Source organism: Arthrobacter sp. SLBN-83 (genome assembly GCF_006715285.1).
Lineage (GTDB): Bacteria > Actinomycetota > Actinomycetes > Actinomycetales > Micrococcaceae > Arthrobacter.
The window spans coordinates 3,236,946-3,290,593 of record NZ_VFMX01000001.1 but is presented as its reverse complement, the minus strand read 5'-3'; the positions used below and the strand labels follow the sequence as shown (position 1 = coordinate 3,290,593).

Here is a 53,648-nt window from a genome sequence, read left to right as displayed (position 1 = left end):
GATGGGCGATGGTGCGCCGGCGGAGCCCGTCGTAAAGCGCCCAGAAGGCGTCGTCGCGCGCGGCGAGCTCGTGTATCCAGCTGTTGATCTGTCCGTCCGGGAGCGCTGCGATCTCCGCCGCCTGCTCCGGATCGAGGCCGTGGGCCTCCGGGGCCTCCCGCAGCTCGGCGCGCAGTGACTCTGCGTCGAGCGCGATTCCGGTTGCGGGCCCTCGGTTGTTGTCGGTCATGGGTGGTCTCCTCGGTGTCGCTGCTGGTCGCGGATCGCCTGTCGCTCCCGCTCGCGGCGGGTGCCCTTGCGGGGCTTGGGGGTGTGCCGCTGCGTCGCACTGGACTTGCGGAGTTCCCGCATCCAGTGCGCCTGTTCGGGATTCGCCGACGGCCGGAAGCCCTCGGTGGAGTAGTGCTGCCTGCGCTTTCGGCTCATGGGTTCTTCTCCTCCGCCACGCGGGCGATGTGGCGGGCGCAGCCAGCCGCCCACGTGCGGGCATCGGCGGTCTGCGCGGCGGCCACCGCCTTCGCGGCGCGGTCGGCATCGATGGGCAGCCGATGCCGGATGAGCAGCGCCAGGGTGACGTCGAGCATCACGGTGCGCTCGTGGTCGCTCAGCTCCGTCTGCTCGGAGTGCTCGTGCACCCCACGGCGTTCGTGCAGGGCACGGTCCGCCCGCGAATCGAGCAGGGTCTGCTCGATCTCAGGGACGAGCTCCTCTGCGGTGGTCGTGGTGGTCTGGGGCGTCATGCGGTTCTTTCCGCCGGGCCGCTTGGCCCGGGATCGAGGAGCCCCGTCGCGACGCCGTCCCACAGGGACCCGGCCGCGGCGAGGCTGCGGTCGTGTGGTCTGGGTCAGTCCTTCGAGCCGTCGCGGAACTGGAGGTACTCCCGCAGGGTCGGCGCGTCCGCGCCGGGAAGCGAGATCCGGTCGAGGGCTCCGTACAGGTCCTCGTCTCCGATCAGCTCGCCCTCGTGGGCGACGACGGCTTGCGCCAGGCGGACCAGCAGGACCTTCATCTCCTCGGCGCGCTCCTCGTCGGCGGTCCGCAGGCGCTTGATGTCGATGAGGCGCTTCTCGCAGAGGCTCTTGAGGTAGAGCGCGCCCTTGCGCCACTCGAGGAACTCGATCAGCTGTGTGCTGTGATCCAGCGGGGACAGCCGCCAGATCTCGGCGTCGTCCTGGCGGAATGAGAGCTGCTGGTCGATGCTTGAGGCGGTGGTCTTCAGCCAGTGCTCGGTTTGGTTGAGGCCGGCCGGCGTGGTGGTGACCTCGGCCCAGACTGCGTCATCGCGCAGGCAGCTGCGCATCACGGCGTCGAGCGGGTCCTGCAGGCGTGGAGGTGCGGGGCGGGCGGTGGTCGTCATGGTCATGGCGGATGTCCTCGTCGGTCGTGTCGTTGATGGTCTGCGGAGCGTCGGCCCCGACAGCGCGCCCGTGGCGCTGGTTGTGGAATTAGGTCTCAGTTCCTGGTGCCGAAGCGCAGGTCGGGCCAGATGGGCTCGACCGAGACGCCCAGCAGCTGGATACGGGGGTCGCGGTCCTTGGCGCGTTTCCAGGCGCGGCGAACGGCTGCGGCCTTGTTCCGGGCCTTCTTCTGGTCGTCGAACGGCCCAATCAGGCGCGAGTAGGTCTGGGGGCTGGCGGACTTCAGGCTCTTGGCCTGCATCATCACCACGACGCCGTAGCCGTTGGCCTCCTCGGCCACCAGGTCCTCCCAGGAATCGTAGGTGCGTTCGGTCTGCGTGCTGTACGCCTTCATGGCGAGACCTCCTGGTCGTCGTGACGGATGTCGATGGGCCGCTCCCAGAGCGGCATCCCGTCCTCGCCGGTCTCGGCCGAGAACTCGAGGCGGACCTCCGGCTGGTCTATGTGTGCGCCGAAGTCCGACCAGCCCGCAGGCGGGAGCCGGTAGATGGGCTGCTCAGCCATGGGACTCGCTCCTTCTCGTTGTGGTGTCGTGGCAATGAGGGGGGACCGGGCCGGGACCCGACCCCCGGCATCACTGCCCCGGCACCCGGGTCGGCCCTGCCGACCCCGACGCTGTGCCCTCCGGTGACCAGCACCCGCAGGGTGCCGGTCACCGGTCGGTCATGAACCAGCTGCGATGCGTCCCGTCCCGGTCATCCTGGTCTCAGCCATAGGGCTGTTCTCCTGCGTTTCCGGGTTGGGTCTGCCGACGTTCGGCGGCCCAGGGGAGGCGGGAGTCCTGGTCAGCGGAGCACCAGAGCCCGCCAAGCGAGGCGCTGCGGTGGGTGTGGGGCAGGTGGTCCTCCCGGTCTCCGCACAGCCCGACGGGCAGACCGGCCGGGTCTCCAGTCAGCTCGGCGAAGCGCAGGCGGTACTCGAGCTCGGCAGCATCCGGGCTCCAGGCCTGGATCTCGATCCCGAAGGGCTGACCTGGAACCTCCCAGTCCCCCGCCGGCTCGCCCAGCAGCGCCGCGCGCTCGTCGAGCAGGATCCGCGAGTCGGCGTGCTTCACCTCGGCGGGCATGGCGGGGTCGATGCTGAACTTCTGGGCGATGGCGACCATGACGCCGTCCTCGACGGCCCGGTACTCCGGCATGTGAAGCTTCAGCGGGCGGACCATGTCGCCCACGTATGCCTCTGTCGCGTCGTGCAGCAACGCCCAGAGCGCATGCTCCGGGGCGACGAGTCGCGAGAGGAGTACGCAGTGCTCGGCGACGGACATGAACCGGCGGACGTGGCCGTTGTAGCGGCACTGCATGGACAGCGCGTGTGCGATGTCGGCGATGTCCACGTCCTCGGGCCGCGGGTCCAGCGGGTAGAACCGGCGACCCGTGTAGGTCTGCATCCAGTTGCCGCGCGGAACTACGGTCGTGGCGGGCCGGGCTCCGGCTGTGGCCATCCCTGCTCCGTGATGGCGAGTGACGCTCCTTGTCCCCCGGGCGGGGTCGAAGCTGGCCGGCAGCTCGCGGTCGAAGAGCTCCTCGAGCAGCGCGACGTCGGGGTCGACGGGTTCGTGCTCTGCGCTCTGGAGCCAGAGCACGCCGTAGCGTTCCCCGGTCTCGCGCAGCACGACGTCGTGCAGGCCGTCGTCGGTGTTGTCGATCGTGTAGTCCGTGTTCGGCCCGAGGGCCGGTGCGCGCAGCGGCTTCGTTCCGGGCCGCGCCTGCATGGCTTCCCTGGCCTCGGCGGTGAAGCGCACGCGCGCTCCGTCGGGCCAGGCCTGGTGCTTCGGGTCATTCATGGATCAGTCCTCCTCGGGCCGGGTGGCACTGGGGTCGGGGTGGTGCGCCGCGGAGCGCCGGCGTGTGGCTGGCGCTCCGCGGCGTCGGAATGGGTTGGTCAGACCCGTTCGGAGACCCACAGGTCGTTGAGGTCGTCCTGGATCTCCTCCTCGAGGGCGACGAGGATCGCCTCCTCGCCGGACACAGCCGAGATGAGGTCGTCCTGGACCTGCTGCTTCTCTGCCAGGACTCCGGGCATCCGCTCGTCCTGAGTGCCCTTGGTGATAATCCGGTGGATCACCACGGGCTTGGTCTGCCCCGTGCGGTAGAGACGGCCGTTGGTCTGCAGGTAGTGCTCGAGCGAGAACGGCAGCGTGTACCAGATCATCGTCGAGCCGCCGTCCTGCAGGTTCAGGCCGTGGCCGGCCGCCGCGGGGTGCAGCAGCATCACCTGGATCTGCTTGGCGTTCCACCGGCGGACCATCTCCCGCGAGCCGTCAAAGACCTGCGCGTCGATGCCCGCCTTCTTGAAGCGCGCCATCAGCTGCTCCAGGTCAGAGCGGAAGTGGTACGCGACCAGCACGGGGTCTCCCCCGCTGTTGCGCACCAGGTACTCGGCCATTTCGAGCTTCTTGTCGTGGATAACCTCGTACTGGCCCTTGGTCGCCGGGTCCTCCGGGTCGGCCGTGTAGAGCGTCCCCGAGGCGAACTGCATCAGTTTGCTGGTGAGGACCGCCTGGTTCTCGGCGACGATCGACTCAACGCTCTGGGTGAGCTTTCCGTCCTCGTCCTGGTAGGTCTTCACGACGTCGAGCACGAGGTCGCGCCTGAACTCCTTGTAGGCCTGCATGAGGTCCGGCGGGAGGGTGACGTTGGCGTCCTGGATCGTCAGGCCCGGCAGGTTGAGGTTGGTGTTCTGCGCGCTCATCACCAGGTGCCTGATGGCCTCATGGATCTCGGCCTCGGCGTTCGGGGTCGGGATCCACTTCGCCGGGGTGGTGGTGCCAGGCACCATCTTCGGGATGAACCACCGGTTGCGGAACTCCGTGATGGTCCGGCCCAGGGCCTCGCCCTGGTCGAGCAGGTAGATCTGGCTCCACAAGTCGTGCAGCCCGTTCGGGCTCGGCGTGCCGGTCAGCTCGATGAGCCGCGTGATGGCCGGGCGGACCGCCTTCAAGGCCTTGAACCGGGCGCTGCTGTGGGACTTGAAGCCCTGCGACTCGTCGATGATCACCGTCTGAAACGGCCAGATGAGGGTGTCCTGTCCGTTGATGGACTGGATCGGCATCTGGTCGACCAGGCCGTAGCGGCACTGCGCGCAGCCGTCGCCGCCGCAGCTGCGACAGTCGTGGCTCTCGCGCTCCAGCGCGCCGCGGGTGACGAGCTCGCTGATCGCCTCCTTGACCGCGGTCTTGGTGGGGGCTTTGGTTCCGGACTGCCCGGCAGCCAGCTGCAGGAAGTGTCCGATCAGCTGCTCCTGGGCCATTGGTCCGATCGTCTCGATGAGCCCGCGCAGCCGCACGGCCTCCGGTGAGATCCCGGCGGCGATGGCATCGCCGGTAGGGTCGCCGGTCAGCTGGAGCAGACGCGCACCCTGGGAGGGCTGGGTCAGCAACTCCTGGTTGACGAAGTACATCGTCGGCGGGTCGGAGAAGACTTCCCGAAAGCGTTCCAGTCGCTTCTCCTTGGGCAGCTTCCGGTCGTTCTCGTTGACGATGAGCGACTTGGTTCGGATCGGGAATCCCCATTTGTCGATCTCGTCGAGCCAGGTCGAGCGAGCGATCGCGATCGGTGCGACGACGAGGATGTGGCCCATCGGCCGGACTGTCTGCAGGACGCTGAGGGTCGAAAGCGTCTTCCCGGCTCCGACACCAAGCCAGGCTCCGGCGAAGGGGCGGCTGACGAGGAAGTCGTGGATCTGCTGCTGGTAGGGCTTGAGCACGATGGGCGCGGGTGACGGCTGCGGTGGTGCGATGGTCGTGGTCATGGTGTGCGGCCTCCTCTCGTGGGTTGTCGGCAGTCGGGATCAGGCATGGAATGCCTCGCGTATAAGGCCCAGGCGGACCTCGGCGTCATCGGCCCGGCGTGTCTGGGCGGCGAGCTCTGCCTCCAGCCCGACGATCCTGCGCTGCAGGGCGGTGACACGCGGGTCCTCACCCAGCGCGGTGCGTACGCGCTCAAGCACCGCTTCGGCAGAGGCATCCCCGACGGCCGCATCGGGTATGGGCGTCGCAAACGGCAAATCTTCCTTGGCCTCGGCGGTCATGTCGTCCTCTGCTTCCTGCCCGGGCTCGGGCGCGATCATCAGGTGTCCCCGGCGGCGGGTGGGCCGGGCCGTCGCGGGCTCCGGCTGGTCTTGTTCCGGTGCATCGGGCTGTGCGGGCGCGTCGACGGGCACGGCCTGGAAGGCCGGCTCCCCGGCCCCGTCGAACGAGACCTCGATGAGCTGGTCCGCAGGCAGGCCCTCGGGCTGGGCGTCGAACCAGCGGGAGAAGGCGGCTGGGTGCTCCACGAAGGCCACCGCGACGGTCATCTGCCGTTTCCCGCGTGGCCTGCGGTCTGCGGCGGATACTGCATGATCGGCCCGGTGCCCGCCGAGCAGCCGTTTCATGTCGGCACGGGCGTTCTGCGCCGTGCGGTTGGGTGAGGTCATGTTGCGCGGCACCGAGACGGATCCGCCGGCATTGTTGCGCAGGATGGCGTGGCCCCGGGACGAGACACGCCCAACGCAGCCGGCCCGCATCGCTTCGAGCACGAGCTCCGTGGCCTCGCGATCGAAGGTGCCCAGGTCGGCCCGGGTGAGCTGGCGGAAGGCCGAGGTGGCCTGGCCGTTGCCCTTGGTGACGCGGCCGCTCATCGGGCGGCCTCCGGGGTTCCGGCGTCACCGCGGGCGATCACCGTCCGGGTGCTTTCCGCGGCCAGGAGGTTGAACACCACGGCAGCCGCGTGGTCCTCATCGTCTTCGCCGCACATCCACTGCATGAAGTGGCGGAAGGCGCTGGCGCGGAACTCCTCCATCTCTGCGGCAGTGCTGGCCTGCTCCCAGTCGCGCGAGTCGTACTTGCGCGCTCCACGCTCCACGAGCGCGGCCGTCCTTGTGAGCAGCTGGTCCTGGTAGGGCACCTGAAGCGGTACGAGCAGGTCGAAGCGGGGCTGGCCTGTCTTCACCTCGCGCTGCATGCCGGAGGCGGTGACCCTGCGTGATCCCGAGTCTTTCGTTTCGTAGTCGCGGGCGGCTGTCTCCGGGCCCGCGGCCGTGGCTGTTGCGGTCATGATGCTGCTTTCTGCTGGCTCTCGATCCGGCGGTAACCGAGCACGTGGGTGATGAAGGCGTCGACGGCCTGCTCGTCATCCACGACGTGGATCTCGGCACCGAAACGGCGCATCTTGGCGTGCATGACGCGCTGGCGCTTCTCGAGGTCTCCGCCGGGTCGCTTGACCTCGACGAAGACCGTGCCGGTGGGCGTGAGGACGATTCGGTCGGGGACGCCCCCGCGGGCCGGGGACACGAACTTCAGGCAGAACAGACCGTGCCGGCGGCACTGCGTGAGCAGGTACTGCTCGACGGCCTTCTCCCGCTGGTTCTTCTTCCTCGGCATGGGGCCTCAGTCCTCGTCGGTCCCGGCAGCGTCGGAGGCGTCGCCGTCAAGGAAGTGCCCGAAGCCGACGATGTCCTCGTCGTCGATGTAGGCAGCGATGGCGTCCGGGTCGTAGACGAAGCTCGGGTCGTCAGGGTCGACTACGACCCAGCGCTTGGCCGCATTGCCGTAGTTGGAGAAGCCGTCGATGTCGGCGACGGTCACCAGGCCCTGGTGGGCGAGCTCCTTGAGCCGGGTGCGGATGACGGAGTCCGAGGAGCGCGGCACCTCGCCGAGGCTGGTGACGACGCGGTCGTGGTAAGCGGCGATGAGCTCGTCGTGGGTGAGCGGGCCCTTCTCGCGGACGATGTCGAGCACGATGGGACGGACGCGGGATGCGCCGAGCGCGGCCTTCACGGCGGCGGCGTAGGAGGTCTCCGGGTCAGTGGAGCGGACAGGGAGTGTTGACTGGGACATGATGGCCTCTCGTGGTCGTGTCGTGTCGAGCCTGAATTGCCTTTCGTACTCAATTATGACTCGAAGTGAATGATCTGTACGGAACCATTCGCAATGGTGCACAGAGTTGAACAAGGGGCCGCGGCGTCCGCGGCCCCCTTGTGCGGGCTGTGGTCGATCGGCTCAGGCGGCCTCGTTCATCCAGTTCTTGGTGAACGTCTCCTCGAGCATCCGGACGTAGGTGTCCAGGTCCAGCGAGGCGATGAGCCGCTCGATCCGGTCGGCCGGCAGCTGGTGCAGGTCGTCGTTGACGACGACCATCGACCAGGTTGGGTCGATGGCGTTAATGCGCCGCACCACGACGTCCTGGTCGTCCGGGAGCACGGCGAGCCCGTCCGACATGCTGGCCTCGGCGCGGGAGCGGGCCCAGCCGTGATGGCGCAGCACCTCCAGCGCGACCGGGTCGCGCTTGGTCCGGCCGATGTCCTCCTCGCGGCGCTTGGCCTGGCTGGCCGCGGTGACCTTCCAGGCACCGGCGTTGAGCAGGCTCCGGGCGTTCTCAGTGCCCTCGCGGACGATGAACACCCGGTTGACCATCTGCAGCACCTGCGGGTCGCGGACGTTGGTCACGTGACCCTGCTCGCTGTACTTCACACCCACGGCGGGGTCGATGGGTGCAGCCGAGAAGGGGTAGGTGATCGAGCCGCGGGAGGCCGCGATGACGTTCTGGAACAGCAGGAGCGACCGGATCGGGTCGTCCTCCAGGACCGCCTCCTCGATCACCTTCCGGCTTAGCATCAGGTCGAAGGGCTCCGCGATCGCCGACTCTCCCCTGCTCGCCACCGTCTGCAGGTAGCGGGCCAGGGCGAAGTCGATCACGGCCGGGTGGGCCAGCGACTTCGTCGGAGTCGGGCCCGCGTGGCAGGCCAGCGTGCCGCCACCGGCGGCGATGATCGGACTGTCTGCCACGGACCGCCCCGGCTCCGGGGCCTCCAGCTCCAGGCGGTTGTTCGAGTCCTTGCTGATGAGGAACATCAGCTCAGGCTCGATGTCGACGCCGATGGCCTCCTGCTGCTCGGCGAGCACCCGGTTGTTGGTCGCTTCGTCGAATCCGTTCTCGCCGCCGACGACCGAGTAGAGGCCGTCGGTGTTGGTGGAGATGATCCGCGCCCCGGCCAGGGTCTGGGCCTGTCCGATCCGCCAGCTGAACAGCTGGCCAAGGATGCGCATCGAGATGATGCGGTTGTTCATCCGGATCGGCGTGCGGTGACTTGCGTCGCCTGCGCCCGAGGCCGAGTTGAGGATCAGCTTCGTGCCGTTGCGCAGCACGCCGAGCCCGGCGATCTGAGCCTTCAGCCGCGCAGCTTCAGGGCTGTCGCCCGGAAGCTGGGCCAGCTGCTTCTTCAGCCCCTTGATCTCCTGGCCGTAGCGCTCCTTGTCGAAGAAGATCTTCGCGTAGCGGTCCTCACCCAGCTCGGGGTTCCAGAACGCCCGCATGTTGCGCAGCAGGTTCGGGTAGTAGCTGGTGAAGTCCTCGTGGATCACCAGGCCAGCCGAGGTGCGTGCGAACTTCGGGTGCAGCTTGTCGGAGCCGTCTTCCTTGGCGATGAACAGCTCTGGCTTCTTCTTGGCCGGCTCATCGCGGTAGGCGGCATTGGTGGCCGTGCTGTTGGCGAGTACCACCTTGCCTTCCAGGACACCGCCGTCGGGCAGGACGACGTTCAGCGCCTCCGCCTCGGGCCGCTGGGTGGTCAACAGGTCCGCCGGGTCAGGCACCTGGGCCTGGGCGCGGGCGAGCTGCCCGGCCTGGTCAGGGTCGTCCTTCTTCGGCTTGCGGTACTTGACCTTCTCCGGGTCCGAACCCAGCAGGACCAGCCGCTTGTCGACGAAGGTGCCGTCGGGCAGGCGGAGCATGGCGTGCTGACGCTTGGCCTCTGCTACGAAGTCCTTTGCGTCCGGGAAGGCCTGCGCTGCCCGGATGAGCATCATGGTCTGATCGTTGTGCTCGACCTTCTCGGCGTTGAACACCGACAGGTCGGCTTCGGCCCCATGGATGCCGCCGGTGGAGAACGTGGCGAAGCAGGACGACGGCGAGGCGTCCGCCCGGAAATACGGCACGTTGTTCGGGGTCTTGGGCACATCGCGCAGAGACCGGGCCGGAAGGCTGAACTTGTCGCGGTACTCCTCGGAGTCGTTGAAGTTCTGCCCCTCGATCGAGCGGTAGTACGCCACGACTTGCAGGAATTGCCGGTGGGCCTCGCGCTGGGCTGCAGTCACTTCGGAGTGGGTGGCCGGGTCGGGCGCGACGTTCTCCTCGAAGAAGCGCACGCACTCGTCGAGCACGTTGACCGGCTCGATCCCGCGTTCTTTAGCGACCTCGGGGTGCGGATATACGAAGGACACCGCCTCGATGTCATCCAGTGAGGCGTAGGGTGCGAGGATGCGGCCCACGAACTTTGCCGATGAGGAGTCGACTGCCAGCCGGTCCTTGCGCACCGCACCGTTCTTGGTGAACACCGTTTCGGTGAACTGGGTGAGCAGAGCGGCCTTGAGATCGAAGTTGCTCGCGTACGCCGGGTGCCGGAACAGCTGGGCCAGACCAAGGCAGTCCGAGACGTTGTAGGCCAGCAGCTCATAGAGATCCTCTACCGCCTCGATGCTCGTGTCATGGCTGAGCTTCTCGGATTCCTTGATCTGGCGGCCGAGCATCCCGAGCAGGCGCTTGAGGCTGACCTTGGACTGCAGTTCGTTCAGCCGGGCCACGTCCAGGTGCCGGCCCGAGTGAAGCATGGCGCGGCGGATCTTCGCAGCCGCCCCGTCCCAGCCGAGGTAGCCAGGCATGTACTCGATGTGCTGGGACGAGAAGAGCTGGTCGTTGTGGTCGCGCAGAGTACGGGCCGTGGTCGGCTGAAACGGCCGACCGCTGCCCGGGGCCGGAAACGCCTCGTTGAGGTAGAGCGCGACCATGGTCGTGTCATAGTTCATTGAGTTGTAGCCAGCAAGGAACGGATGCAGTGCCGGGTCGTATTCGGGGTCTGTGTCGCAGACCGGACGCAGCGCCGCGGGGTACCCGCCTGGGTCGGAGTGGTTGCACACCTGGTCGGCGTTCGAGAGGCCCATCAGTTCGGCGAGCCGGAGGCTGCCCCGTTCGCTGCCGAGGTTCCAAAGCTGGACGCTGACCGCGGGCAGCCCCGGGTTGGAGCGGATCACGGTGTCGTAGAGGGCCTGGGGGTCGACGGAGGCGACCAGCGCCGGGTCGTCGGCCAGGAAGAAGATCTCCAGGTCGTGGACGGCGCGGCCCGGCCGCGGGGTGTAGGCGCACAGCGTGAAGACGTTCGACAGCGATTCGATGTCGTAGAACGTGAAGAGCGCGGTCTCAGCTGTGACGGGGGTGCGCTGGGTGGTCATGGGTCTGGCCTTTCGGTCGTCACCGGCCGTCACGGCCGGGGTATGCAGTTATCTGGTCGGGGTGCCGGGCGCTGCCGCGGATGGCCTTAGGCGGCGCTTCTTCCTTGTGACGGGCGCGGGGACCGGCCGGGCACCGCGGGCCCATCGACCTCCCACCAGGGAGTAGCCGAAGTGCTCACGCTGGCCGGTGCAGTCGGCGCATTCCTTTCCGGGCGAGACTCCCTCTCCTGCACATCCGTCTTTCCAGTTCGGTTCGTTCGGGTGCGGCTGCGTCATGTCCTGTTTTCCGTTCTTGTCTTCAGTCGATCGGGTTGTGTGGAGAGCGGCGGCGCGGGGCGTCCATCCGGCTGGAGGCCTCAGCCACGAGCCGCCGCTTCTCCTCCGGGTCGGCACTGATCTGCGAGCGGACGATCAGGTTGGTGATCCGCTGTTCGCGGGCGACATCGGCCAGCGCGGTGCTTGCCCTGCCTTGTTGCTTGGCGAGGTCGGTCACCGCCCGGGCGAGCTCGGTGATGGCCCTGGCGATTGTGGGCATGGTCGGATCAGTCCTCTCCTGTGGTGTCCTCGTCGTCGGCGTCCACCTGGGCGGCGGGACCTGTGTGCCGGAGCAGGCCGCGGTAGTTGGCCTGAAGGACCGGCTGCGACTTCTTTTTCGGGTCCGAGCCGCTGTAGTGCGGGTTCATCCACTTCTTCAGCTCGTACTCGGCGATGGTCGTCTCGGGGGTGGCCATCATCTGGCCGGGGCGGATCTTCTTGTTCTTGTCCGGGCAGTGCCACAGCGGGTCAGGCCGCACGATCGCAACCAGGTCCGTGATGAACTGCTTGTTGCTCACCGGCGACCCCGAGGGCGAGACGTCTGCGAACCAGGCCTTGTAGAGGTCATAGGTGAAGGTGAAAGGCACCAGGTCCCACACCAGCCGCTCGCGGAACTCTTCCCAGAAGGCGCGCACGGGGTCGTTGGCCTCCTTGTACTCGGCCAGGACCACCTTGGTCGCCACCGGCTCGGAGAGCTGGTAGTAGTTGCCCGGGTCGGCTGCGCCGGCGCGGTTGAGCACGTACCAGAGGGCGTACTCCAGGACCTCGCGGCGCTGGAGGTAGTCGTCCTTGATGTACTTGCGCTCCATGCCGGTGAAGCTCTTGTTGAACGGTACGAACAGCTGCCGGCGGTAGAAGCTTTCGGACTTGTCCTTCACGCGCGGGAACTCGTTGAGGCACTGGACCATGAAGCCGAAGAACTGGTAGGCGATCGGCATCCGGTACTTCCGGTTGATCTGGATGACGTCGTTGGTGACGATCGCCTTCAGGTTGGCCGCTTTGTCGATGAAGGTGCCCACGTCGTTCTCGTCGACGATGATCGCGTTGGCGCGCACGAGCGGCTCGAGCGCGAAGTCCTTGCCGAAGTCGCTCAGCGGGATCGAGGTGTGCGAGCGTGGCCCGCACAGGTTGCGCATGAGCGAGCACAGCGTGCCCTTGCCGTTGTTGCCCTGTTCTGAATAGAACCAGGCAGTCTTGCCCCAACTGACGTGCGGCCGAATGATCGCGCCGATGACCTCCCAGAGCAGCTCGGGGATACCCTCCTCGTCGGAGAGCTCGCGGATCCAGGACTCGATGTCCCAGACCGAGCCGTCGACAGGGTGGACGATCACCGGGTTGTCCGGGTCTTCGACGTAGTCGATGTGGCACTTGGCCAGGAACACCAGTGCCGGGTCGAAGGGCACGAGCGACTTGGGTTCGAAGTGGAAGGCCTTGCCGCCCTCATGGATGTCCCGGGCCTCGCGGCCGTAGTGGAACACGCCGTTGTTCACGGCGATGAGGTCTCTGTGGCTGCACTGGTGCCGGCGCGGGCTGTCCTCGCGGAGTACTGCCAGGACCTCGGCGAACTCCTTGAGTGTCAGCTGCGTGTTGTAACGGCGTGCCGTGGTGCGGATGTCGTCCTCGCTGGTGGTGTACGTGCCGCGGCCCGGACCGGTGGCCTGGTACATCGCCAGCAGGTCGTACTCGCGGTCAGTGTCCTTGGCGCTGGGGGCGATGCGGATCACGTGGTGCAGGCTCAACAGGATTTGCGCCACTTGCCAGTAGGTCAGGTGCCGGGCCAGGGGCAGCTTCTCGGCAGCCACCTTGGTCTTGCTGTTCTCGGCCTTGGAGACGCCGTTCACGATCGCGAGCAGCTGCTTCTCGAGCAGGCGCGGTGCGGGCGGGTCCGACGGGTCGATCAGCTGGAGGTAGACCTCGGTCGCGCGCGTGACTATTTCGTTTTGCGGGGCGATGTCGCCGCCGTCGGCGAAGTACGTCATGACCTCGGTGAAGGCGTCGGCGACAGGGTTGGTCGAGGGGGTGTCGAAGTCCTCGTCGAAGACGGGCGTTGGGTCGTCAGGAGTCGTCATGCTGCTGTCTTTCTCGATCGCGTCGAGTACCTGCCGGCAGTGAGTGGGAAGCCGATTGGTCTCGTAATCGAATAGGAACGTGCTCACGACTCTATGCCATCCGAATGGTCTTTCGCAACGAGTCGACTGATAGTCGACTCATGGTCCGACAGAGGTCCCGGGTGGTACCCGGGTGGGGCTCGGAGGGGTCGCGCGCGAGACCCGGAGGCCACGGCGACACGACGAGAGCGTGCGGTCTGGAATGAGAAACAGCGGCTCCGGGGGCGTATGCCCCACGGAGCCGCTGGCTTCTCGTGCTCGAGCACTCCCCCGCGGGCGGCGTGAGCCGCCCGACCCCCTGGTCGGGGTTCGGGGAGTTCTTCCGACCGGCCGGCCGGGAACCTCCAGAGCTGGGATCCGGCTGCAGCAGCGAGCCGGTATACCCCCAATGGGTATCGGAAGGTGTACCACTTGACGTGGTACACCTGTTTCCCCTGGTCAGTCGGGGATTTCAGGACTTCTCCAAACGGGGTGTACCACATGGAGATTTGCACGTGGTACAGGCGTTTGCCCTGGTCAGACGGGCTTTATATACCCCCTGTACCACTTGTACCACTAAATAAAGACTAGATATACGCGCATGGGGATAAGAGCTCTTACTGGCTGGATGACCGATCGGAGGCGTCCTTCGCGCACATATGTAAACGCTCGGAATCTGGTGGTACTCGTGGTACACCCGCCGAAAACGCTGATCTGCCAAGGCAATACGGCGTACCACGTCCGCTCGGGCACGTGGTACAGACTCCCTCGGCCGCGGTCGCCTGACCCGCCGTTTGAGCAGGCCAGCACTGGGATCGGGAGGTGTACCACGACACGTGGTACACCTCGGCGCTGCGTCCTCCCGTGCAGCGGAGCATCAGGCCCTGACGGCCCTGACGGGAGCGATCGCGATGGGTCCCGCGTCCTGGTCGACCGGGCTTCCGAGTTATTCCGAGTGATTCGAGACAGACCTTCGAATGGTCGCCGGAATGGGACGCCGACTGCATTGCACATGATGAATCGACACTGATATAGTGGGCATCGGTGTTAGGGCCAGGAACCGTCACCAGGTGTTGTTGTCACAGGAACGTGAAAACAGAAAGGCCGGAGAAGCATCCCCGTGGGAAGGGAGCTCTCCGGCCTTTCTGCGCGTTCACGCTGGTGCGAGGCCCTGGGTGCGCCGGCCGCCTAGAAGGCGGCCGCGCTGCGGCCTCGCCGGTATCCCGCATTGGGGGACTCGGGTATGTGGGCACGGACCCGGTGGCCGTCCTCGACGGCGTACAGGATCTCGTAGGTGATGGAGACGTTGCGGTTGCAGGGCATCACACCCTGCCTCCGGCGCATCTCGAGCTTGCGGAAGCCAGCGACGGACTCGGCGCGTTCGAAGAAGCGGGCAAGCATCTCGCGGGCGCGTTCGTGCGCCTGCTCCGCCGTGCGGCCGCTGGTGCTCATGGTGAAGAAGTGCATGGACCCTCGATCGAAGGTCGGCCTCTCACCGGTGTCGAAGTCGCTGGCGAACCGCGCGCGGCGCACTTCGCTGCCGCTGGGGCGCACGAGCCGGCCTTGCGCGTCATACGCGCACTTGTTGACGACTGCCATGGTGGATCCACCTCCTCTCAGGTCTGGCTGACGAAAATCCTTCAGCCAATCCCCCGGTGACCGGATCACCCCGGTCACCCAAGAGCAGGCCCTCCGGAGCGACCGTCGGCCCACGGCCGAAAGGTCGCCCGGAGGGCACCAGCGTCAGTCCTGCACATTGAGCCCGGCCGCTATGCGGCCTGTGGCTCGCTTTCCCTGCCTTCTTCCCCGCCGGCTTCCCTGTCGTCTTGTGCAGGCCCGGGCGCGGGTGCCGCCATGCGGTACACCGCCAGGGCGCACGCGAGGAACGCCGCGGTCATCAGCAGCGCTGAGACGGGGTTCGCCAATGCGCCCAGCAGCTGGGCGGGGACAAGGACGGCCGCGAGGTTGAAGGCCAGGTGGAGCAGCACGCACGGCCACAGGACGCGGGCGCGTTCGTAGACCAGCGCCAGCAGCACCGCCAGGGGCAGCGTGGCAGCAAACTGGACGACGTTGGCGTGCAGCAGGCTGAAGCCCGCGGCGGTGACGAGCACCGCCGCGACGATGCCGACCCTGCGCCGCAGCAGCGGGTAGAGCAGGCCGCGGAAAAGCATCTCCTCGGCCACCGGCGCTGCCACCAGTGCTAGCAGGAGGGCCACGACGGGACCGGCGTCTGTCCTGGCTCGGGTCGATTCATCGAATCCCGCCGAGCCGCCCAGGGTATAGAGCCACAGGGCCAGGGACTGGCCGGCGAAGAACGCCAGAGCCAGGCACCCAAGCACCGTTCGGGTAAAGCGCGGTGTTCCGGACATCGGTCGGACCGTTGGCGCGTTGGCGAACCACCGGGGCCGGAAGAGCCTGGCAGCGCCGACGAGCAGCGCCACCAGGCCTCCGAGCACCGCCGTACCCAGGACGGGCTCGCCGACCACGGAAACTACGGCAAGGCCAAGTCCCAGGTAGGCGGCGAGCACGCCGAGGGGCACGAGGACACACCACGCGATGGAGACGAGCCGGGACTTGATGGGTGGAGCGGGCATCCCCGCCTCCTTTCCGTGGTCAGACAGACGCGGGGATCTGCTCTTCGATGACGGCCTGGACGCGGGTCTCGCCGCGGAAGGTGTTCAGCTGCAGCTTCGCGATGAAACGCAGCGTTCCGACCTCGGTGCGGCTGGCCGACCGCGTCAGAGCCGAAATCTCCGGCTCCTTCTCCTCGGCGACGTTCCACCACAGGCAGGACAGCCCGGACCTGGTGACCAGCCGCAGATGCTTCTTGCACAGGCGGCACACGCGGTAGCCGCGGGCGTTGGTCATCAGGTTGGCGTCGGTGCGCTCATGGCCGCAGTCAGTATCGGAACCGATCCGGTCCACCCGCAGCCCAAGGGGCTCGACAGCGATTTCGACCACCGGCTCGACGAAGCCGTGGCCGAAGGGCCGCAGCGCTTCCACACGCCGGACGAAGCCGACCAGAGGCTCCAGGTCGTCCAGGCCAGCATCGCAGTCCCGGTCCGGGCCCAGGACCAGGTCGGCCCGGCGCTCATCCTGGACGACAGCCAGCAGGGCAACCTGCGTGGCCTCCCGCAATGCTTCGACCAGACCGTCGAGCAGTTCCGCCCGGTCGACCTTGACGCCGCAGGCCTGCTGGTGGCCGATGGCACGCATGCCGTCCTGGTGCTCGAGCGTGTCGATGATGCCGAACCACGACGGTGCCCGGCCGGAGCCTCCGACGTAGTCATCCGGCCCGACGGGACGGTTGAGCACGACGACCGGGTGGCCGTGGCGCTCCATCAGCCGGTTGGCGAGCAGACCGTACATGCCCGGGTAGGCCTCGGAGAAGTAGACCCAGGGGGCCAGCGGCTGATCACCCTCCTCGAGCTCCTGGGTGTGGACCTCGACAAGCTCCTTGCGGCTCTCGTTGGTCGCGATGACCTGGTGTGCCGCCTCGAGCATCAAGTCCTGGTCAGGCGCGGTGAACACACCGAAGCACGGTGCGAGCGGGTCGCCCGTGCGGCGCGGGGAGTTCATCGCCGGCGCGAGGTAGAACCCGTAGAAGCCCTCGTCGATACTGTCGATGTCGCGGACCTTGCCTGCCTGGCCGAAGGCCTTCAGCAGGACCGCGAAGCCCTCGAAGGCCCGGACGAAGGCCGGGTGGTGCGGGTCGACGCGCAGCAGCTGCATCAGCGTCGACTGCCCGACGTCGATCGCCTCGGGGTCCGGGTCGAAGCCCCAGGGGGTCGGGACGGTGCGCGGCGCGGGCGCGTACAGCAGCCGTGCGATGGACAGCGAGTCGCGCACCAGCTGCCGGTTCTCGTACAGCACTGGCATGACGTCGGAGACGGTGCCCAGGCCGGCGAACAGGCGCAGCAGGCGGATCTCCCAGAGCTTCTCCGGCCGGTGGACGCGGGCATAGGCCTCCAACACCTGGTAGAGCACGTGTGCGCCGCAGATGCCGGTGTTGGCGTAGGTCTCGTCCATCCGACAGGGGTCGACGGTGACGTCGGCGCTCGAACCGGGTTCGAGCTCCTCGTGGTGGTCGGTGACCAGGGTCTTCCATCCCAGAGCCCGGGCGGCGGCGATCCCGCGGTGGGAGTTCACTCCCCCGTCGCAGGTCAGCAGGACCTTGGTGTCCGGCCACGTCGCGGCGATCTCTGCGATGTCCTCGGCCGTGAGGTCGTGGCCGCGGCGGTAGTCGGGCACGTGCAGCTCGACGTCGAAGCCGAGCTCTGACAGTCCGGCGTAGCCGAGCACACCGGAGGAGATCCCGTCCATGTCGAAGTCAGGGGCGATGGTGACCTTGTGGCCGGCGGCGCGGGCGTCTTCCAGGGCCTCGACCATCTCGGCCAGGCCCAGGAGCTCGTCGTGTTCAGCTGATTCGATCTCGCGGAAGTACTCGTCGGTCCAGCCGCGGCGCTGGCACATCAGGGCGAACAGGTCGACGCCGTCGTCCGTCAGTGGATGGTCGTCGACGGTCTGGAGAATGGTCATGGTGGGGGGCCTCTCGATCGTGTCGAATGGTCGGTTTACAGGGGTGGGGAAAGGCACCCGCTGGCAGTGTGATTTTAGCAGTGCTGCGGGTTTATTATGCTGGTATAGCAGCGTTTTCGGCCTATGATGAAGGCATTCGAAAGATCTGTCGTTCTGGCGTGCCCAAAGACTTCTCTAAGGTGGTTCGGATCGTCTACCATTCAAGACATGGCTATTCGAAATATTGTGGAGTCGGACATCAGTGGCAAGCCGGATGCTGCCACAGTCACCTTCGGACTGGGCGACACCTGGTTCGAGATAGACCTGACCGACGAAGAGCGCAAAGAGCTTGAGAAGAATCTCAAGGAATACATCAGTAAGGGTCGAAAGGCCACTAAGAAGGGCGAGAAGAAGCGACTCGTGCCCGAGACGACGCCCGAGGAACGTGAGGAGATCCGTAAGTGGGCGCGCGAGAACGGTCATGAAGTGCCCGAGTTTGGTCGCATTCCGAAAGCTGTCATGAAGGCCCACGATGAGGCACACGGCATCGAGCGGACTCTCTAGCCCCACCCTTTCCGCAGTCTTTCGGGCCATACCGGAGAGATTTCCGGCCACCTATTCGAATCAAGGATCAACAGCCCTGCAGCACCAGCTGCAGGGCTGTTGTCATCTCCGGGGTGTGCACTTGTCAGAACGGAGGCAGGCGCGGGTGGATGATGTCTTCGACCTCGATGCTTGCAGCCAGGGCGCGGGAGCGGGCGTGCACGGTGCCATGTGAGAAGTGCCCTGGCGTTCCGGGCATCAGCTGCTGCTGGCCGGTGCGTTGGTCGCACTTGCTGCAAAGGTCCAGGAAGGCGGCGACACGGACCTCCGCTCCCCCGGCGCGCATGGCGACGAGGGCATCGACCATCCGTTGGTTCCGGGTGAAGCCCGCCGCCTTGGGCTCAGCGCTCCAGTCGGCCGGGAACTCAATTACTTCGAAGCCGGCAGCCCGCCACAGCCGCTCGGCCATGGCGTCAGCACCCTTGGGACAGTGCCCTGAGAGGAGCACGGGTCGGGCGACCGCAGACGGTCCCCAGGCTCTCCAGGCCTCGTTCAAAGCCGCCTTCATGGCCTCCGCGGCGTCCCAGGTCCGGGAACCGGTCACGAGCAGGGCATGGCTGAATCCACTGGTCATCGTGATGCCTCCCGGCTGGTCATCTTGGTCATCGGCATAGATCCCGCCGAGGCCGCCGCGGTGGCAGTCCGGATTGTGATACTCGTCTGTCGCTGCATCATTCGCGTCCTCTTTCGCCGCAATGTTTTCCGGAATGATTCCCGGTGTTCCTTCTCAGTCGGCAGGTCACTACGCGGCAGCTGCCGACGCCTGGGCACTGTTGACCCTGGCACCGCCGCGTTCGTAATGGATTGCCACCCGGACCTTCCGGTCCTCGCTGAGCGGTGCGACGTGAAGGGTGTATCCACCGTCCTTGTCGCGCTCGAGGTAGGCGACGCAGACCGTGCCGCTCTCTTCATCGTCGAAGTCGACCTTGCCAAAGCTCTCCGCCGGAGTCGCCTCAGTGACTCGCTCTCCGTAGGGGATCCACGGCTTGGCCTCGCACCTTGCTCCGGTGTCGTAGGGCGAGAGCTGCGGCTGTGGCCGGCGTGCGGACCTGGATGCCTTCCGGGCGTGTGTCATGACGATGCCTCTTCTGTTTCTCGGGATGCAGGTGTCGGGCATCGAGTGCAGGTCCCGCCAGGGGTCCGCGGAGACTCGATGTACGGTCCAGCTCCCGTGCCAGCTCCGCTGGCCTGACGGCCTACTGGTGAACCGTGTCGGGAACTGCTCCGACTGGGCCGCGCAGCGGGCCGGCCGACGGGCCGTCCTCCTCGGACAAACCTGGTGCGCAGCGCCAGGTGATCCACCGCCTGGCTGCACCCTTTGCCGCGTCGTCCACCTGTGGACAAATGCGGCGGGGCAGGCGGGGTGTCCTCCACTCAAGCGCAGCGCTGGGCATAGCCGGAGGGAGCGCAGCGACTGACGGACCGGCGAGCGAAGCGAGCGGTGGAACCTGTCGGCTATGCCGACCAACAGCGTCTCGAAGCGCAGCGAGAGACCGGAGCGAAGCGGAGGGTCCGCAGGACCGCTGTTGCCAGGTTCCCTTATGCCCTTTTCCTCTCTTGCCGCCATTTCGCCATTCCACGGCTGGAGCGTTAGCGGAAGCCTGGAATATCAGGGGAAACGCCCCGTACACCCTTGACCCGTACACCCCCTCTCCATCCGCGCAGCGGGTGTACGGGTCATGTCGTTTCCGCTGGATTTACGGGCTTTTGGTTGTACAGCCCTTTTGCCGTCCGCTGCAACGCCGTACGGATGCATCTTCCGCACCACCGCGAGGCACGAGCGGGTACCCGTACGGGTCCTCACATGTAGCGTCAGCGACGTCGGGCGCAGCCCGGTCCGCACCCCCTGGTGGATCCTGCTGCCGCAGGCGCATCAGGCCCGGCGCGCAGCGGTCCACCACTCCTCGCGACCTGTCGCGTCAGGCTGTGGAAAACTCTGCTGTCACAGCACTGCACTGATCTGTCGGTGCGCTCGTCGCACCGGTGTGCGGGCGCTCACTCCGGCTCTGTTTCGCGGTCGCGCCAGCACCTGTCGCACCGCGTCCGAGGCGGGCCCACACCGCTTCCTTGCCGGGGTCCGTTCCGGGCCGGCCGACTGCCCCTCCTGGTGGCAGCTGCACCCCCGGATGAGCGACAGCGAGTCCTCGACGGCCACCGCCCGGCCTGCCCCTCGTGGACGCATCAGAAGAGGAGCTTTCCCGGGAAGCATGAAGCCTCCCTGGATCCAACGGCAGCCCCCGCTTCCACAGCGTCACCGAGCCGTCCGGGTCTCCCACCAGGTGCAGCTTCCTGAAGAGGCTCACGGGTTCTTACCTTCTAGACCCCCACCGCCCGTGAGCCTCTTCAGGAAGCGGAGTTTTTGCCCTTTCGCTCCATGCGGGGCCCTACTACCCAGTTCGCCTTTTCCCTCCGCTCTCCTTGCGGCCCCCCCGGGCGGGTCGGTGACGCCACAGGCGCAACCACAGCTGCTCCACCCTGCTCCGATAGCTCCTCCGCTCGCTCCAGGACTGCCTCGAGGTGTCGCAGGCGGGTGTTCCAGGTACCGGTCCGGGCCCGCATCGCTGGACCCCTTCTGGTCCCGGAGTGGACAGATCATTGCACCGGCATGGACAGACAGGGACACAGACCAGACCTACACAAGCCCCGAGAGAGTCCAGAAAGGCCATTCAGACACCATTAAGTGCCGGATGGCGCTCCTCGGGGCCGCTTCGGGCGCACTGCTGGTCTCATGATGGTCTCTCACAGGTCTGCTCTGGTCCGGCTCGCGACGGTGGACTGTTGCTGGTCTCTTCGAGGGCGCTTCTGTGCTTTGTGTGGGACCACCGAGCGCCCTCCAATGTGCCGTGGCCTGATCGAGGTCTTCTGCTGGTCCGCAGCGGACCGCGTGCCGGTCCCGGGTGAGCCCTTGATGAGTCCTGTGTCTTCTGGTTCCCCGGCTGACCCGTGGCCTTCTGCGGGTCCTGCCGGCGGCTCCCACGGGTCCCGCCGCGGCCATGGTCGCTCACGGTGACGCAGGCCTGATCTGCTGGTGGCCTTTTGCTGGTCTTGGCGTGGTCCTTGCAGAGACCATTGAAAGACCAGTAGAATGATGACTGATAAATGAGTCGAAAGGTCCCCGACTGGCAGTAGCGCCTCGGGGACCGCGCATGAGAGGGGGCCGCGATGACCGAGGACAGTGTCCATCAGCACGAGGGCGCAAGGGGGTGCTCGCAATGACCGATAAGGCCGAGCCGCGCCGTCTGCGCTGGAGCGTCCCGCGGGCCGACGAGTCGACGAACCGGTGGCTCGACGAGCAGTACGACATCTCGCGCTCGCTCCAGCTGTTGATCCGCGAGTCCATCCAGCGCGACGGCTACATCGACGTGGTCAACCGTCCCGTCGAGCAGCTTCCCCGGCGCGGCCGCCCGCCGCAGGGCGAGCAGGACCCTGGGCGCAGCGAGGCCCTTGACGGAGAGGAACGCGGCGATGACCGCCGTGACGGGAGTGAAAGCCAGCACGAGAGTCGCGAAGGCCGTGACGAGGCTGCCGTGCCTGTTGCTGTTTCTTCAGAGCCCGTGCAGCGCGTCGAGGCAGCCCAGGCTGTTCAGCCGCCGCCCACGCCTCCTGTCCGCGAGCCCCACCCTGTTCCCGCCGAGGAGCCTTCTGTCCCTTCGGGGCTGGACGCCTTCCTCACCCGCTGATCCGCACCGCACTTCCTGAGACACCGACTTCCTGACCGAGAGGGACACAACCATGAGCAACACCCGCACCGCCGAGAAGACCATCCAGCTCACCGGCGGCATCGACGTCGGCAACGGATACGTCAAGGGCGTCATCCGCGGCGAGGTCCACGGCAAGGAGGTCTTTGACACGATCGACCTTCCTTCTGCCGTGGTGAGCACCTCGCGCTCCACGCCCAAGGTGCCCGAGGCTGACTCGGATGCCTTCAAGATCGTGGTGGAGGACGACTTCTACAACCGCGTCGCCGCCTCGTTCACCACTCCCCTGATCGGGCACTCGGACCTGCGCACCTTCGGCCGCGCGGCACTGAGCACCCCTGGGTCGAAGTTCACGCAGTTCGAGGTCGTCGGATCCCGCTCGAAGGCCGACCAGGAACTGAGCTCGGTGCTCGTCCTGGGCGTCTTCGCCGCCAAGGCCCTGCGCGACTATGTCCGCGAGCACGGCGCGCTGCCGGACCGCGAGCTGCGCGCCACGGTGCGCGCAGGCCTGGCTCTGCCGATTGCCGAGTACGTGCAGCGCCGCAGCGCCTACGCTGCCCAGTTCGTGGGACTCCTGGGCGCGGCCGACCCCACGGTGCACCTGGTGACCGTGAAGAACTTCTCCACGCCGGTCACCGTGCGCCTGCAGTTCGAGGATGTGCAGGTCCTGCCCGAGGGCGCGTCCGCGCAGTTCGCGATCACCGACAAGGGCGCGCCGCTGGCGCAGGCTCTGCTGGACGATCTTCGGGCCTCGGACCCCGAGGAGGCCGCGCGCCTGCAGGGTGTCACCGCCGAGCTGCTGGTCGGTGTGCGCAACACCGTCGGCGTCGACGTCGGCGAGGGCACCGTGAACTTCCCCGTCTTCACCGACGGCGCGTTCAACTCCGAAGCGGCCAGCACGCTGGACCAGGGCTACGGCACCGCGCTGACGAACGCGCTGGACCGGATGAGCACCAGCGGAGACAAGGACCTGAGGTTCAAGAACCGCAAGGCGCTGGCCGACTTCCTGCAGCAGGAGCCCAGCGTATTCCTCCAGGGCAGGTTTGACCGCGCCAAGGGCTACGTCGACGAGGAGGCCGAGTACCTGGCCGAGGAGATCGGCGCACGCTTCGAGGACGTCCTCGCCGAGGTCGGCGGCACCACCGAGGTGGTGTACGTCTACGGCGGCGGTTCGGGCCCGATCAAGGAGATCCTGCGCCCTGTCCTGCAGAAGGCCGCCGGCGGCATCCCGGTGCTCTACCTCGACGCCGCGTACTCGCGCCACTTGAACCGCGAGGGCCTGTACCTGGCGGCGAAGGCCGTCGAGGTCCAGAAGCCCGAGGGCAAGCGCAGCAAGGCCGCGGCGTGACGATCATGCATTCGTGGCCCGGTCCTGAGAGGCTTGCGGTCGGCATCGAGATGATGCGTGCAGGCTGCCGATCGCGTACTGCTTCCTGTGGTACCGCTCACAGTGCTGAGCGGTACCACAGGAAGCCCCGAAAGAGACCACTGATCGACCAACAACAGACCACAGCCCACCCCAGGAGGGATCAATACCATGACCGACCACGACGAGACCCACGACGGACCCAAGAAGGACCAGCGTCAGACCTATGAGAAGCCCTCGGGCATCGTCGCACGGCTCCAGCAGCTGCACGAGGACCGACCTGTAGTCTTCGCCGTGCTCGTGATGGTGGTCTCCGGGCTGGTGTTCCTGCTCGGCGGAGTCCTCACCGGAGCTGTGGACCTCATCGGCATCTCTTTGCTGCCGATGGACAACATGCCGTAGCGCCCGGCAGGCACAGCGCGGGCGAAAAAGAGACCTCCCCGGCGGCAGCTGATGCTGCGCCAGGGAGGTCTTTGCGGTGCTGGTGATCCAGGTCAACAGGATGGTCAATCGATGCCATGCTCGGCCGACAGGGCTGCGAGATCGTGGCTGAGATCTTCCATCGCGGCGATGGCGGCCATGGTGCACTGCTGGGTCGCAGGGCAGCAGAGCGAACGGCGCAGACCTGCTCCGACGATCTCGACGGCCGGCATGTACTTGAAGAGCATGCGGTACATGCGCGAATCCTGGCCGTGGCCGAGCTGGTGCCGGATCGAACCGGCGTTGTCCTTCAGGTCGCTGGCCTTGATGAGCAGCGCCCGGGAACCGGAGTTGGCAAGCCGCGTGAGGTGCTCCTCATAGGAGGTGCTCCCGCCAGGAGTGGTCACCGCCCCAACGAGCACCGAGACGCGCCGGCCGTACAGCCGCGCCAGACAGCCCAGGGGATCCTCACCCGGCTGGCCGAAAGCAGCAAGCAGCTCTTTGCTGCAGTCCTCGACGACATCATGCAGCAGTGCTGCGGCAATCAGTTCAGCGTCGGTGACGCCCCAGCGCAGGAGGCGCAACGCCACGCGCAGCGGATGCTCGATGTACGGCACGCGAGGCATGTCTCCCCTGATGAAGCGGGTCTGCTTCCGGTGCAGGAACGAGGCCGTCGCAGCTGCGCGGGTCACGAGCTCCGTGTTCGTGGGCATGAGGTGTTGGATCTCCCGCTCGAGTTCGAACACGAGCATCGCAGGGTCCATTTGCTTGAGCGGGACACGCGTCGTGGTCAGGGTGGTCATGGCTCTTCCTTTGTTCGGGATGGTTCTCTTGCTGTTGCAAAACACCAGGCGCTGCCCCGCAGCGCGTGGACCCGCCTCAGAGACAGAGCGAGAGCCCCGGCCCCGCGCCGGAGCGCAGGAGCCGGGGCTCTGGTGGGATCAGGCAGGGCGACTGGTCATTGGTGCTGGCTGGGCTGGGTGTCGTTGTGACGGCGTAGCCGGGCAGCCCAGGTCTTCAGGCCCGGAAGTCCAGCAGCCCAGACAGCACCGGACAGGACCACGAGCACCACGCTCGCCGTCCAGTGGCCGGTCCAGGCGCTGGCTGCGATCGCGGGCAGCAGGGCGAGGACGTTCAGCACGATCCCCGTGACGAGGAGCGCCCTGCCGACACTCCGGAGGATCCGCTCGCGGCGGCCGGTGGTCTGCATCGTGTCAGGCATGGTGGTTCACGCTCCTTCGTCGTGGGATGTGTTCTCTCAGAGCTCGATCCGCTTGCCGCGGGCGAGCTCGGCAGCGGGGATGCTCAGCCGGTAACCGCCGACCGGGTAGCTGGGGTGGTCGCTGGCGACGACCGCGCAGTTCCACCAACCAGCGTGGCGCTTGCGAGGACGGGGTTCTTCCTCGCCCTCGGTGCGGGCCTCGCCGCGGTATTCGATGGGCACCACGACGACGCGGTGGCCTGAGCCCCGCTCGGTGGCGTGCCAGGGCAGCTCGATGAGCAGGTCCTGGGGCCACTGCTCGATGGTGACCGGCAGCTTGGACAGTTCGTGGTTGGCCGAGCCCTCGGGCGAGTGCGCGAGGCGCTGGGCCTCCTGCTCGGCGGTCTCGACGAATCCGATCTTCTCGAGGAAGGACATGGTGATCAGTGCTCCTGGTTCATGGGTTGGGAAGTCGACGGGTCAGCCTCAACGCTGGACTCGCCGCGGACGAGATCAGCCAGCGCCTGGGCGTAGGCGTCTTTGGCCCGTTCGATTGCAGCCTGCTTGTAGAGTGAGTGGATCTTCTCGCCGGCGGCGATGCGGTCCTCGACCTCGTCCATTGCTATGACGGCGGCGGCGAGCTGGACCCGGGCCTGAGCCTCGGCACGCCGCAGCTCCGGGTAGAAGGCCTTGCTCGTGGCGAGCCGGTGGACGGCGGTAAGGCGTTGGGCTTCAGCGTCGAGGTCGGGCTCGGAAGTGGTGGCAATGGACACGGTGATCCCCTCCTGTTTGATGAAGTCGTTTGTTCGATGCCGGACCTGGATCAGCTGCGCTGGTTCCTCAGCCCTCTGCCAGACGGCGGGCGGCCGCCTGGAAATCCGCGAAGGTGGTCTCGGCGCGTTCTGCCCGTGTGCCGTCCGCCGTGAACGCCGTGCCGCACCATCCCGTGACGTAGCGCTGGCACAGCTCGCGGTCGGCCTGGCGGGCCTGCTCGTCGTAGACGGGCGCGCTGACGACCAGCACATCAGAGCCGAAGTCGAATGGCAGCGCGTCCTGCATGGGTGCGGCGATGGTGCTCATGGCGGTTCTCCTCGGAATCCTGTGGGGCACGGCGCTGCACTGCAGGCCGTCCTTCGTCGATGACTCCTCCGTGACAGCTCCGCTGTCACCACCACTGGCTGCACCTGAGAATCGAAGATGAAGAAGAACAACAAGAAGGTTCCAACCCCGCGCCGGCAAAACGCGGATGATCCGCAGCATCGGCACAACCCCTCCACGCACCCTGGGATAGGCTTTCGGCGGAGTTCAAAATTCAACAAAGGGAGAGATTCGTGGCGGGAAGCGCGGTCTATGGCAAGGGCTACCACGCAGGCAAGCAGGATGCCCGTACAGAGGACCTGATCGCCGCGGGGGTCTTGGCGGCTGCAGGTCTGGTCATTGCAGGTGGCGTCAAGGTTTACCGGAAAGTCAAAGAGGCCCACGCAACCCGGCTGGAACAGCGGCTGAAGGACATCGACGACGGAGGTAACTCCGAAGATTCCGGCCAGCAGTAAACCACGGACACAAAAAAGAGACCCCACCGCCGGAGCACGCGCTCTGACGGTGGGGTCTTCTTCAGGCGAACGTCCTGTCCGCAGCGAAGTGCTCGTGCACGGCCTCGCGGGCGGCGGGGTATTCGTCGTAGGGATCCGGGTAAGCAGCATCGAACCGGGCAGCGGTGGTGATGCCCTGGAATCGGAGCAATTCCAGGAGATCCGGCAGGTCCTGTGCACGGCCGGAGAACTCCGCGGTGTCCGCGGCGATGATCTTGGCGCGGGTCAGCGTGGGGACACTGGCCAGCTGAAGCCTGATGCACTCGTACGCTGTGTCGTCGTCGATCCAGCGCGCCTGGTATATCGAGGCCACGAGCTCAGCGTCGTCACCGTCCATCACGTTGTCGTTGTTGATCCAGTCGCGCTCCAGGTTCATTTCGTCGGCCACCTCATGGATTGCCGCCATGACCTCTGGCGCGAAATCGCCGGTGACGCTGTCGATGTCGACGGTGAATGCCCGGTCCGCAGCACGGATGCCGTACTTCATGAGCGCGAAGCCGCCGATCGCACGGATCTGCACCGGGGCGTTCAGCCCCAGGCGCTTCAGCTTTCCGTTGAGCACCTCGAGCGCCCGCTCCAGCTGGGCCAGGCTGCACTTGTGGTCGTCGTGGCTCATCGTGCTGCTCCTTCTGGTCAGGAAGGAGCGGGTGTCTCCTTCGAGTCCAGATCCGGATCGGCTGTGCCGATCTGACGAGCCGCCAGGAAAGAGACGAGCCCGGCACCAGGGGCTCTCCCCCGTGCCGGGCTCTGTTCAGGCTCAGTGCATGCGTTCGATGCGCGTGGATCCGGACCCGTCCTGCAGGCCGGTGGCGCAGTCGTACCAGAAGCCGTTGGGCAGGCGGACCAGCGTGTGCGCCTCACGTCCTGGCCAGTTGCCGGCAGCTGCGATCGCGGGTACCGCCCGGCGGTCCATCACGCAGCTCACCCCCAGCTCCTCCACGACCTGCGGGTCGCGGACGTACTTCGCGGTGGAGCCATTGCGGGGATCGCACGGGACCTGCTTCATCCAGGCGGGGTGGTCGAGGACCCTCTTGACGAGGACCTTGTCGCCGACCTGGAGTTCGTCCAGCTCAGAGGGTGCTGTAGGGATGGGCATGTGGTTCTCCTGGTTCGTAGTCTGTAAGTGCAGCAGCTCAGCCGCGGCCGATGGAGGAGCACTGTGAGTGCGCACCGGCATGCAGTGCCACGGCGTTGTCAGCCGCCGTGCGGTACTCGGGGATCCGCTGGGGCTCCGGCTCGCCCTTGGGGAACCAGGGCATGGCGTAGCCGTCGGTGACCTGCTGTCGCGCGGCATCGTTGTGGGCCGGTGTGATGACGTAGGCGAGAGAACGGCCATAACGGTCAGTTCTGTCTGCCCCGGGGTCGTACTCGATGGTCACTGGCATGCCCTGCGGCAGGATGCCGCCAAGATGATCAGTGGCGGCCCTAGCGCCGCACTCGGGCTCGGCATCCTTGTGATAGTTCATTTCGGGCGCGTCGATGCCCAGGAGCCTGACTGTGTGCTCGGGGATCCCGATATGCTTGTCGGTCGCCTCGAGCAGGCCGGCCACCGGCAGCACGGCGACGGTGTCGCCGTCGATGACACGGATGACTTTGGTCTCCACGCTCGCCGGTTTGCCAGAGGACACCTGTCCCGGGTCCTGGGCTGCCGCAGTGCTGGTGGACGGCGTACCCGGGACGCCGGGGGCCTTCGGCAGGTCCTCGCAGCCGGTCAGCGTGACGATACAGAGCACGGCGGCGATGAGGCCGCCGAAGACAGATCCGGAGGGGGTGCGCTTCATGGTGGGGTTTCCTTGCTGGAGTGGTCGTCGGGCGCTCTGGCCGGGGTGGCAGGCGTGCTTCTCCACGGGCACGCCCGAGCCAGCTGTGCTGGCTGTTCCGGAAAGAGAAAGACAGGACCCCCGGCCCTGAGCGATGCGCTCGGTGCCAGGGGTCCAGTGAGAGAGATCAGTTGCCTGCCGCGACGGATCCGGAGTCGATGGGTTCGACGATGAAGACGCCGTCGGGCTCGCCCGTGAGCTCAGCAGCGAGCCGGCTCAGTGACTGGGCGTGGTCGAGCCTGTTACCGGCCCAGACACGCCGGCCAGCGTCGAAGTGCTCTGCGGCTTTCCTGGTCTCCTGTTCGGCACCGAGCGAGGCGATGTGTGCGAGCTTGCGGCGCACGTCCGGGCTGAGCTCGCGGATCAATGCGCTGCGTCCCTTGTGCGTCATGCCGAGCAGCATGCCGTTGCTGATGGGTCCGGTGTACATGGCGGTTTCCTTGCTGGTCAGGGTTGTTCCGGTCCGCGGGCGACGAGCACGAGGCGCGAGCCGCGGACGAGGTGGGCCTCACCGCCGACGGTGAGGATGTGGACAGTGCTGCCCACCGAGGGCCGCACCTGCTGGACGACGGCTGTGCCGCCATCCAGATCAGGGTTCAGGTCGCGCAGCGCGACCCGGTCGCCCCGGCGCAGCATCCGGGCGCTCTTGCCGCCGAGGATGCGGTGGCGCTCGGTCGAGCGCAACAGAGCCTCCTGGACCGCAGGACCGCCGTCTTTGACGATGTCGAGGAAGGCGGGGGTGATGGTGTCGGTCATGGCATTGCCCTCCTGGCTGGTGCAGCTGATGGATCGCGCGGGCCTGTACGACCCTGGGTCTGTGGCGCTCACGGGGATCGAACCCGTGACCTCTCGTGCGTCGCCCTGCAACGGGCCTGTAGCCTGGGTCTGCCTGACCAGGGATTGATGCGGAATCGAACCGCGGGCAGTCAGAACGCCGAGTGCTCTGCCGCTGAGCTAGAGCGCCGTGGGCCGGTTCCGGGAAGGAGCCGGCGAGGGGTTGTGAGGAAAGGGACGAGGAGCCGTTCGCCACTCACTTCCAGGTCGGTGCCCGCAGGGAGTCCGGAGCCGTGCAGCCGTCGCACGGCCTGGCCGCTGGCGCGAGGTGGTGCTCGACGAGATGGGACAGGAACCGGACTCCGACCTCGACGTCCGTCGTGAACGACTCGTCATCGGCCGTGCCGACGATCTGCGCGGAGGCGACCGTCGAGTCGATGTCCAGGTCGATGACCAGCTGCAGGGCGAGGCCCGGCGCGGGGCCGATCAGCTCGACGAGCACCTGGTAGTCCGGCTCGCACGAGTGCGAGACCCAGCCGACGTGGCGCTCGAGCTCGTCGGCGTCGTCGGCGGCGTTCAGCTCCTGGAAGACCGCTGCGACGGCGGACAGGAAGCCGGTGAGGGTGTGGTCGTGGTTGCGGTGATGACGGTGCTGCACGGAGGTCGACATGGCCCCTCCTCGGTCGATGGGTGGTGATCAGCGGATCTCGGAGTAGCCGCACTCCGGGCAGGTGTGGGTGCAGGCGCAACCGCGCCGGCCGGCCCGTTCGCGGGCCGTGGCGGGGGCGTCGGACTCCATCGGCACGCCATCGTTGGGGCAGCTGAGACCAGACATGGCGGACCTCCAGTGAAGTGTGGCAGGACGGGGACGTTGTCCTTCGTCGTCAGATCCGGATCGGCTGTGCCGATCCCCTCCACACAGGCCACGAACGAAACCTGAACGAAAAGACAGCGCCCCGCCACGCCGCTGCTGCCGGGAGGGCAGGGCAGGGCGCGCGGGGCGCTGGTGGGGCCGGAGCCACGGAGGGATCGAACCGCTCTGCACGGAAGCTCTCAGCGCCGGATCCCGACGGCGGCCTTGCACCGCTTGGTGAGGACCAGGAACTGGAAGAAGGCGACGGCAGCCGACTCACCGAGGAAGTAGTGCACTTCTTCGATCGTCATCCCACTGGGGTCGAAGTCGACGATCCGGGGATACGTCTCGGCGAGGATCCGCGCCGCCGCGGGAAGCCCGGCAGCCGGCTGGACCTCGGCGGCGGGCTCGAGCTGCTGGACCAGGCTCATTCGTCCTCCAGGTCCATCCGCCCGGTGACGGTGCGGAAGCGCTCCACGGGGCGGGTGCCGCCGTGATCGGCGACGAAGACCTGGCTGGCGTGAAGGCGCAGCTTCTGGATGACGGCGGTGACGACGTCGTCGACCATGGCCTCGACATCCGGTCCGGGGTGGTCGGTGATCACCGAGCCGACGACGGCGGTGAGCCCTGCGTGCAGGGCCTGGTCGTGATCGGTGGCCTCGACGGTCGCGTCGGCGACGATCTGCATGGCGGAACTCCTTCTCTTGGCTGATGACGTTGGGGGCAGGGCAGGACGGCGGCCAGCGAAAGCAGATCCCCGTCCGAGCAGCGCGAGGCTCCTCGGACGGGGACTGTCGGCGTGCGTGAGCCGCCTATTCGGTTGTTATTCAGTTGTGGGTTGTGCTGGGTGCGGGGCGCGCTTCTCAGGAGAAGGGCAGCTCCTCGCTGTGGACGGCGCTGGCGACGGCCGGCTGCGGTGCGGCAGCGGCTGCGACGGGAGCCGGAGCCGGCTGGGTCTGCAGGGCCTGGTTCTGCGCCTCGGCGGCAGCGACGCGCTCGTTCACGCGGGCCTGGGTCACCGAGCGGGGCTCGAGGAACGTGATGTCCTCGACGACTGCCTTGAGCTCGAAGACCTCGACACCGTTCTTGGTGTAGCGGTCCTGGCGCAGCTTGAGGTTCACGGCCACGAGGTCACCCTTGTGGATGCTCGCGAACGGGCCGATGCCGTTGGTGGTCGCGCGCACGAAGGCCTCGACCGGCACAGCGTCAGCGCCGCGGTTGCCATGGCTGTCGGTGTAGTTGTGGTCGGCCATCAGGGTGAACGCGACCTTCTTGGAGCCGTCCTGGTTGTTGAAGACGACCGGGTCCTTGGTCAGGCGGCCTATGACGGTGGCGGAGTTGCGGGGGTTCGACATGAGTATTTCTCCTCGTTGTGCACGAAACGCGCGGGCAGTGTCCCTGCTCCGCGCGCGATGGTGAGTTGAAGTGTTCGGTTGTCTCTCAGACCCCCATCCGGATCAGCTGTGCTGATCAGACGATGATCTTTCGAATGAAGACTCGGATCAGCTGTGCTGATCGAGCGCTCCTCAGTGCTCCTTCCGGATCAACTGCGTTGATCCCAGATGCCCTTGCATCACGGGTCCCGCATCAGCTGCGCTGATCGAACCCGGTACGCCCGGCCCAAGGCCAGCCCGGTGCTGCCCCCAGATCCCAGAGTTCAGCCTCGATCTGATCGGCCGCGGCCACGTCTCCGCTCGCGCAGGCCCGCCGGTAGTCCTCCTCCAGGTACGCGATCTGCCCGTCCCGGTTCGGGAACCGTCTCCGGAACAGCAACCAGCCCAGCCACGCGAGGCAGATCATGAAGGCAAGAGTGGCGATGAGGACTCCGGTGCTCTCGATGATGTTGTCCATGGCGTTTCTCCTGTCTGCTTCAGATCCGCAGCCGCCGGCGGACCAGGTCCACGAGCGTCGGGTCGGGTGCATGCCCCTGGGCCTGCTGCAGCTGCAGCCAGGCGAGGACGTTCTGCGTGTCCTGGGCCTCGAGCTGGCGGCGCTCGACCTCCAGCTGTTCCTCGCCGAGGGCGAGCATCCGTCCCTGGAGCTGCTCGATCTTCTCGAGGTGGCCGGTGCTCAGCTTCAGGACGCTCAGCGCATGGGTGTCCGCGGCCATCAGAGCGTGACCTCGACCTCGTGGGCGGTGGAGGCGAACGGACCGACGGTCACGGAGCGCATGATGCGCACGAGCCCCGCCTCCTGCAGGCGCTCGGCCAGGCCAGCGTGTTCCGACCAGTCCTTGATGAACACTCGCCCCGGGCCGGCTACGAGGCCATATGCCTCGAGGTTCACCGAGATGCGCTCGGGGGCCTCGTCGGTCAGGAGTACGAGGCTGCGCTGGGCGTCGGCGTGCTGCAGGGTGCCCGTGAGCTCGATGACGCCGAAGTCGACGGCGACGCTGTGCTTGATGACGGGCGGTGCGATGGTCTGGTCCATGGTTCTTCTCGCTTTCGATGCCTGCACAGGCAGGTGAATGGTTGTTGACCCCGGGCCGCCGTGGCTTCGTTGCCGGGCTGCGGCAGGAACGGTGTGTCCGGCGCTTCTCGCGACGGCCCGGGGCTGTTCGTGGTGCGGCAGTGGGCCGCATGAAGTCTTGACCCAGCCCCGCAGGAGGCCAGGGGGGCCGGAAGGGGTCTCTTTAGATTCCCCGGCGGGCCCAGTCGTAGACCTCGGCGGGACCGCGACGGGACCTCGCGGAGCCCTGGTGGCCCTGCCCCTGGATGAGACGAAGGGTCGGGCGGGCGGTGGGTACAGGAATGGGAACGAGCGAGCTGTCTGCCTCCTCGGCCTGCGGCTGCTGTGCTGCCGCCTTGTCTGTATGTCTGCGCCGGAGCGCAGCCTCGGCCTCGGCGTAGAGCCAGATGAGCCCGAGCACAAAGACGGCGAGCAGCACGATGAGGGCCCAGCTCTGTAGTGGTGTCATGGGCATGAGCGGGACGCTCCTTCGCTGGTCGGTGGTTCAGTCGATGAGTCCCCCGGCGCAGCTGCGCTGCGTCGCTGCATCCCTGCCCCGGGTCAGGAGGCCCGGCGGGCAACGGTGTGCCCACAGGCGAGGTACGCGATGTCGTAGAGCGGGGCCGGGCCCCAGGCGGCCTTCCAGGCCGCGGGCAGCGGCAGCGGCTCCGTCGTACGCAGGACGACGTCCTGCGGCATGCCAGGGATGCCGCCCTCGACATCGGGCACCGGATCGTCCCCGGGGGTGCAGCCGCCGCACCACTCCTGTTCGGGCAGGAGCGCAGCGGCGGCCTGCAGTTGGATCTGCTGTGCGATGGCGTCCGACGGCCGTGCGTCGTCGATGACGTCATGGAGGGGGCGGGCGATCGTCATGATGGAGTCCTTCGGTCTGTGTGCGGTCAGTGGGATGAGCGGGATGGCAGCCACCCGCGTCAGAGCCGCCGGCTCATCCCACGGCGAGCTGCGTGGCCCGCGACCAGCTGCCCATCCGGAACCGGATGGTGGCCGCCGGCGGGACATGGGTCCGGCAAATGCCGTCGGTGCCGCCGGTGCGCCAGGCCTCGTAGGCGAGCACGGCGATGGAGCCGGTCTTGATCCAGCACTCGCGCAGGGCGTCGAGGATCATCTCCTCGGTCCACTTCGTGGTCGCGCCCTGGAAGTGCAGCGGCTGCTCGGTGGTGTTCAGGCCCGCTCTCTCCAGGGCTGCATTCCAGGAGCCGAACCGGCGCTCCAGCAGCGGCGCGGATGGTTCGTCGTCGTGTCTGCGGCGGATGTAGTCGTTGCGCGGGAGGCTGTCCTGATCCGCGGCGCAGCGCAGGAGCGCGTCGACCATCTGCTGTTCGGTGTAGGTCTGGACAGGCCCTTGGAAGGCTCGGGCCGGCTCTGCGGGGTCGAACGCCGTGCAGGCGTAGCCGTTTCCGGCCAGCGCGTGGGAAATTGTGTGCTCCGAGATCCAGTGATCGTCCGTGTGTGGATCGGGGTTCTCGCACTGCACGCCGCCGCTCTCGTGGTGCTGGCACGGCAGGTGCTCCTGCACCTGCGGGTCTGCGATCTGGCAGCGCGGCATCAGGTCCGTCGGCACAGTCGTCCGGGTCATTGGCAGTCCCTCTCTCGCTCGGCGTCGTCCGGGCGCAGCAAGCCGTCCCGACCCGGCCCACCCAGGGACCGGGTGACGCGCTCGGGACGCGTCGAGCACCCGTCCGGATCAACTCCGTTGATCCCTCCCAGCCCAGCTGCCCCCTGGCGATACCAGGCATCGCCAGGGCCTGGCGCAGACCTTCTGTCAGCCGTCTTTTGTGTCGCTCTTCGCGCATCAACCGATAGACCATTCGATTGACCTATCGGATAAGATGTACTGGAAGACCAGTCGGATGCGGGCTCTGTGCCATCCGGCGCAGACATCGACCCGACAGGAGAGGCCATGGCGATGAAGACCCCGATGACGAGGAAGGCGGCATTGTCCGCCGCCGCACTGGCGGTGCTGGGCAGCCTGCTCGCCGGATGCTCCGCCGGTTCAGAGACGGCGCAGCCATCGCCGAGCCCGAGCACCAGCGCGGCGAAGGTGACCAGCGAGAACCTCGGCAAGGCGCTGGACCGGCTCGTGTTCCAGGGCACCGGGGCCAAGAGCGCCGACGGCGGCGCGTGCCTGGTCCGCGCCGTAGAGGACAAGAAGCTCTCGGACGCCGCGCAGGCTTACATCGTGGGCAAGGGCAGCGACGACATCGCCGCGGTGGCAAATGGCCTGCGCGAGGTCAGCGCGATGGACGCTTCGATCATGCTCTCCCCCGAGCTGCGCGACAAGTTCGACGCTTGCGTCGACGCGGTGATCCCGCCGACCCCGGCCCCGTTTGCCACGACCAGCAAGGACGGCAAGGACGGCAAGGATCAGGTCTACGTGCCGCCGAAGCAGGGACAGGAGCTCCCCCAGGCCCGGCAGCCGGATCTTACGCCGAAGTTCCCGGTGCCGCAGGGCGCGAGCATCAACTCCTCCTCACAGCTGACCGCGGGGCTCGTTTCGACGTTCTCCTCCTATGCGCTGAACGAGGATCAGAAGAAGACCTACGCAGCCTCGGGCGCTTGCCTGGCGGGCGTCGTCTTCCAGGCAGGGTTCTCGCAGGAGACGCTGCGCTTCCTCGCCGGCGGCGCACCAATAGGGACCGGATCGATCTCGGACTTCCTGCCGAAGGACGAGGACAAGAAGATCTGGAAGTCGAAGGACTTCACCTCGGCACTCGTGGACTGCACGGCCAGCGCAAAGGTCTGAGGCTCATCCATCGCGGGTTTTCGTCCTGCCGTTGATTGGCTTCTACCGATCAAAAAGAAGAACCGGTGCATACTCGCACCGGTTCTTCTTTTCCTGTTCACAAGGCTGCCGAAGTCATAGCAAGCCCCAGATGGCAGCATTCCAGAGCGGAGTCCGCGTCACAGCACTTCGATGGCGACGTCGGCACTAGAGCCGTTTTGGCTGCGCATTGCCGAGGTGCGCGCGCACCACGGCAATGTCCCTCGTCGGGTCGCGCCGGATCCGCTTCGACTTGACGATGAACGCGGACTTCTCGATCACAACGAGCTTCAATCCATGTTCGGGGATAAGAAGGCGCTTGCGTTCGTCGTAGAGGCGACGTTGCTCGCCGCGACCGACACCAGAGACGGTCTGCCGCCGATCGAAGAACGGCGACGGCTTCGAATGCTGCTCCTCCTGGAACTCGACGACGAGCTTGAGATCGGACCAAAAGCCGTCCACGGGTAGCTTGGTGCCGAGGGGTCGCAAAGGGGACGGGTCGCCGCGGAGCCAATCGAACGTCGCTTGGCGACAGCTGCTCATGCCGAGGACGCCATCGCACAGGTCAAGCACGTAGTGCTCATCGGACGCAGTGCGGTCGACCATGCCGTGATTCTTGCAGAGTTCAGCCGAGAGGCCCATGCTTCATAGGTTCAAGAACGACGTTTGGTCCGCTCTGAGAGCTTAGGATCTCGGAACCAGGCTGATTCGGTCAGTGCCGGCGGCGGCCTGATACGGCCCGGTGCCAGTAAGCCGCTTCTGCACTTGTCAGAATCTCGTAGATCTCCTCGACCACGAACTTGCCCAAATAAGGGCGTTCCTCGGCGCTCAAAGTTCCCAGAGACACCAGTGCAGCCGCCAACAGCACATCGTCTTCAATCGAAGGCTCAACCCATTCCCGCACACCATCGTCGGTAAGGTCCTCCCAGACATATGGCGAGGTTGCTATGGCCTCCCTAACCGCGGCGAGTCGCACCCTTACGTCTCCGCTGCGGGACCGCGCGTAGAGACGGATCTGATATTCATCCGAGGCCGGGGGCACAAGGGGTGCCCCGCCGGCTAACGGATGATGAGCAGCAATGACCTGGTAGCGGGCCCGGGCAGGGTGTCGGTCATGGAGGTCCTGGCGTATTTCCCTGATGCGGTGCCCGGGGCGCAATGTTGCAATTCCAGGGATGCGGTTGTCCCGCCTATTCGCGTTGTGTGGTGCCATGACCTGTCCCGACAAGCGGCCAATAGGTGTCCCCCTCCCTCATGATAGGCCCGGTTCGGACGGAGGTTGAAGGGCACCGGATCGAGGCGGCTGGGCATACCGGAACGAGCTTGATCGTCCCTGCGGTTTTCCACATACGCCAGGACTCCCCTACCGGCAGTCGGCAACCGATGCTGCACTGGAGGCATGCTCAGCTACGAAGACATCATTCTGCTCGGCGAGGAACGGGTCTTGGTCATCCAGGAACACAAAGAGGGCCGTTGCTGGTGTGGCCAGACCTGGCAATGACCAACCTTGACGGGCGCTGTCTTGGTTGTATGGCTGGTGCTTCCTGATGCCGGACTGCTTGCTTCAGGCCGGACCAGGACCTTGCTGGGAATTCAGCAGGGTATCCGGGCGGAGGAGCATACTGAAACGGTTACACCTCACGGTCCGGAACGCGAATGATGATCATCCGGGATCCTTCCGGGATTTTGGCCTTCGCAGCAGCCAGGGTGGTGCCATAGTCGGGGCCCGTCGCGCTGACGCGCATCATTTCGCCCTGGGCATCTTCAATGGTCAATTCAACCTCCATAGCTCTGAGCATAGAGCCCTGCCCGGCCGTCCTCTGTCCGTTGGAGAAGAGAAAGTTGTCAAGTAACAGCATGCGCAGTGAGTAGCCTGCCTAAGACCGGAGCGAGACTGGGATTGCCGGTAAAGGATAGACTGCCTGAGTGCCCGGTCATGATCAAGAAGGCCCGTTCGATCGGGCGCAGCCGCTCAATCCATCACGTCTTCAGCAGCCCAAGGACAAGTCAGTCCAGTCTGAGCCCATTGAAGTGCCCAACCCTGAGGCCGCCGGAGCCTGCGAGCAGGATATGAGCCAGGGCCCGACCCGCTGGCAGCGGATCAAGGAGCATCCGGCTTTCAAGACAGGTCTCGCCGTTGGCGCTCTTGCGGCTGCTGGCGCGGTCACGTTGTTGACACTGAAGTCGCCCGAAGTATTCAAGCAGGTCAGCGCGGCGGTCTGGGAGAAAATCCCTGAGTTCACGGAGGCGGCTTTCGAGGGCATCGGCGAGGAGGCCAGCAGAAAGTCTCCGACCGAGCATAATGTCAGCGGGCACCAGCGCGTGCAGCACTACGGTCCCGGCGGCACCGAAACAAAGTTCGTCCAGGTATCGCCTTACTCGCGTGGAGGTAGTACCTAACAGGCGCATGCGATACTGACCGTGTCGAAAATTGCGGTTGTGCTTGTCGTCAGCGGTTTATGTCATATCAGAAACGGCTTCGGCGGGACGTATTGGGACGGTAGGGCCTTTGGGTATCTTTGATTTCCTTGCGAAGAAGGAAAAAAGCTGGGACGAGATCGATGTCTACGAGGGTGAAACGCCCCCGTGCCCCAACTGTGGGACGCCCCTGGTGAAAAAGTTTGTTTACTCCGAGATGTACTGCCTTGAGTGTCGCTACGGTCTAGATGACGATGACGATGACGATGACGACAGCGAGGCGCTGAGTGTTTACGATGCAGCTCAGATCTGGGCCTCACACGGTAAGGATGAGGATTACATGTTCGGGTATTCCTCGGAGGAACTCGAAGCCGCGCTTTAATGTGGCAGGTCGCTGCTCGAGTTTGCTGCCGGCGCGGGTGCTGTTGAGGTCCTGCGCTTCCCTTACCCCGCTATGCCACAGCGACCGGCAGCTCGTCCCAGTGGGTCGTGCAGCGCTTCGAGAGCATGGCGCGCTTCATCTCCCACGCCGGCGGGGTCTTCATGCCACCCAGGCCCACACCCACTGCCTGCGCGCCGAGCTTTCTCGTGATTTCGTCAAGTACCTTCCCTACTCCCCGATCTTCGAATTCGGATTGGAACACAGGTAGGAACTGAACGCCGTCACCCGCGCGCAGTCCCGTGAGTACAACTCCTGCACGGGCGTAGCGGATACCGGCGGTCGGAAACAGATCAGGCAGGATCACACTGGCAGCTTTCGTAAGCGCGATCGGGTCATCGGTCGGCATGGCCAGCGGAACAGCCCGGTGGGCTGAATGCGGGACGGTTCCTTCGTCGGCCCAGCCGGTCGAAGCCCACACCGAGAGCACGCCGGCGACGGACCCCTGGGCCCGAAGACGTGCTGAGACCCGCTGGGCGTAGATCGACAGAACCTGATGCATCTCGTCAGGGTCCGTAAGCTTGCGCGAGAAGCTCCTGGAATAGATCAGCTGGTCCTTGGCAGCCGGCGGCTGGGTCTCCAGCTCGATGCATTTTTGCCCGCGCAGCTCCAGGATGGTTCTTTCCATGACGACGGAGAACCGTTTGCGGAGCCATTTGGCATCAGCGTCGCGCAGTTCTCTGGCCGTGTGGATGCCGAGCGCAGCCAGGCGCTTGCCGTTACGCCCGGCGACGCCCCAGAGGTCAGTCACATGGAGGGAGTCAAGGATCCGGTCAAGCTGCTCCTCCGAAAACCGCCGGAGATCGAGAACACCATTGAACGCGGGGTTTTTCTTGATGCCGAGAGCCGCTACCTTGGCGAGGGTCTTCGTGGGACCGATCGCGACGCGGACAGGAATTCCGGTCAGCTGGAGGACAGTCCGTCGGATCTCCTGTCCCCGTGATTCGAGTTCTTCAGGAGCCCCCCGCAGCTTCAGCCAGCTTTCGTCGATCGAATACACTTCCTGCCACGCACTGAAGCGGCCCAGAATGGTGGCAACCCGTGCACTCAGCGAGCCATAGAGCTCATAGTTCGATGACCTGGCTTCGACGCCCTTGGCCTGGCACCAGCCGCGGATCTTGAACCACGGCTTGCCCATGATGTCAGGATCGAGCTCCTTCACCAGCGGGCACGCGGCAACCACACAGCCGTCATTGTTCGAGAGGACAAGGGTCGGCCGGTCATGCAGCGTGGGGTCGAAGACACGCTCCGCGTTGGCGTAAAAGGAGACGCAGTCTACGAGAGCGATTTGATCGGGTGCTGGGGTCAGAGTCGTCATTGCCACGGCTGGAGACTATAGGCGGGGTCTGACACCACGTTTGATTTTCGCAGGAGACAGAATCCATGTGACCACGCCCCAGACTGACATCTCCGTGTGTTCGTGGAGAACGATGTCCGCATAGTCGAGGTTCTCTGCCACGAGAACGGTACGTCCTTGGATGACGTCCAGCCGCTTGACGGTGTATTCGCCGTCAACGACGGCGATCACAATCTTGCCCGGAACGGGATCGATCCCCCGGTCCACGAGCAGCAGGTCGCCGTCATTGATTCCGGCTCCGGTCATGGAATGGCCGGCTGCACGCCAGACGAATGTGCAGGTTGGGTCCCGGACCAGGTGCTGGACAAGATCGAGGTCCCCCGACCAATATCCCTCTGCAGGGCTGGGGAAGCCGCAGGCGACGGCTTCCGGCGCAAACGGGAGTATCAGCGGCTCGTCGAGCGCCAACGGTTCTGGCTGCGAGGCCTGCATGTCCACTTCCTTTTCGAACATATGTTCGATGGAATCGTACGCCCGGGCGGGAACGGCGCGCAACGTGGAGCAAAATGCCGGGCGGACTGGACAGGCCTGGGCTCTGGGACGGCAGCCAGGAATAAAGGCCCCGGTGCGCTTCATGCGCGTCGGGGCCTTCTCTTTTTCCCACGAACGGGAGGTGCGAACCAACGTCCAGCGGCCCCGGCCTTGGGGTCGAGGAACCGAGGCCGCCTGGGACACGCGATCAGGCGCTGACCGGGTGACGCAGATGACCCTACCTCTCTGCCCGACCTCTCCCAAAGGTCTGTCACAAGTCATTGCCCAATCATTCGTGACAGGCATTCGAATGACGTTAGAATGGACTCGTACATCAGTCGAATATGACAGGAGAGGCCAGACATGACCGTCGTCGACGAGCCGAAGGCTGCGCCTCCCGCTGCGCGGGCTGCGACCAGGTCCGGTGGACCGAGCACCGACCAGAACGGCAGCGACCGCAGGGAGCGGGTCTTTACCCGCCTGTCCTCGGACGAGAAGCAGCGGGCGGAGTACTGGGCGCAGCGGCGCGGCTACCCCTCCGCCAACGAGTACTACGCCGAGGCGATCGCCGAGAAGATCCGGCGCGAGAATCTCGACTTCGACATCCCTGATCTGCTCACCGCGCGCATCAACCAGGTCGTCGACGAGCTCAAGGCGCTTTCGACGAACAACGCCAACCTCGAGCGGGTCGTGACCATGGGCTTCGATTCCCTGCTCGGGCTGACCAGGGGCGACAACTATCTGCTGGACGAGGAGAACGGGGAGCTGACGTGAGCCAGGGGCTGAACGAGATCATGCCGTCCACCGACGAGCTGATGGACGTCGACACGTCCTTCCTCGATGCGTACCGGACCGGCGGGAGCGAGGGCCTGAAGCGGGCCCAGGAACGGGCACAGCCGGCGGAGCCGGAGCAGGACACGCCGGAGAAGGATGAGGCCCCGCAGCAGAGCGCCGAGAACCTTGACCGGGAAACCGGTGCCGGCCAGCGGGGAGGCTCGGGAGCAGGCAGCGCCACTCCCCCGGCCCAGAGCGACGCCGTCGTCGTGGACACAGCAGCGATGCCGCAGGTGCACGACGACGCAGACGCCGAAGCACACCCCGCGGCCCTCCCGGTGTCGCCGCCGGAAGATGCCAACCTCCTCCCGCCCGTCCCGCTCCAGCACACCGACCATCAGGAGGCCGTGCAGTCTGCGGCGGCCAGGGGCGGCTCCGGCGGAGGGGACGAGGGCAGCGAGTCGTTGCCACAGAGCGGCTTCCGGCTCGACGGCGTGAAGAGCCAGCCTGCCGTCCGGGCCCTGCCCGAGGCCATCGTCGGCGCGCTGCGGGAGCAGCTGCGCTCAGCGGCCGTCCGTGAGCTCGGCGTCGGCGACACGGCGGCCCGCGAGTTCACCGAGCGGTTGAGCCAGGCAAGCCTGGTCACGGCCTTTCTGCTGGCCCAGCTCGACCTTGGACTGGCGACCGATGCTGCCACCCGGCGCGCGGCGCAGCTGTTCCGCTCCCGTGATCCGCTGCTGGGCAGCATCGCGGCGCGCATGGAAGCCCTGGAGCAGATGGGCCGTGAGCAGACCCAAGGCCTGGCCGCGCTGCACGGGCAGCTGGGTGAGGTAAAGGAGACCAGCGCGGCGATCGAGCAGGCACTCGCGTACTCGATCGCGGACCGCACGAGCAACTTCCTGCGCGGCTCGCACAATGTCCACGAGGCTCCGATCACGCACAAGGACGCGGTCTTCGTCCGGGACCGGGTGCGGGAGGCGACGAAGAAGCAGGCGAAGCTCGAGCGCGAGCGGGAAGGGCGGCCGATCCGGTGAGCACCGCCACGCACAGGAGTACAGCGACCGACGCCGAGCGGTTCTGGGAGAAGGTCGATAAGGAGGCGGGCAGGCTCGACGGCACAGGCTGCTGGGTCTGGACCGCCTCGGGCCGCTTCGGCCTGTCGAACGGCCGATCCTCGGCCACGCCGCGCCGATACGCCTGGGAGGCCCTGCAGCAGGAGCTCGGGCTCGGGTCCCTGACGCAGGACGAGATCCTGCGGATGGCCTGTGGTCGCAGTGCCTGCGTCAACCCCGGGCACATGCAGAAGGGGGCCAAGCCGCTGCGCCGGCCGGGCAGCCGTACCTGTGCCCGCGGGCACACGATGGACGCCGACAACGGCTACTGGGCCAAGGACGGCACCTGGGTGTGCCGTCCCTGCAAGCGCGACCACTCCCGCCGGTACCGCCAGGACCCGCAGTTCCGGGCCGACCAGGCTGCTGCCAGCGCCAGGTACATCGCCGCGGACCCGCAGCGGGCCGAGCGCAAGAAGCAGCGGCAGCGGCAGCGGTACCGCGATGACCCCGATTACCGCGCCCGGATCCGGGCGGCGGCGCGCGAGAGGCGCGCCAGGAAGAAGGCTGAGGAGGGCCGCGACGACCGGTCCGGCAACGCAGAAATGAAGGAGGCCGGGCGTGGCTGAGGTGCTGTTCCCGAAGAGACAGCGGTGCAAGGGGTGTGGCAAGGGTCTGGCGCTGCGTCCCCAGGACCCGGTGCTGCTCGGGCTGTACTGCGCTCCCCGGTGCGCGGGGATGTCCAACCCCGCCTCCCGGGCCGAGGACGCCCCGCGCGAGTGCACGACCATGCGCGAAGGGAAGAAGGTCTTCAAGCGCCGCTACCGCAGCGAGGGCGAGATTCCGGACCGGCTCCGCGAGGATCCCTCGACGAGCTGGTACAGCTGTGGACACTGTGGCCACTGGCACCTGGGTCATACCCGCATGGGGACCGCCGAGAAGTTCCGCATGTTCGAGGACCTTGACGAGGACCTGCCGGACCTGTTGGTCAAGCTCCGGGGGAAGGCCTCCCACAAGCAGGTCGCCGAGGTCGCCGGCGTCCGTCCGATCCGGATCAGGGAGCTGGAGTCCGGTGTAGACCATCCGGAGAACCTGAAGACGCTCGGCAAGGTCCTGAAGGCCTACCGGGTTCGTCTGGGCGTCGCGCTGCCGCCCGGACGGTGATCAGCGCCGTACAGCATCAGCGATGCATGGACAGACGATCCGTGCTACTTTATAGCCATCACGATCAGCCCGTTGCCGCAAGGCGCGGGCTGATTTTCTTTTCAGGGGGAGGAACGTGGCGGAGTACGCGAAGCCATGGCTGTCGGTCGACGCGCAGATCGACCGGCTGGCGTGGCACGGGGCCGACGTCGGGGACCGGGCAGCCGTGCTGCTGGGTGCCGTCGGCTACTACCGCCTCACCGGCTACCTCTACCCCTTCCGCGAGTCCGAGCGCTACGCCGACGAGGACGGGCGCTCCCGCATCCGGGTGCTCAGCGGCTACCGGCCGGGCACGACGTTGCGCCACGCTGAGGAGATCATCGACTTCGACCGGCAGCTGCGCATGCTCGTCATGGACGGCGTCGAACGCATCGAGGTCGCCGCGCGGATGCGGATCGGCTATGTCCTCGGCCGCCGGTCCCCTTTCGCCTACGAGGACCCGGAGTGCTTCACCGAGGCCTTCACAGCCGAGAGCACCGATGTGCGGGATCCCGCGCCGAGCCCGCATGTGCGTTGGCTCCAGCGCGTCAACGAGCGGCGGGCCAGCTCCGACGAGCAGTTCGTGGAGCACTTCAGGCAGAAGTACGACGACAGGATGCCGGTGTGGGCGCTGACGGAGATCCTTGAGCTGGGACACCTGTGCGTGCTTTACCGCGGCATGCACCAGCAGGATGCCGAGGAGATTGCCCGTGAGTTCGGCGTGCCGACGAAGAAGGTCATGATCAGCTGGCTCGCCAGCCTGAACTACGTGCGGAACGTCGCTGCCCACCATGCCCGACTGTTCAACCGCAAGCTCCAGAACGCGCCGTCGCGGCCGAAGGTCGGAGTGGTGCCGGTGCTGGACCACCTGCGCGATGAGCAGACCGCCAAGGGTGTCTTCGGCACGTACAACGCCCTGGCCGTAATCGCGTACCTGCTGCGCGCCATCGACCCGGACACCGGTTGGTCCGGTCGGCTGGCGGCTCTGCTTCGCCAATTCCCGGTCTCACACGCCCTGACCATCGAGTCGATGGGCGCGCCTGTGGGCTGGGAGTCGCTCGAGCTCTGGCGCGGCTGAGGCGGAGCTAGGACCGGACGGTGAGCCGGCCTTCCTTCATGTCGTCACGCAGCTGCGACAGCATGTACCAGTGCGCGCCCTTGGGCTTGAGTGAGATGTAGTGCTCGTGCTGCTTACCATCCTGCTCCCAATCCAGGACCATCTCCGGACGGCGCAGCAGGCCCTGGTATTCGTCGACGTCGGCACGGATTTCCACGCGCACACGTTCGTCCGCAGGCGGCACCAGCAGCACCGCGACGTCGCCCTCGTAGCTCAGTGAGACCTCCTGGGCGAGGAGCCGCCGTACGTCGGCCGTGCAGATCTCTCCGCGGGCGACGTCGAAGACGTTCTTGCCGTGCGTGGCGCTCTCCCAGGCATCGATGCACTCGATCAGCATCGAGCACCCCTGGGCGATACGGATGATGTCCGCCTCGTCCGGCGGCCAGCTGCCCTCCTGCATCTCGATGAGCATGCTGCTGAAGTCCTGTGGTGTGCGCAGGAAAGCGTGGTCGAGGGCCATGGGATTCGTGCTCCTGGGTCGGGCGTGAGCGGGTGGCGACTCTATAGACGTTACCTCGATCCGGGGTCGCCGTGAATGATCCAGGCCCTCTCTGACCGGCGTGCCGGCGCGGGTCTCGCCGCTCCCATTCGACTCGCTGTGCGACTCGCTTAGACTCGCCATTCAACTCATTCTATCGATAGACTTGTGACTGATTTATGAGTCGACTGGTTTATGAGTCACCGACGAAAGGGAGTCATGATGGTTGTCGGGATCCTCACCGAGAAGCCGAGCGCGGCGCGGCACTTCGCTGCAGCCCTCGGCGGCATGAACGGCACGTACAACGGGGAGCAGTTCGTCATCGCCCACGCCCGGGGGCACCTGTACGAGTTCGTCGATCCGCACCGGATGGTGGCGGATCCGGACGTGGCCGGGAAGTACCGGACCTGGGACCTGGGCAACCTGCCCTGGGACCCTCAGCAGCTGGACTGGAGCCTGGAGGTGATCAAGAACGCGAGCGCTGTCGCCGCGGACGTGAAGCGGACCCTGGGCAAGTGCGACGAGATCGCGATCGCCACCGACGTCGACCCCACGGGCGAGGGCGGCATGATCGCGGTCAATGCCTTCCTCGAGTTGGGGCTGAAGCCGGGCAAGTGGTCGCGCATGTACTTCACTGATGAGGCTCCGGCCTCGCTGCAGAAGGCCTTCGCCGCGCGCAAGGTCATTCCGTCACTCCTGGACTTCGACGAGTACCGCAAGGCGCGCTACCGCTCACAGTTCGACCTGCTCTCGATGCAGTTCACCCGCATCGCCACGAACATGGCCCGCCAGTCCGGGCAGGACATGGTGCTGCGCCAGGGCCGGCTGAAGTCGGCGATGGTCAAGCTCGTCGGCGACCAGCTGAAGGCGTATAACGACTACGTCAAGAAGCCGTTCTTCCAGAACCGGTTCCGTGACGAGAACGACGTGATGTACACGAACCCGGAGGAGCCGCGGTTCGACCAGAAGGACCAGGTGCCGAACCAGTACGACCCCTCCCCCGTCGTGCTCGACGGCAAGGCGACGAAACAGACCCCGCCACCGAAGCTGCTGGACCTGGCCGCACTCTCGTCCATCCTGGTCGGCAAGGGAATCAGGGCCCAGCTGGTGCTCTCGACCTACCAGTCCATGTACGAGGCCCAGGTCGTGAGCTACCCGCGCACCGAGGACAAAACGATCACGCCTGAGCAGTTCAACGAGCTTGCGCCTCTGGTGGACAAGATCGCCGGCGTGGTCGGGGTGGATCGCAAGCATCTGACGCACCGCGAGCCGCGCAAGGCCCACGTGAAGCCGCAGGGGGCGCACGGTGCGAACCGTCCCGGCCCGAAGGTGCCGTCCTCGCTGGACGACGTCGAGCAGCGTTTCGGCAAGGCCGGCCGCCTGATCTACGAGACCCTGGGCAAGAACTACCTGGCGATGATTGCCGAGGACTACGTCTACGAGCAGCAGAAGGGCCACGTCAAGGACTATCCGGACTTCGTGGGCATCGCCAACGTGCCCATGTCGGCGGGCTGGAAGGCGGTGTTCGATCCGGACGCCGGCGACGACACCGCCGAGGGCGACGAGAACGAGTCGGCCAAGGGCCTGGGCACCAACGCTGAGCCCTTCGTCTTCGAGGGTGCGAACAAGCGCCCCGAGCACCCGAGCATGAAGTGGCTGATGAAGCAGCTGGAGAAGCGCGACGTGGGCACGGGTGCCACCCGGACCTCGACGTACTCCGAGGTGACCTCGACGAAGACGAAGTACCCGCTGCTGCTGGAGAAGGGCCGCAAGCTCACCCTCGCCGAGGCCGGGGACATGAGCTGGCGGCTGCTTCCGGGCACCCGGATCGGCGACCTGGCGCTGACCGAGAAGGTCTATGCCGATATGAAGGAGATTGCCGTAGGCACCGGCCCGAGCGCAGAGGAGCGCCTCGCGGTCGTGGCCGACTGGGTGCGCGAGGACATCGCGACCATGCAGAAGAACGCCGCGACGATGCGCTCCGCACTGGGGCTCAAGGAGGAGGCCGTCACCCGGAAGGAGCGGGCGCAGGGCACCTGGGCCAAGACGGGCAAGGATGTGGTGTTCGCGCGTGAGTGGGGCGGCCACCGCTTCACCGACGACGAGGTCGCCCGGCTGCTGGCCGGGGAGACGATCGAGTTTTCGGCGAAGAGCACCACGGGCAAGGCCTATGAGGTCTTCGGCGAGCTTGGCGAGGGCACCTTCAAGGGCCGGACTTTCGTCGGGTTCCAGAAGCTCGGCTTCGGCCGGCGCGACGCCAGCGGCAACGCGCTGCCGCCGGCGTCCTGGTGCCACTACACCTTTACGCCCGAGGAGATCGACCGCCTCATGGTTGGCGAGGGCGTCGAGTCAAGCGACTTCGTCTCAAAGAAGGGCAACCGCTTCCAGTGCAAGGTCTTCTTCCGCGAGGAGAAGAAGGGTGAGGGTAAGAAGATCGTGCCTGACTTCGAGGCCTCCCTGGACTCCCCGCCGAAGAGCTGGTGCGGGGTTGCCTTCACCGACGACCAGCTCGCGGCACTGGCCGCGGGCAAGACGATCAAGGGTACGGGCTTCACCTCGAGCAAGGGAAAGAAGTTCGACGCCGAGCTTCAGTGGAGGAACGAGGGCGGCAAGAAGAAGCTCGTCCCCTCCTTCGGCTGAGGTTGCGCGGACTCGTTCCTGAATGATTATTCGGATGCCAGTCCGATAGACTGCCCGTCCACTTAAATCAGCACGCCACGGTACCGCCCGACGGCATCGGATCGCACGTCCGAGTCGCTGGGCGGTGCCATTCTTGCGTCAGTCGCGCTCGATTCGATAGGTCTATCTAAGGTAGAGTGGTCATGTATCCCTCATCTATGAGGGCATTCGGACAGGCGCAGACAAATCAGTGGTGGCAGCAGGGAGAGATTCATGGCGAAGATGTCGTACAAGGTGCCGACGAGCCTCAACAGGTCGTTCCTCGACCACGAGATCACGCTCAGCAAGGGCGGCTGGGCGGCCAAGCCCTCCCCCATCAAGCAGCTGTTCTTCTTCGGCGGGGGCGCGCTGGCGCTGCTGTGGGCGGTGACGCAGACCTTCGTGGCGAGCTCGGGTCCGGTGTTCATCACGCTCTTCGTCATCTGGGGCCTGGCACTGATCGTCTACTTCGGCGGCATGACCAAGACCAAGGAGCTGCGGGCGATGAACGTGCCCGCCCTGCTGGCATACGCCCCGTCCCGGGCACGCAACGTCTTCACCCGCCGCAGCTCGGACCCGAGCGACTTCCACTCGATCGTCGGTATCGACGGCATCGAGGAGGACGGCCGGATCCACTTCTCCGACGGCGGTGAGGGGCAGGTCTACTTGGTCGTCGGTTCAGCGTCGTACCTGCTCTTCGACGAGGACCGCATCGGCATCCTGGACCGGGTCGACGCCTTCTGGCGCAAGATCGACACGAACTGCGAGTGGGCCTTCGTCACCACGAAGGAGCCGCAGCGGATCTACCACCAGGTGGCCTCGCTCGAGCACCGCAACCACGCCCTCGCGGTCCGCGACCCTGACCTGATCGAGCTGCAGAACGAGCAGTATGACATCCTCACGCAGCACGTCGGTGGCAAGTTCACCTCGATCCACCAGTACCTGCTGCTCAAGGGCAAGAGCGCTGACGCTCTGCGCCGGGCGCACATGGTGCTGCAGTCCGAGGTCGAGGGGTCCGCGCTGATGATCAAGGAGGCTACGGTCCTCGACCGCGAGGAGACCGAGCCCATGCTGCGGGTCTTCTACCAGGGCATCGAGGACGACCTGCACTCTCTCAAGGCCTCACTGAACTGACCGGGCCGAGCTGGACGAACAAAGGAAGGACGAAGGGTGACATGGCGCTGATGACGAAGGCCCGCGCGCAGCTGGGCATTCCGGGGAAGAAGCCCCGGGGCGGGGACGCGACGGCCGTGCCGGGCGTGGATGAACTGGAGGCCGCTCTCGACGGCGATCCCGCCACGGGCGGGACGGCGGAGCCGTCCGAGGTGACCGCGCCGGCGGTCGCCGCTGAGCCGGCCGAGGTGGCCGAGCCGAACAAGAACTGGTGGCAGCGCCGCCAGGAGATGAAGAAGCTGGAGGGGCGGTTCGACTCGTATCCGCACCTGCTGGCGCTCAAGCCTCGGGAGAAGTACGTCTTCCGCTCCGACTACTTCGAGGTCGACGGTTCCGTGGCGTGCGTGCTCGCGTTCTTCCACGACGACGCCGCGCACGACAACTTCGCCGCGTTCTGGGGCATCGACCGGATCCCGGACGGGCTCAACGAGCGCGTCACCGCGGTCGTCCTGGAGCAGGTGCGCCGGATGGACGAGAAGTGGGTGGATTCGTTCACCAAGCAGTCGGAGAAGCTCGACCGCCTTGACGCGAACGAGCAGGAGGAGACCGGCACGACCTCTTCCAAGCGCAAGGCCGCCAAGATCTCCTCCGACCTTGAGGTCACCATCGGCGAGATCCAGGACGGCGCGAGCTACCTGTCGGTGCACAACCGCCTGTTTCTCAAGGCTCCGGACCTGGAGACGCTGGACGACTCGGTCGACCGCGTCACGCGGCTGTACATCGACCGCTTCGGCACGCTGAAGGCTGCGGCGTACGCCGGCGAGCAGCGCCAGGAACTCTCGGGCCTGTTCAAGAACAACGAGAAGAAGCGCGGCAAGGGCTTCCACTTCACCTCGACCGAGCTCGCGGGTTCGTACTCGCTGGTGACTAACGGCCTGAACGACCGGGGCGGCGAGTACGTCGGCTACATGGTCGGCGACGTCAACAACTCGGCCGTACTCATGGACGTGAACCGGTACGAGCACCACGTTGTCGTGGCAGACGCGACCCTGAGCGAGTACCTGGACCGCCAGCGTGTGTCGAACATGTGGTGCTCGAAGATCTCGCAGGCCTGCATGCTCGGCAACGGCTCGGTGGTCCACCTCGTGCTGGACGGGGCGGACCTGGACAAGCTCGGCCCGAACTTCGAGCGGCTGACCTCGCGCGTGGACCTGAACCGCGGTGACGTCAACCCCTTCGAGCTGTTCGGCGACGAGGACGACGAACTGACGGTCTTCGCCGCGCAGATGGAGAAGCTCAAGCTGATGTTTGAGCAGCTCTACGAGACCACGGACGGGGCAATCGGCTCGATCATCCGCTCCGCGCTGGAGGACACGGCGACCGACTTCTACGTCGAGCAGGGCATGTGGCGGCACAACGCCAAGGACCAGCGGCACCGCCTGCGCGTGGTCAACATCCCGCACCAGCAGGTGCCGCGGCTGCAGATGTTCGTCTCGTACCTCGACACCGCGCACAAGGCCCTGCTGAACTCAAGCAAGACCGACCCCGACCAGCTGCGCGCGTACAACGTGCTGCGCGGCATCGCGAACACGATGCTCAGCACGAATGGCGACCTGTTCAACAACCACACGGCATCGGCCGTGGACGGGGTCCGGGATGCCCGGCGCGTGGTCTACGACTTCTCGCGGCTGATGCGCCGCGGCAAGGGCGTGGCCATGGCCCAGCTGGTCAACATCGTCGGCTTCGCCGTCGGCAAGCTCGGGCTCGGGGACACCGTGGTGATCCACGGCACCGAGCAGATTGACGACCGCGTCAAGAAGTACCTGCACGACCAGTTCGACCACATGCACGAGCGCGGCGGCCGCGTGGTCTACAGCTACAACGACGTGGACAAGATGCTCGCGGACTCGGACTTCAACAAGTTCGACGCCGCGGACTACACGCTCTTCGGGCCGATGCGCGACCGCACGGTGGCGGAGTACCAGAAGCAGCTGCACCAGCAGATCCCGCCGGACCTCGCCCAGCTCATCACGACCAAGGGCGAGAACCTTACCTACCTGCGCCGGGACGTGTCGAACGTGGTCTTCCACCTCGACCTCGCGCTGGGGATCAACCCCTTCCGCGAGGCCCAGCGCAGGCAGGTTCGTCTGGAGGCCGCCAAGGCCGACGAGGCGGCCCGGATGGACCAGCTGATGAAGGACGAGCCGGCACCCGGCGCGAAGCTCACCAGTGCCCGCCAGAGCGTCGAGTCCGAGGAGGACCGCTCCGAGGACCATGTGGGGCGGGCCGACCGCAGGAAGGCCATGAAGAAGGCCGGGACGGCCCCGTGGAAGCTGGGTAAGTCATGACGGCCATCACGGACACGACAGACAGGAAGGGAAAGATGAACGGGACCATCACGCTCGCGGCGCGGGCCCGGGCCGCGGCGACTGCCCGGGGCGGGCTGGTGCGCGTCCTGGCTCTGTCGCTGCTCGTGGCACTGGTTGTGCCGCTGCTGATGACGGTGTTCGCGCCATCGGCGCACGCTGCCGACGACGAGGACCGCGACAATTACTCGCTGTACCAGCTGGCGTCGAATGCCTCGACGTACTTCAGTCAGGAGAACTCTCCCGAAGGCAAGGACAAGCCCGAGGATCGGATGAACGAGGACTGGCGGGCGATCACCGCCGACCCGGCGACGGGCGGCGACATGCTCGGCTACGCCGACTCCGAATTCAGCCTCTTCAACGTAGTCGGTTGGCTCTTCGCCGAGGCGACGGGCTCCACGCAGACCATCGGGTACGACACGCTGAATGCGACAGCCAGCGGCAGCGGAAAGAACGTCTACTCCGGCATGGTGGACTACGCCCACTTCGGCGCGGCCAACGCCGACCTCGGCCTGGACACGATGTCCTCGGGCATCGGTGGACAGATCCTGTCGCTCATCGGCGGCGGCGCGATCTGGCTGCTCTACGCGATGGCGCTGGCCGTGGGCACGCTGTTCTATCTCATCATCCAGCTGTTGAAGGTGCTGAACCCGTTCATGTGGTTCTACCAGGCGGTCGCCGGCGTCGCGGACTCCGGCGGCAATACGAACAGCGCGCACCAGCAGGACCTCGCCGACGGGATGACCGGTGGCCAGGCCGGCGGCGGTGCCCTCGCGGGCCTGCAGCACTGGATCGCAAGCTGGTACGGCCTGCTGCAGTCCATCGCCTGGGAGGCGCTGGTCCCGCTCTTCATCGGGTTCCTGATTATTGGCCTGGTGCTGTTCAAGAAGATGGACCGCGGCTCGGCGATCAAGAAGCTCGTCGTGCGCGTCGTCTTCATTGGCGTGGGCCTTCCGCTGATGGGTTCGATGTACACCGGCGTCCTGGACAAGTTCGATGACTCGCTGCTGGGCCAGCACGCCGGCCCGACCCGCGTGGTGCTCTCCACGTACGTGGACTTCGAGGCCTGGATGATGAACGACCGCCTCGGCGTTCCTGATGAGGCCGTTATCGCCTGGGACAACGGCCAGGCCAGCAACAACGCGATGATGTCGGTGCGCACGACGGCACTGGCGATCAACAAGCAGGCGCACGGTTCGACCTTCCGCGACATCAGCGTGGGCCCCGGTGCGACCAATGCCGAGACGGCCTGGAAGAACAGCCTGGTCGGCATGGAGGGCAGCCCGGCGGGTGACTTCAACGCCGTGGGCGAGACCTTCGGCATGCTCAACAGCTACATCTCGGGCCAAATTACATCGGCGTCGGACTTCGAGTCGGGCATCAAGAGCGCGATCACCAACCTGCCGGTCAACAGCGACGTGAAGAAGGAGTGGTTCATCGACAAGAAGTCCTACGGTGACAGCGACAACTTCGGCGGGCACGGCGAGTCGGACTACATCCCGACCAACCACCCGGTGCTGGCGGTCGGCGGCAAGGGCCTGACCTCCTCGAACCCGGGCGGGAACACGACGAGCTTCTCGACCCAGGGCACCAAGCACGGCTGTGGGTTCTCGGTCTGGGCGGACAACGCCCCGGTTTCCTGCAACATGTCGGCGCTGTCGGCGTACAACTACCTGAACACCGGCTTCGGCCCCGACTCGATGACGATGTACAGCTCGAACAACGTCACCAGCGGCCTGACCCGCGAGGACCACATGGCGGTCAGCCAGGTCGGCACGGGCCCGGCGAAGTTCATGTACTGGCAGAACGCCGGCGTCGTCCTGGGCAGCATGGTCCTGCTCGGCTTCTGGTACGCCATCGGCATGCTGGTGGGCGCGGTCAAGCGCACCTTCAGCCTCGTGGCCGCGGTGCCGTTCGCCACGCTGGGCGCGATCGCCGCGATCAGCAAGGTGATCGTCTACTCCGTCGCACTGATCCTCGAGGTGCTGGTGACGCTGTTCATCTACCAGTTCGTCTCGGAGCTGCTGATCTCCATCCCGGACATCATCTCCGGACCGGTGTCGGCCTGGATGTCCCAGGACGGCCTGTGGGGCTCAGGCATGCTCGGCGGGATCATCGTGGTCATCCTGACCCTGATCTCCTCGCTGCTGATCATCGGCATCACCTTGGCGCTCCTGCGGGTGCGCAAGGTCGTGCTGCAGGCGATGGACGAGGTGTTCACCAAGCTGGTGGACAAGTTCCTCGAGACCAACACCGCACCGAAGCCGGACAAGAGCAGCATGCTCCCCGCGCTGGCTGCGGGAGCCGGGGCCGGAGCGGGCATGGCCATGGGTAACAAGCTCGCCTCCGGCGTCGGCGGCAAACTCGGCGGCAGCGGGGCCACGAAGCCCGGCGGCACCCCCGGTGGCGGCAAGGGCTCGTCGACCAACGCCGGCGGCCTGAACGGTGAGCAGAAGTCGCTTGCTGCCGGGAAGGGCGCACTGGCCCTGGCCGCCGGTCCGAACGACGGTCCGGAAGCCGGCCCCGACGGCGGCAGCCCCGCCGGTCCCGGTCCGGTTCCCGGCGGTGGTGGTGACAGCGGCGGCCGCGGCCCGTCCGCTGGTGGTCCCGAGGGTCCGGGCGACAAGGGCGGTCCTCTGCAGCTCACGGGCGGCAAGGCGGGGAGCTCCCGCTCCGACAAGGAGACTGCTCAGACCTTGAGCGGCAAGGGCGGCCTGTCGAACCTCGGCTACAGCACCGGCCAGGGTCCCTCCTCGCGGGGCGGCCAGGCCACCGGCGGCCAGACGAGCTTCGGGCTCGGCGGCGCGCAGGGTGCTCCTGGTACCGGGCAGCAGGGCCATGGCCAGGGTCAGGGCCAGAAGCGCGACGGGCTCACGGGCGGCACCGATAGCGGTGCGCACACCAGCGGTGGCCGCAAGGCGGACGCCGGCCAGTCGGCACCGACGCAGTTCGGCACCGGACAGCAGGCGGCTCCGGCCTCCTCGGGCCAGGGCCCGCGCTTCACCGCTGGTACCGGCGGGCCCGCGCAGGTGAACCCCGTCATCGCAGCGGTCCCGGGGATTCCGGGCACCCGGGCGACGCGGGCCGCCGAAGGCCAGCAGCCGCAGGCCAACGCGGGTTCCGGCT

At 66.4% G+C, this 53,648-nt stretch carries 63 protein-coding genes and 1 tRNA gene (2 of these 64 cut by a window edge); 17 read left to right on the top strand and 47 right to left on the bottom strand.

Annotation, left to right across the window (positions count from 1 at the left end):
* The 18 genes from FBY30_RS15390 to FBY30_RS15310 form a co-directional block, all read right to left on the bottom strand.
* Positions 1-229, bottom strand: the 5' portion of a protein-coding gene (locus tag FBY30_RS15390; protein ID WP_056387532.1) for a hypothetical protein. 41 nt of this gene lie to the left of the window's left edge; the window shows 229 of its 270 coding nt (coding positions 1-229); it begins with the start codon at positions 227-229; the stop codon falls past the left edge of the window.
* On the bottom strand, positions 226-426 hold the full coding sequence (locus FBY30_RS15385) for a hypothetical protein (protein ID WP_056387535.1): 201 nt from the start codon (positions 424-426) through the stop codon (positions 226-228). Before FBY30_RS15385 ends, FBY30_RS15390 begins: the two co-directional genes overlap by 4 nt.
* Complete coding sequence (locus FBY30_RS15380) at positions 423-803, bottom strand: hypothetical protein (protein ID WP_142133560.1); 381 nt, start codon at positions 801-803, stop codon at positions 423-425. The genes FBY30_RS15385 and FBY30_RS15380 overlap by 4 nt, the downstream gene beginning before the upstream one ends.
* Positions 804-844: 41 nt before the next feature.
* On the bottom strand, positions 845-1,363 hold the full coding sequence (locus tag FBY30_RS15375; RefSeq protein WP_056387540.1) for a hypothetical protein: 519 nt from the start codon (positions 1,361-1,363) through the stop codon (positions 845-847).
* Between the two features lie 89 nt (positions 1,364-1,452).
* The gene (locus FBY30_RS15370) at positions 1,453-1,752 is read right to left on the bottom strand and encodes a hypothetical protein (protein ID WP_056387543.1); all 300 of its coding nucleotides are present in this window, start codon (positions 1,750-1,752) and stop codon (positions 1,453-1,455) included.
* Positions 1,749-1,922 (bottom strand): hypothetical protein, encoded by a 174-nt coding sequence (locus FBY30_RS20710; protein ID WP_156400143.1) that lies wholly within the window; start codon positions 1,920-1,922, stop codon positions 1,749-1,751. Before FBY30_RS20710 ends, FBY30_RS15370 begins: the two co-directional genes overlap by 4 nt.
* A 202-nt stretch (positions 1,923-2,124) precedes the next feature.
* Complete coding sequence (locus tag FBY30_RS20840; RefSeq protein ID WP_200830701.1) at positions 2,125-3,030, bottom strand: hypothetical protein; 906 nt, start codon at positions 3,028-3,030, stop codon at positions 2,125-2,127.
* A gap of 269 nt (positions 3,031-3,299) precedes the next feature.
* Positions 3,300-5,168: a DEAD/DEAH box helicase gene (locus FBY30_RS15360; RefSeq protein ID WP_056387546.1), complete on the bottom strand. Its 1,869-nt coding sequence runs from the start codon at positions 5,166-5,168 to the stop codon at positions 3,300-3,302.
* A 39-nt stretch (positions 5,169-5,207) separates the two neighbouring features.
* Positions 5,208-6,038 (bottom strand): hypothetical protein, encoded by an 831-nt coding sequence (locus FBY30_RS15355; protein WP_056387548.1) that lies wholly within the window; start codon positions 6,036-6,038, stop codon positions 5,208-5,210.
* On the bottom strand, positions 6,035-6,454 hold the full coding sequence (locus FBY30_RS15350; RefSeq protein WP_056387550.1) for a dATP/dGTP diphosphohydrolase domain-containing protein: 420 nt from the start codon (positions 6,452-6,454) through the stop codon (positions 6,035-6,037). Before FBY30_RS15350 ends, FBY30_RS15355 begins: the two co-directional genes overlap by 4 nt.
* Positions 6,451-6,780 (bottom strand): VRR-NUC domain-containing protein, encoded by a 330-nt coding sequence (locus tag FBY30_RS15345; RefSeq protein WP_071416422.1) that lies wholly within the window; start codon positions 6,778-6,780, stop codon positions 6,451-6,453. The genes FBY30_RS15350 and FBY30_RS15345 overlap by 4 nt, the downstream gene beginning before the upstream one ends.
* Positions 6,781-6,786: 6 nt before the next feature.
* The gene (locus FBY30_RS15340) at positions 6,787-7,236 is read right to left on the bottom strand and encodes a hypothetical protein (protein ID WP_056387553.1); all 450 of its coding nucleotides are present in this window, start codon (positions 7,234-7,236) and stop codon (positions 6,787-6,789) included.
* Between the two features lie 162 nt (positions 7,237-7,398).
* Positions 7,399-10,623: a hypothetical protein gene (locus FBY30_RS15335; RefSeq protein WP_142133559.1), complete on the bottom strand. Its 3,225-nt coding sequence runs from the start codon at positions 10,621-10,623 to the stop codon at positions 7,399-7,401.
* Positions 10,624-10,921: 298 nt separating this feature from the next.
* On the bottom strand, positions 10,922-11,158 hold the full coding sequence (locus FBY30_RS15330; protein ID WP_056387559.1) for a hypothetical protein: 237 nt from the start codon (positions 11,156-11,158) through the stop codon (positions 10,922-10,924).
* 7 nt (positions 11,159-11,165) lie between these two features.
* Entirely contained in the window at positions 11,166-13,007 is a 1,842-nt protein-coding gene (locus FBY30_RS15325) for a DNA primase family protein (RefSeq protein ID WP_056387561.1), read from the bottom strand.
* A gap of 1,206 nt (positions 13,008-14,213) precedes the next feature.
* Positions 14,214-14,579 carry a hypothetical protein gene (locus FBY30_RS15320; protein WP_142133558.1) on the bottom strand — a complete coding sequence of 122 codons (366 nt, stop codon included), beginning with the start codon at positions 14,577-14,579 and terminating at the stop codon, positions 14,214-14,216.
* Between the two features lie 215 nt (positions 14,580-14,794).
* A complete protein-coding gene (locus tag FBY30_RS15315; protein WP_142133557.1) occupies positions 14,795-15,619 on the bottom strand; it encodes a CPBP family intramembrane glutamic endopeptidase in 825 nt (274 codons plus the stop codon).
* Between the two features lie 19 nt (positions 15,620-15,638).
* Positions 15,639-17,564, bottom strand: a complete 1,926-nt coding sequence (locus tag FBY30_RS15310; protein WP_056387572.1) for a DHH family phosphoesterase — start codon at positions 17,562-17,564, stop codon at positions 15,639-15,641.
* 207 nt (positions 17,565-17,771) lie between these two features.
* Between FBY30_RS15310 and FBY30_RS15305 the strand changes: the two genes are divergently transcribed.
* A complete protein-coding gene (locus FBY30_RS15305) occupies positions 17,772-18,107 on the top strand; it encodes a histone-like nucleoid-structuring protein Lsr2 (protein WP_056387574.1) in 336 nt (111 codons plus the stop codon).
* A gap of 124 nt (positions 18,108-18,231) precedes the next feature.
* On the opposite strand, the gene FBY30_RS15300 is transcribed toward FBY30_RS15305, so the two are convergent.
* Complete coding sequence (locus FBY30_RS15300; RefSeq protein WP_056387577.1) at positions 18,232-18,720, bottom strand: SLOG family protein; 489 nt, start codon at positions 18,718-18,720, stop codon at positions 18,232-18,234.
* A gap of 168 nt (positions 18,721-18,888) precedes the next feature.
* Complete coding sequence (locus FBY30_RS15295) at positions 18,889-19,221, bottom strand: hypothetical protein (protein ID WP_056387581.1); 333 nt, start codon at positions 19,219-19,221, stop codon at positions 18,889-18,891.
* 2,137 nt (positions 19,222-21,358) lie between these two features.
* Here FBY30_RS15295 and FBY30_RS15290 point away from each other — a divergent pair.
* The 3 genes from FBY30_RS15290 to FBY30_RS15280 all read left to right on the top strand — a co-directional run bounded on the left by FBY30_RS15290 (position 21,359) and on the right by FBY30_RS15280 (position 23,612).
* Positions 21,359-21,826, top strand: coding sequence for a hypothetical protein (locus tag FBY30_RS15290; RefSeq protein ID WP_056387585.1), 468 nt, complete (start codon positions 21,359-21,361; stop codon positions 21,824-21,826).
* A 52-nt stretch (positions 21,827-21,878) separates the two neighbouring features.
* Positions 21,879-23,192 carry a hypothetical protein gene (locus FBY30_RS15285; RefSeq protein ID WP_056387588.1) on the top strand — a complete coding sequence of 438 codons (1,314 nt, stop codon included), beginning with the start codon at positions 21,879-21,881 and terminating at the stop codon, positions 23,190-23,192.
* A 189-nt stretch (positions 23,193-23,381) separates the two neighbouring features.
* Positions 23,382-23,612 (top strand): hypothetical protein, encoded by a 231-nt coding sequence (locus FBY30_RS15280; protein ID WP_056387591.1) that lies wholly within the window; start codon positions 23,382-23,384, stop codon positions 23,610-23,612.
* Positions 23,613-23,716: 104 nt separating this feature from the next.
* Here the strand turns inward: FBY30_RS15280 and FBY30_RS15275 are convergent, their stop codons facing one another.
* The 5 genes from FBY30_RS15275 to FBY30_RS15255 all read right to left on the bottom strand — a co-directional run bounded on the left by FBY30_RS15275 (position 23,717) and on the right by FBY30_RS15255 (position 25,911).
* Complete coding sequence (locus FBY30_RS15275) at positions 23,717-24,433, bottom strand: HD domain-containing protein (RefSeq protein ID WP_142133556.1); 717 nt, start codon at positions 24,431-24,433, stop codon at positions 23,717-23,719.
* A gap of 155 nt (positions 24,434-24,588) precedes the next feature.
* Positions 24,589-24,852 (bottom strand): hypothetical protein, encoded by a 264-nt coding sequence (locus FBY30_RS15270; RefSeq protein WP_056387596.1) that lies wholly within the window; start codon positions 24,850-24,852, stop codon positions 24,589-24,591.
* Positions 24,853-24,888: 36 nt separating this feature from the next.
* Positions 24,889-25,269: a hypothetical protein gene (locus FBY30_RS15265; RefSeq protein ID WP_142133555.1), complete on the bottom strand. Its 381-nt coding sequence runs from the start codon at positions 25,267-25,269 to the stop codon at positions 24,889-24,891.
* A 5-nt stretch (positions 25,270-25,274) separates the two neighbouring features.
* Positions 25,275-25,604, bottom strand: coding sequence for a hypothetical protein (locus FBY30_RS15260; protein ID WP_142133554.1), 330 nt, complete (start codon positions 25,602-25,604; stop codon positions 25,275-25,277).
* A 67-nt stretch (positions 25,605-25,671) separates the two neighbouring features.
* Positions 25,672-25,911: a hypothetical protein gene (locus FBY30_RS15255; RefSeq protein ID WP_056387601.1), complete on the bottom strand. Its 240-nt coding sequence runs from the start codon at positions 25,909-25,911 to the stop codon at positions 25,672-25,674.
* Positions 25,912-26,162: 251 nt separating this feature from the next.
* On the opposite strand from FBY30_RS15255, the gene FBY30_RS15250 reads away from it, so the two are divergent.
* Positions 26,163-26,384 (top strand): hypothetical protein, encoded by a 222-nt coding sequence (locus FBY30_RS15250; protein ID WP_056387604.1) that lies wholly within the window; start codon positions 26,163-26,165, stop codon positions 26,382-26,384.
* A gap of 61 nt (positions 26,385-26,445) precedes the next feature.
* Here FBY30_RS15250 and FBY30_RS15245 read toward each other — a convergent pair whose 3' ends face one another.
* The 17 genes from FBY30_RS15245 to FBY30_RS15175 form a co-directional block, all read right to left on the bottom strand.
* A complete protein-coding gene (locus FBY30_RS15245; RefSeq protein ID WP_056387607.1) occupies positions 26,446-27,039 on the bottom strand; it encodes a hypothetical protein in 594 nt (197 codons plus the stop codon).
* Between the two features lie 141 nt (positions 27,040-27,180).
* Entirely contained in the window at positions 27,181-27,519 is a 339-nt protein-coding gene (locus tag FBY30_RS15240; RefSeq protein WP_056387609.1) for a hypothetical protein, read from the bottom strand.
* Positions 27,520-27,556: 37 nt separating this feature from the next.
* Positions 27,557-28,204, bottom strand: a complete 648-nt coding sequence (locus FBY30_RS15235; protein WP_142133553.1) for a thermonuclease family protein — start codon at positions 28,202-28,204, stop codon at positions 27,557-27,559.
* A 166-nt stretch (positions 28,205-28,370) separates the two neighbouring features.
* Positions 28,371-28,673, bottom strand: a complete 303-nt coding sequence (locus FBY30_RS15230; RefSeq protein ID WP_056387614.1) for a hypothetical protein — start codon at positions 28,671-28,673, stop codon at positions 28,371-28,373.
* 17 nt (positions 28,674-28,690) lie between these two features.
* Positions 28,691-28,999 carry a hypothetical protein gene (locus tag FBY30_RS15225; protein WP_056387617.1) on the bottom strand — a complete coding sequence of 103 codons (309 nt, stop codon included), beginning with the start codon at positions 28,997-28,999 and terminating at the stop codon, positions 28,691-28,693.
* Between the two features lie 62 nt (positions 29,000-29,061).
* Positions 29,062-29,207 (bottom strand) — tRNA-OTHER (locus FBY30_RS20705).
* A 66-nt stretch (positions 29,208-29,273) separates the two neighbouring features.
* A complete protein-coding gene (locus FBY30_RS15220; protein WP_056387620.1) occupies positions 29,274-29,687 on the bottom strand; it encodes a hypothetical protein in 414 nt (137 codons plus the stop codon).
* 27 nt (positions 29,688-29,714) lie between these two features.
* On the bottom strand, positions 29,715-29,852 hold the full coding sequence (locus FBY30_RS20700) for a hypothetical protein (RefSeq protein WP_156400144.1): 138 nt from the start codon (positions 29,850-29,852) through the stop codon (positions 29,715-29,717).
* 218 nt (positions 29,853-30,070) lie between these two features.
* Positions 30,071-30,301, bottom strand: a complete 231-nt coding sequence (locus tag FBY30_RS15215; RefSeq protein WP_056387625.1) for a hypothetical protein — start codon at positions 30,299-30,301, stop codon at positions 30,071-30,073.
* A complete protein-coding gene (locus tag FBY30_RS15210; RefSeq protein ID WP_056387628.1) occupies positions 30,298-30,558 on the bottom strand; it encodes a hypothetical protein in 261 nt (86 codons plus the stop codon). Before FBY30_RS15210 ends, FBY30_RS15215 begins: the two co-directional genes overlap by 4 nt.
* A gap of 175 nt (positions 30,559-30,733) precedes the next feature.
* Positions 30,734-31,225: a single-stranded DNA-binding protein gene (locus FBY30_RS15205; protein ID WP_056387630.1), complete on the bottom strand. Its 492-nt coding sequence runs from the start codon at positions 31,223-31,225 to the stop codon at positions 30,734-30,736.
* 232 nt (positions 31,226-31,457) lie between these two features.
* Entirely contained in the window at positions 31,458-31,721 is a 264-nt protein-coding gene (locus FBY30_RS15200) for a hypothetical protein (RefSeq protein WP_142133552.1), read from the bottom strand.
* Positions 31,722-31,740: 19 nt separating this feature from the next.
* A complete protein-coding gene (locus FBY30_RS15195; protein WP_056387635.1) occupies positions 31,741-31,980 on the bottom strand; it encodes a hypothetical protein in 240 nt (79 codons plus the stop codon).
* Positions 31,980-32,327: a hypothetical protein gene (locus FBY30_RS15190; RefSeq protein WP_142133551.1), complete on the bottom strand. Its 348-nt coding sequence runs from the start codon at positions 32,325-32,327 to the stop codon at positions 31,980-31,982. Before FBY30_RS15190 ends, FBY30_RS15195 begins: the two co-directional genes overlap by 1 nt.
* Before the next feature lie 175 nt (positions 32,328-32,502).
* Positions 32,503-32,793, bottom strand: coding sequence for a hypothetical protein (locus FBY30_RS15185; RefSeq protein ID WP_056387639.1), 291 nt, complete (start codon positions 32,791-32,793; stop codon positions 32,503-32,505).
* An 86-nt stretch (positions 32,794-32,879) separates the two neighbouring features.
* Positions 32,880-33,191: a hypothetical protein gene (locus FBY30_RS15180; protein ID WP_056387641.1), complete on the bottom strand. Its 312-nt coding sequence runs from the start codon at positions 33,189-33,191 to the stop codon at positions 32,880-32,882.
* Between the two features lie 73 nt (positions 33,192-33,264).
* A complete protein-coding gene (locus FBY30_RS15175) occupies positions 33,265-33,915 on the bottom strand; it encodes a homing endonuclease associated repeat-containing protein (protein ID WP_142133550.1) in 651 nt (216 codons plus the stop codon).
* A gap of 324 nt (positions 33,916-34,239) precedes the next feature.
* On the opposite strand from FBY30_RS15175, the gene FBY30_RS15170 reads away from it, so the two are divergent.
* Positions 34,240-35,082 carry a hypothetical protein gene (locus tag FBY30_RS15170; RefSeq protein ID WP_200830700.1) on the top strand — a complete coding sequence of 281 codons (843 nt, stop codon included), beginning with the start codon at positions 34,240-34,242 and terminating at the stop codon, positions 35,080-35,082.
* A gap of 186 nt (positions 35,083-35,268) precedes the next feature.
* Here FBY30_RS15170 and FBY30_RS15165 read toward each other — a convergent pair whose 3' ends face one another.
* Positions 35,269-35,706 (bottom strand): hypothetical protein, encoded by a 438-nt coding sequence (locus FBY30_RS15165; protein ID WP_056388145.1) that lies wholly within the window; start codon positions 35,704-35,706, stop codon positions 35,269-35,271.
* A gap of 1,025 nt (positions 35,707-36,731) precedes the next feature.
* Positions 36,732-36,875: a hypothetical protein gene (locus tag FBY30_RS20695; protein WP_156400145.1), complete on the bottom strand. Its 144-nt coding sequence runs from the start codon at positions 36,873-36,875 to the stop codon at positions 36,732-36,734.
* Positions 36,876-37,026: 151 nt separating this feature from the next.
* On the opposite strand from FBY30_RS20695, the gene FBY30_RS15160 reads away from it, so the two are divergent.
* Together FBY30_RS15160 and FBY30_RS15155 are read left to right on the top strand one after the other, a co-directional pair.
* Entirely contained in the window at positions 37,027-37,500 is a 474-nt protein-coding gene (locus FBY30_RS15160) for a hypothetical protein (RefSeq protein WP_142133549.1), read from the top strand.
* A 109-nt stretch (positions 37,501-37,609) separates the two neighbouring features.
* A complete protein-coding gene (locus FBY30_RS15155) occupies positions 37,610-37,900 on the top strand; it encodes a hypothetical protein (protein WP_056387658.1) in 291 nt (96 codons plus the stop codon).
* Positions 37,901-37,970: 70 nt separating this feature from the next.
* On the opposite strand, the gene FBY30_RS15150 is transcribed toward FBY30_RS15155, so the two are convergent.
* The gene (locus tag FBY30_RS15150) at positions 37,971-39,275 is read right to left on the bottom strand and encodes a Y-family DNA polymerase (protein ID WP_082581623.1); all 1,305 of its coding nucleotides are present in this window, start codon (positions 39,273-39,275) and stop codon (positions 37,971-37,973) included.
* 15 nt (positions 39,276-39,290) lie between these two features.
* The gene (locus FBY30_RS15145; protein ID WP_235009458.1) at positions 39,291-39,767 is read right to left on the bottom strand and encodes a LexA family protein; all 477 of its coding nucleotides are present in this window, start codon (positions 39,765-39,767) and stop codon (positions 39,291-39,293) included.
* A gap of 381 nt (positions 39,768-40,148) precedes the next feature.
* Here FBY30_RS15145 and FBY30_RS15140 point away from each other — a divergent pair, with 381 nt between their 5' ends.
* From FBY30_RS15140 to FBY30_RS15120, 5 genes are all read left to right on the top strand, one after another.
* The gene (locus tag FBY30_RS15140) at positions 40,149-40,559 is read left to right on the top strand and encodes a hypothetical protein (protein WP_056387660.1); all 411 of its coding nucleotides are present in this window, start codon (positions 40,149-40,151) and stop codon (positions 40,557-40,559) included.
* The gene (locus FBY30_RS15135; RefSeq protein WP_056387663.1) at positions 40,556-41,593 is read left to right on the top strand and encodes a hypothetical protein; all 1,038 of its coding nucleotides are present in this window, start codon (positions 40,556-40,558) and stop codon (positions 41,591-41,593) included. The genes FBY30_RS15140 and FBY30_RS15135 overlap by 4 nt, the downstream gene beginning before the upstream one ends.
* Positions 41,590-42,237 (top strand): hypothetical protein, encoded by a 648-nt coding sequence (locus FBY30_RS15130; RefSeq protein WP_056387666.1) that lies wholly within the window; start codon positions 41,590-41,592, stop codon positions 42,235-42,237. The genes FBY30_RS15135 and FBY30_RS15130 overlap by 4 nt, the downstream gene beginning before the upstream one ends.
* A gap of 109 nt (positions 42,238-42,346) precedes the next feature.
* Positions 42,347-42,772 (top strand): helix-turn-helix domain-containing protein, encoded by a 426-nt coding sequence (locus tag FBY30_RS15125; protein WP_142133547.1) that lies wholly within the window; start codon positions 42,347-42,349, stop codon positions 42,770-42,772.
* Between the two features lie 115 nt (positions 42,773-42,887).
* Positions 42,888-43,868: an Abi family protein gene (locus FBY30_RS15120; RefSeq protein ID WP_056387671.1), complete on the top strand. Its 981-nt coding sequence runs from the start codon at positions 42,888-42,890 to the stop codon at positions 43,866-43,868.
* 7 nt (positions 43,869-43,875) lie between these two features.
* On the opposite strand, the gene FBY30_RS15115 is transcribed toward FBY30_RS15120, so the two are convergent.
* On the bottom strand, positions 43,876-44,367 hold the full coding sequence (locus FBY30_RS15115; protein ID WP_056387674.1) for a hypothetical protein: 492 nt from the start codon (positions 44,365-44,367) through the stop codon (positions 43,876-43,878).
* A 237-nt stretch (positions 44,368-44,604) separates the two neighbouring features.
* On the opposite strand from FBY30_RS15115, the gene FBY30_RS15110 reads away from it, so the two are divergent.
* The 4 genes from FBY30_RS15110 to FBY30_RS15095 all read left to right on the top strand — a co-directional run.
* A complete protein-coding gene (locus FBY30_RS15110; protein WP_200830699.1) occupies positions 44,605-47,025 on the top strand; it encodes a type IA DNA topoisomerase in 2,421 nt (806 codons plus the stop codon).
* Positions 47,026-47,277: 252 nt separating this feature from the next.
* On the top strand, positions 47,278-48,177 hold the full coding sequence (locus tag FBY30_RS15105; RefSeq protein ID WP_056387676.1) for a hypothetical protein: 900 nt from the start codon (positions 47,278-47,280) through the stop codon (positions 48,175-48,177).
* Between the two features lie 125 nt (positions 48,178-48,302).
* On the top strand, positions 48,303-50,504 hold the full coding sequence (locus tag FBY30_RS15100; RefSeq protein WP_200830698.1) for a hypothetical protein: 2,202 nt from the start codon (positions 48,303-48,305) through the stop codon (positions 50,502-50,504).
* On the top strand, positions 50,501-53,648 hold the 5' portion of the coding sequence (locus FBY30_RS15095) for a hypothetical protein (RefSeq protein WP_056387683.1). Its footprint extends 389 nt past the window's final position; 3,148 of the gene's 3,537 nt are visible here — the first part of the coding sequence; it begins with the start codon at positions 50,501-50,503; its stop codon lies off the right edge, out of view. Before FBY30_RS15100 ends, FBY30_RS15095 begins: the two co-directional genes overlap by 4 nt.

Coding starts and splice junctions, on each gene's coding strand:
- FBY30_RS15165 (WP_056388145.1), bottom strand. CDS start 35,706: ATGGTCGACCGCACTGCGTCCGATGAGCACTACGTGCTTGACCTGTGC.
- FBY30_RS15115 (WP_056387674.1), bottom strand. CDS start 44,367: ATGGCCCTCGACCACGCTTTCCTGCGCACACCACAGGACTTCAGCAGC.
- FBY30_RS15265 (WP_142133555.1), bottom strand. CDS start 25,269: ATGTCCTTCCTCGAGAAGATCGGATTCGTCGAGACCGCCGAGCAGGAG.
- FBY30_RS15310 (WP_056387572.1), bottom strand. CDS start 17,564: ATGACCATTCTCCAGACCGTCGACGACCATCCACTGACGGACGACGGC.
- FBY30_RS20700 (WP_156400144.1), bottom strand. CDS start 29,852: ATGTCTGGTCTCAGCTGCCCCAACGATGGCGTGCCGATGGAGTCCGAC.
- FBY30_RS15375 (WP_056387540.1), bottom strand. CDS start 1,363: ATGACCATGACGACCACCGCCCGCCCCGCACCTCCACGCCTGCAGGAC.
- FBY30_RS15105 (WP_056387676.1), top strand. CDS start 47,278: ATGGCGAAGATGTCGTACAAGGTGCCGACGAGCCTCAACAGGTCGTTC.
- FBY30_RS15140 (WP_056387660.1), top strand. CDS start 40,149: ATGACCGTCGTCGACGAGCCGAAGGCTGCGCCTCCCGCTGCGCGGGCT.
- FBY30_RS15300 (WP_056387577.1), bottom strand. CDS start 18,720: ATGACCAGTGGATTCAGCCATGCCCTGCTCGTGACCGGTTCCCGGACC.
- FBY30_RS15325 (WP_056387561.1), bottom strand. CDS start 13,007: ATGACGACTCCTGACGACCCAACGCCCGTCTTCGACGAGGACTTCGAC.
- FBY30_RS15270 (WP_056387596.1), bottom strand. CDS start 24,852: ATGCCTGACACGATGCAGACCACCGGCCGCCGCGAGCGGATCCTCCGG.
- FBY30_RS15285 (WP_056387588.1), top strand. CDS start 21,879: ATGAGCAACACCCGCACCGCCGAGAAGACCATCCAGCTCACCGGCGGC.
- FBY30_RS15305 (WP_056387574.1), top strand. CDS start 17,772: ATGGCTATTCGAAATATTGTGGAGTCGGACATCAGTGGCAAGCCGGAT.
- FBY30_RS15295 (WP_056387581.1), bottom strand. CDS start 19,221: ATGACACACGCCCGGAAGGCATCCAGGTCCGCACGCCGGCCACAGCCG.
- FBY30_RS15340 (WP_056387553.1), bottom strand. CDS start 7,236: ATGTCCCAGTCAACACTCCCTGTCCGCTCCACTGACCCGGAGACCTCC.
- FBY30_RS15230 (WP_056387614.1), bottom strand. CDS start 28,673: ATGTACACCGGACCCATCAGCAACGGCATGCTGCTCGGCATGACGCAC.
- FBY30_RS15150 (WP_082581623.1), bottom strand. CDS start 39,275: ATGACGACTCTGACCCCAGCACCCGATCAAATCGCTCTCGTAGACTGC.
- FBY30_RS15335 (WP_142133559.1), bottom strand. CDS start 10,623: ATGACCACCCAGCGCACCCCCGTCACAGCTGAGACCGCGCTCTTCACG.
- FBY30_RS15330 (WP_056387559.1), bottom strand. CDS start 11,158: ATGCCCACAATCGCCAGGGCCATCACCGAGCTCGCCCGGGCGGTGACC.
- FBY30_RS15245 (WP_056387607.1), bottom strand. CDS start 27,039: ATGAGCCACGACGACCACAAGTGCAGCCTGGCCCAGCTGGAGCGGGCG.
- FBY30_RS15145 (WP_235009458.1), bottom strand. CDS start 39,767: ATGTTCGAAAAGGAAGTGGACATGCAGGCCTCGCAGCCAGAACCGTTG.
- FBY30_RS15235 (WP_142133553.1), bottom strand. CDS start 28,204: ATGAAGCGCACCCCCTCCGGATCTGTCTTCGGCGGCCTCATCGCCGCC.
- FBY30_RS15315 (WP_142133557.1), bottom strand. CDS start 15,619: ATGCCCGCTCCACCCATCAAGTCCCGGCTCGTCTCCATCGCGTGGTGT.
- FBY30_RS15210 (WP_056387628.1), bottom strand. CDS start 30,558: ATGCAGATCGTCGCCGACGCGACCGTCGAGGCCACCGATCACGACCAG.
- FBY30_RS15385 (WP_056387535.1), bottom strand. CDS start 426: ATGAGCCGAAAGCGCAGGCAGCACTACTCCACCGAGGGCTTCCGGCCG.
- FBY30_RS15220 (WP_056387620.1), bottom strand. CDS start 29,687: ATGTCGACCTCCGTGCAGCACCGTCATCACCGCAACCACGACCACACC.
- FBY30_RS15255 (WP_056387601.1), bottom strand. CDS start 25,911: ATGAGCACCATCGCCGCACCCATGCAGGACGCGCTGCCATTCGACTTC.
- FBY30_RS15240 (WP_056387609.1), bottom strand. CDS start 27,519: ATGCCCATCCCTACAGCACCCTCTGAGCTGGACGAACTCCAGGTCGGC.
- FBY30_RS15180 (WP_056387641.1), bottom strand. CDS start 33,191: ATGACGATCGCCCGCCCCCTCCATGACGTCATCGACGACGCACGGCCG.
- FBY30_RS15360 (WP_056387546.1), bottom strand. CDS start 5,168: ATGACCACGACCATCGCACCACCGCAGCCGTCACCCGCGCCCATCGTG.
- FBY30_RS15175 (WP_142133550.1), bottom strand. CDS start 33,915: ATGACCCGGACGACTGTGCCGACGGACCTGATGCCGCGCTGCCAGATC.
- FBY30_RS15200 (WP_142133552.1), bottom strand. CDS start 31,721: ATGGACAACATCATCGAGAGCACCGGAGTCCTCATCGCCACTCTTGCC.
- FBY30_RS20710 (WP_156400143.1), bottom strand. CDS start 1,922: ATGGCTGAGCAGCCCATCTACCGGCTCCCGCCTGCGGGCTGGTCGGAC.
- FBY30_RS15195 (WP_056387635.1), bottom strand. CDS start 31,980: ATGGCCGCGGACACCCATGCGCTGAGCGTCCTGAAGCTGAGCACCGGC.
- FBY30_RS15225 (WP_056387617.1), bottom strand. CDS start 28,999: ATGACCGACACCATCACCCCCGCCTTCCTCGACATCGTCAAAGACGGC.
- FBY30_RS15205 (WP_056387630.1), bottom strand. CDS start 31,225: ATGTCGAACCCCCGCAACTCCGCCACCGTCATAGGCCGCCTGACCAAG.
- FBY30_RS15355 (WP_056387548.1), bottom strand. CDS start 6,038: ATGAGCGGCCGCGTCACCAAGGGCAACGGCCAGGCCACCTCGGCCTTC.
- FBY30_RS15350 (WP_056387550.1), bottom strand. CDS start 6,454: ATGACCGCAACAGCCACGGCCGCGGGCCCGGAGACAGCCGCCCGCGAC.
- FBY30_RS15110 (WP_200830699.1), top strand. CDS start 44,605: ATGATGGTTGTCGGGATCCTCACCGAGAAGCCGAGCGCGGCGCGGCAC.
- FBY30_RS15290 (WP_056387585.1), top strand. CDS start 21,359: ATGACCGATAAGGCCGAGCCGCGCCGTCTGCGCTGGAGCGTCCCGCGG.
- FBY30_RS15370 (WP_056387543.1), bottom strand. CDS start 1,752: ATGAAGGCGTACAGCACGCAGACCGAACGCACCTACGATTCCTGGGAG.
- FBY30_RS15275 (WP_142133556.1), bottom strand. CDS start 24,433: ATGACCACCCTGACCACGACGCGTGTCCCGCTCAAGCAAATGGACCCT.
- FBY30_RS15280 (WP_056387591.1), top strand. CDS start 23,382: ATGACCGACCACGACGAGACCCACGACGGACCCAAGAAGGACCAGCGT.
- FBY30_RS15125 (WP_142133547.1), top strand. CDS start 42,347: ATGTCCAACCCCGCCTCCCGGGCCGAGGACGCCCCGCGCGAGTGCACG.
- FBY30_RS15170 (WP_200830700.1), top strand. CDS start 34,240: ATGGCGATGAAGACCCCGATGACGAGGAAGGCGGCATTGTCCGCCGCC.
- FBY30_RS15345 (WP_071416422.1), bottom strand. CDS start 6,780: ATGCCGAGGAAGAAGAACCAGCGGGAGAAGGCCGTCGAGCAGTACCTG.
- FBY30_RS15215 (WP_056387625.1), bottom strand. CDS start 30,301: ATGAGCCTGGTCCAGCAGCTCGAGCCCGCCGCCGAGGTCCAGCCGGCT.
- FBY30_RS15185 (WP_056387639.1), bottom strand. CDS start 32,793: ATGCCCATGACACCACTACAGAGCTGGGCCCTCATCGTGCTGCTCGCC.